General features: G+C 62.8%; 53 protein-coding genes and 3 tRNA genes (2 of these 56 running past the window's edge). 28 read left to right on the plus strand and 28 right to left on the minus strand.

From position 1 onward, the window contains the following. From clpX to AC1DX6_RS22440, 3 genes are all read left to right on the plus strand, one after another. Positions 1–543, plus strand: partial view of an ATP-dependent Clp protease ATP-binding subunit ClpX gene (clpX, locus tag AC1DX6_RS22430; RefSeq protein ID WP_023759839.1) — the final stretch only. The gene continues 732 nt to the left of window position 1, outside the view; only the last 543 of its 1,275 coding nucleotides appear in the window; its start codon lies beyond the left edge, outside the window; it ends in the stop codon at positions 541–543. Between the two features lie 260 nt (positions 544–803). Then, on the plus strand, positions 804–3,215 hold the full coding sequence (gene lon, locus AC1DX6_RS22435; protein ID WP_477317364.1) for an endopeptidase La: 2,412 nt from the start codon (positions 804–806) through the stop codon (positions 3,213–3,215). A gap of 198 nt (positions 3,216–3,413) precedes the next feature. Beyond that, positions 3,414–3,686 carry an HU family DNA-binding protein gene (locus tag AC1DX6_RS22440; protein ID WP_112392385.1) on the plus strand — a complete coding sequence of 91 codons (273 nt, stop codon included), beginning with the start codon at positions 3,414–3,416 and terminating at the stop codon, positions 3,684–3,686. An 81-nt stretch (positions 3,687–3,767) separates the two neighbouring features. On the opposite strand, the gene AC1DX6_RS22445 is transcribed toward AC1DX6_RS22440, so the two are convergent. After that, entirely contained in the window at positions 3,768–4,790 is a 1,023-nt protein-coding gene (locus AC1DX6_RS22445) for an aldo/keto reductase (protein ID WP_477317366.1), read from the minus strand. Positions 4,791–4,974: 184 nt separating this feature from the next. On the opposite strand from AC1DX6_RS22445, the gene AC1DX6_RS22450 reads away from it, so the two are divergent. Then, positions 4,975–5,541: an SIS domain-containing protein gene (locus AC1DX6_RS22450; RefSeq protein ID WP_477317368.1), complete on the plus strand. Its 567-nt coding sequence runs from the start codon at positions 4,975–4,977 to the stop codon at positions 5,539–5,541. Positions 5,542–5,544: 3 nt separating this feature from the next. Next, positions 5,545–6,288, plus strand: coding sequence for a creatininase family protein (locus AC1DX6_RS22455; RefSeq protein WP_477317370.1), 744 nt, complete (start codon positions 5,545–5,547; stop codon positions 6,286–6,288). On the opposite strand, the gene AC1DX6_RS22460 is transcribed toward AC1DX6_RS22455, so the two are convergent. The 4 genes from AC1DX6_RS22460 to AC1DX6_RS22475 all read right to left on the minus strand — a co-directional run bounded on the left by AC1DX6_RS22460 (position 6,277) and on the right by AC1DX6_RS22475 (position 10,403). Next, positions 6,277–6,588, minus strand: coding sequence for a hypothetical protein (locus AC1DX6_RS22460; RefSeq protein ID WP_477317371.1), 312 nt, complete (start codon positions 6,586–6,588; stop codon positions 6,277–6,279). The genes AC1DX6_RS22455 and AC1DX6_RS22460 overlap by 12 nt on opposite strands. A 3-nt stretch (positions 6,589–6,591) precedes the next feature. Next, a complete protein-coding gene (locus AC1DX6_RS22465; protein ID WP_477317373.1) occupies positions 6,592–7,509 on the minus strand; it encodes a carbohydrate ABC transporter permease in 918 nt (305 codons plus the stop codon). A 14-nt stretch (positions 7,510–7,523) separates the two neighbouring features. Further along, entirely contained in the window at positions 7,524–8,645 is a 1,122-nt protein-coding gene (locus tag AC1DX6_RS22470) for a carbohydrate ABC transporter permease (RefSeq protein WP_477317375.1), read from the minus strand. A gap of 96 nt (positions 8,646–8,741) precedes the next feature. Continuing rightward, positions 8,742–10,403 (minus strand): ABC transporter substrate-binding protein, encoded by a 1,662-nt coding sequence (locus tag AC1DX6_RS22475; RefSeq protein WP_477317377.1) that lies wholly within the window; start codon positions 10,401–10,403, stop codon positions 8,742–8,744. A gap of 290 nt (positions 10,404–10,693) precedes the next feature. Between AC1DX6_RS22475 and AC1DX6_RS22480 the strand changes: the two genes are divergently transcribed. Genes AC1DX6_RS22480 through rbsK form a run of 3 tightly spaced genes read left to right on the plus strand, consistent with a single transcriptional unit; the run spans position 10,694 to position 13,173 of the window. Then, positions 10,694–11,752: an ABC transporter ATP-binding protein gene (locus AC1DX6_RS22480; RefSeq protein ID WP_477317379.1), complete on the plus strand. Its 1,059-nt coding sequence runs from the start codon at positions 10,694–10,696 to the stop codon at positions 11,750–11,752. A 34-nt stretch (positions 11,753–11,786) separates the two neighbouring features. Beyond that, positions 11,787–12,239, plus strand: coding sequence for an RbsD/FucU family protein (locus AC1DX6_RS22485; protein WP_477317381.1), 453 nt, complete (start codon positions 11,787–11,789; stop codon positions 12,237–12,239). A 4-nt stretch (positions 12,240–12,243) separates the two neighbouring features. Continuing rightward, positions 12,244–13,173 carry a ribokinase gene (gene rbsK / locus AC1DX6_RS22490; RefSeq protein WP_477317383.1) on the plus strand — a complete coding sequence of 310 codons (930 nt, stop codon included), beginning with the start codon at positions 12,244–12,246 and terminating at the stop codon, positions 13,171–13,173. Positions 13,174–13,198: 25 nt separating this feature from the next. On the opposite strand, the gene AC1DX6_RS22495 is transcribed toward rbsK, so the two are convergent. The 3 genes from AC1DX6_RS22495 to AC1DX6_RS22505 all read right to left on the minus strand — a co-directional run bounded on the left by AC1DX6_RS22495 (position 13,199) and on the right by AC1DX6_RS22505 (position 14,309). After that, the gene (locus AC1DX6_RS22495) at positions 13,199–13,558 is read right to left on the minus strand and encodes a hypothetical protein (RefSeq protein WP_477317385.1); all 360 of its coding nucleotides are present in this window, start codon (positions 13,556–13,558) and stop codon (positions 13,199–13,201) included. A 486-nt stretch (positions 13,559–14,044) separates the two neighbouring features. Then, positions 14,045–14,115 (minus strand) — tRNA-Asp (locus AC1DX6_RS22500). 117 nt (positions 14,116–14,232) lie between these two features. Further along, a tRNA-Asp gene (locus AC1DX6_RS22505) sits at positions 14,233–14,309 on the minus strand. A gap of 217 nt (positions 14,310–14,526) precedes the next feature. Between AC1DX6_RS22505 and AC1DX6_RS22510 the strand changes: the two genes are divergently transcribed. Further along, positions 14,527–14,602, plus strand: a tRNA-Val gene (locus AC1DX6_RS22510). A gap of 49 nt (positions 14,603–14,651) precedes the next feature. On the opposite strand, the gene AC1DX6_RS22515 is transcribed toward AC1DX6_RS22510, so the two are convergent. Beyond that, positions 14,652–15,437, minus strand: a complete 786-nt coding sequence (locus AC1DX6_RS22515) for an SDR family NAD(P)-dependent oxidoreductase (protein ID WP_477317387.1) — start codon at positions 15,435–15,437, stop codon at positions 14,652–14,654. Between the two features lie 98 nt (positions 15,438–15,535). Here AC1DX6_RS22515 and uxuA point away from each other — a divergent pair, with 98 nt between their 5' ends. After that, the gene (gene uxuA / locus AC1DX6_RS22520) at positions 15,536–16,720 is read left to right on the plus strand and encodes a mannonate dehydratase (protein WP_477317389.1); all 1,185 of its coding nucleotides are present in this window, start codon (positions 15,536–15,538) and stop codon (positions 16,718–16,720) included. A 4-nt stretch (positions 16,721–16,724) separates the two neighbouring features. Here the strand turns inward: uxuA and AC1DX6_RS22525 are convergent, their stop codons facing one another. From AC1DX6_RS22525 to AC1DX6_RS22565, 9 genes are all read right to left on the minus strand, one after another. Then, complete coding sequence (locus tag AC1DX6_RS22525; protein WP_477317391.1) at positions 16,725–17,480, minus strand: ABC transporter permease; 756 nt, start codon at positions 17,478–17,480, stop codon at positions 16,725–16,727. Next, the gene (locus tag AC1DX6_RS22530) at positions 17,477–18,250 is read right to left on the minus strand and encodes an ABC transporter ATP-binding protein (RefSeq protein ID WP_477317393.1); all 774 of its coding nucleotides are present in this window, start codon (positions 18,248–18,250) and stop codon (positions 17,477–17,479) included. The genes AC1DX6_RS22525 and AC1DX6_RS22530 overlap by 4 nt, the downstream gene beginning before the upstream one ends. Then, positions 18,250–19,302 (minus strand): ABC transporter substrate-binding protein, encoded by a 1,053-nt coding sequence (locus AC1DX6_RS22535; RefSeq protein WP_477317395.1) that lies wholly within the window; start codon positions 19,300–19,302, stop codon positions 18,250–18,252. Before AC1DX6_RS22535 ends, AC1DX6_RS22530 begins: the two co-directional genes overlap by 1 nt. A 64-nt stretch (positions 19,303–19,366) precedes the next feature. Then, positions 19,367–19,804, minus strand: coding sequence for a VOC family protein (locus tag AC1DX6_RS22540; RefSeq protein ID WP_477317397.1), 438 nt, complete (start codon positions 19,802–19,804; stop codon positions 19,367–19,369). A 2-nt stretch (positions 19,805–19,806) separates the two neighbouring features. Beyond that, a complete protein-coding gene (locus AC1DX6_RS22545) occupies positions 19,807–20,550 on the minus strand; it encodes a FadR/GntR family transcriptional regulator (protein ID WP_477317399.1) in 744 nt (247 codons plus the stop codon). Continuing rightward, positions 20,547–21,983: an FAD-binding oxidoreductase gene (locus AC1DX6_RS22550; protein ID WP_477317401.1), complete on the minus strand. Its 1,437-nt coding sequence runs from the start codon at positions 21,981–21,983 to the stop codon at positions 20,547–20,549. The genes AC1DX6_RS22545 and AC1DX6_RS22550 overlap by 4 nt, the downstream gene beginning before the upstream one ends. Before the next feature lie 218 nt (positions 21,984–22,201). Next, on the minus strand, positions 22,202–22,972 hold the full coding sequence (locus tag AC1DX6_RS22555; protein ID WP_477317403.1) for an SDR family oxidoreductase: 771 nt from the start codon (positions 22,970–22,972) through the stop codon (positions 22,202–22,204). Positions 22,973–23,043: 71 nt separating this feature from the next. Next, complete coding sequence (locus tag AC1DX6_RS22560) at positions 23,044–24,330, minus strand: peptidoglycan DD-metalloendopeptidase family protein (protein WP_477317405.1); 1,287 nt, start codon at positions 24,328–24,330, stop codon at positions 23,044–23,046. A 187-nt stretch (positions 24,331–24,517) separates the two neighbouring features. Continuing rightward, on the minus strand, positions 24,518–24,985 hold the full coding sequence (locus AC1DX6_RS22565) for a peroxiredoxin (protein ID WP_477317407.1): 468 nt from the start codon (positions 24,983–24,985) through the stop codon (positions 24,518–24,520). A gap of 95 nt (positions 24,986–25,080) precedes the next feature. On the opposite strand from AC1DX6_RS22565, the gene AC1DX6_RS22570 reads away from it, so the two are divergent. Then, positions 25,081–28,458, plus strand: coding sequence for a hypothetical protein (locus AC1DX6_RS22570; protein ID WP_477317409.1), 3,378 nt, complete (start codon positions 25,081–25,083; stop codon positions 28,456–28,458). A gap of 9 nt (positions 28,459–28,467) precedes the next feature. Here AC1DX6_RS22570 and tyrS read toward each other — a convergent pair whose 3' ends face one another. Then, positions 28,468–29,721 (minus strand): tyrosine--tRNA ligase, encoded by a 1,254-nt coding sequence (gene tyrS / locus AC1DX6_RS22575; RefSeq protein ID WP_477317411.1) that lies wholly within the window; start codon positions 29,719–29,721, stop codon positions 28,468–28,470. Between the two features lie 266 nt (positions 29,722–29,987). Here tyrS and AC1DX6_RS22580 point away from each other — a divergent pair, with 266 nt between their 5' ends. The 4 genes from AC1DX6_RS22580 to AC1DX6_RS22595 are packed head-to-tail and all read left to right on the plus strand — an operon-like array spanning position 29,988 to position 33,596. After that, entirely contained in the window at positions 29,988–30,722 is a 735-nt protein-coding gene (locus tag AC1DX6_RS22580; protein ID WP_477317413.1) for a glycosyltransferase family 2 protein, read from the plus strand. Next, the gene (locus AC1DX6_RS22585; RefSeq protein ID WP_477317415.1) at positions 30,715–31,050 is read left to right on the plus strand and encodes a lipid-A-disaccharide synthase N-terminal domain-containing protein; all 336 of its coding nucleotides are present in this window, start codon (positions 30,715–30,717) and stop codon (positions 31,048–31,050) included. Before AC1DX6_RS22580 ends, AC1DX6_RS22585 begins: the two co-directional genes overlap by 8 nt. 34 nt (positions 31,051–31,084) lie before the next feature. Continuing rightward, positions 31,085–32,734 carry an ArnT family glycosyltransferase gene (locus AC1DX6_RS22590; protein WP_477317417.1) on the plus strand — a complete coding sequence of 550 codons (1,650 nt, stop codon included), beginning with the start codon at positions 31,085–31,087 and terminating at the stop codon, positions 32,732–32,734. 22 nt (positions 32,735–32,756) lie between these two features. Continuing rightward, the gene (locus tag AC1DX6_RS22595) at positions 32,757–33,596 is read left to right on the plus strand and encodes a phosphatase PAP2 family protein (protein WP_477317419.1); all 840 of its coding nucleotides are present in this window, start codon (positions 32,757–32,759) and stop codon (positions 33,594–33,596) included. A 3-nt stretch (positions 33,597–33,599) separates the two neighbouring features. Here AC1DX6_RS22595 and AC1DX6_RS22600 read toward each other — a convergent pair whose 3' ends face one another. Continuing rightward, on the minus strand, positions 33,600–34,268 hold the full coding sequence (locus tag AC1DX6_RS22600; RefSeq protein ID WP_477317421.1) for an FMN-binding negative transcriptional regulator: 669 nt from the start codon (positions 34,266–34,268) through the stop codon (positions 33,600–33,602). Positions 34,269–34,286: 18 nt separating this feature from the next. Continuing rightward, on the minus strand, positions 34,287–34,961 hold the full coding sequence (locus AC1DX6_RS22605) for an alpha/beta hydrolase (protein WP_013532163.1): 675 nt from the start codon (positions 34,959–34,961) through the stop codon (positions 34,287–34,289). A gap of 241 nt (positions 34,962–35,202) precedes the next feature. Between AC1DX6_RS22605 and AC1DX6_RS22610 the strand changes: the two genes are divergently transcribed. The 7 genes from AC1DX6_RS22610 (at position 35,203) to sufA (ending at position 42,273) form a co-directional block, all read left to right on the plus strand. After that, positions 35,203–36,366 carry a cysteine desulfurase family protein gene (locus tag AC1DX6_RS22610; protein ID WP_477317423.1) on the plus strand — a complete coding sequence of 388 codons (1,164 nt, stop codon included), beginning with the start codon at positions 35,203–35,205 and terminating at the stop codon, positions 36,364–36,366. Positions 36,367–36,553: 187 nt separating this feature from the next. After that, positions 36,554–38,071, plus strand: a complete 1,518-nt coding sequence (gene sufB / locus AC1DX6_RS22615; RefSeq protein ID WP_477317425.1) for a Fe-S cluster assembly protein SufB — start codon at positions 36,554–36,556, stop codon at positions 38,069–38,071. 27 nt (positions 38,072–38,098) lie between these two features. Then, on the plus strand, positions 38,099–38,854 hold the full coding sequence (gene sufC, locus AC1DX6_RS22620) for a Fe-S cluster assembly ATPase SufC (protein WP_477317427.1): 756 nt from the start codon (positions 38,099–38,101) through the stop codon (positions 38,852–38,854). 19 nt (positions 38,855–38,873) lie between these two features. Next, positions 38,874–40,142 carry a Fe-S cluster assembly protein SufD gene (gene sufD / locus AC1DX6_RS22625; protein WP_477317429.1) on the plus strand — a complete coding sequence of 423 codons (1,269 nt, stop codon included), beginning with the start codon at positions 38,874–38,876 and terminating at the stop codon, positions 40,140–40,142. Positions 40,143–40,146: 4 nt separating this feature from the next. Further along, positions 40,147–41,391 (plus strand): cysteine desulfurase, encoded by a 1,245-nt coding sequence (locus AC1DX6_RS22630; protein WP_477317431.1) that lies wholly within the window; start codon positions 40,147–40,149, stop codon positions 41,389–41,391. Positions 41,392–41,396: 5 nt separating this feature from the next. Next, positions 41,397–41,789 (plus strand): SUF system Fe-S cluster assembly protein, encoded by a 393-nt coding sequence (locus AC1DX6_RS22635; protein WP_477317433.1) that lies wholly within the window; start codon positions 41,397–41,399, stop codon positions 41,787–41,789. Positions 41,790–41,892: 103 nt separating this feature from the next. Next, positions 41,893–42,273: a Fe-S cluster assembly scaffold SufA gene (gene sufA / locus AC1DX6_RS22640; RefSeq protein ID WP_477317435.1), complete on the plus strand. Its 381-nt coding sequence runs from the start codon at positions 41,893–41,895 to the stop codon at positions 42,271–42,273. A gap of 190 nt (positions 42,274–42,463) precedes the next feature. Here sufA and AC1DX6_RS22645 read toward each other — a convergent pair whose 3' ends face one another. After that, positions 42,464–42,961: a GFA family protein gene (locus AC1DX6_RS22645; protein ID WP_477317437.1), complete on the minus strand. Its 498-nt coding sequence runs from the start codon at positions 42,959–42,961 to the stop codon at positions 42,464–42,466. A 91-nt stretch (positions 42,962–43,052) separates the two neighbouring features. Between AC1DX6_RS22645 and AC1DX6_RS22650 the strand changes: the two genes are divergently transcribed. Further along, the gene (locus AC1DX6_RS22650) at positions 43,053–43,376 is read left to right on the plus strand and encodes a TfoX/Sxy family protein (protein ID WP_477317439.1); all 324 of its coding nucleotides are present in this window, start codon (positions 43,053–43,055) and stop codon (positions 43,374–43,376) included. Positions 43,377–43,380: 4 nt separating this feature from the next. On the opposite strand, the gene AC1DX6_RS22655 is transcribed toward AC1DX6_RS22650, so the two are convergent. Both AC1DX6_RS22655 and AC1DX6_RS22660 read right to left on the minus strand, forming a co-directional pair. Next, positions 43,381–44,298: a pseudouridine-5'-phosphate glycosidase gene (locus AC1DX6_RS22655; RefSeq protein ID WP_477317441.1), complete on the minus strand. Its 918-nt coding sequence runs from the start codon at positions 44,296–44,298 to the stop codon at positions 43,381–43,383. A 64-nt stretch (positions 44,299–44,362) separates the two neighbouring features. Then, positions 44,363–45,307, minus strand: coding sequence for a carbohydrate kinase family protein (locus AC1DX6_RS22660; protein ID WP_477317443.1), 945 nt, complete (start codon positions 45,305–45,307; stop codon positions 44,363–44,365). A gap of 283 nt (positions 45,308–45,590) precedes the next feature. Between AC1DX6_RS22660 and recA the strand changes: the two genes are divergently transcribed. Next, positions 45,591–46,691, plus strand: coding sequence for a recombinase RecA (gene recA / locus AC1DX6_RS22665; protein ID WP_112561417.1), 1,101 nt, complete (start codon positions 45,591–45,593; stop codon positions 46,689–46,691). A gap of 279 nt (positions 46,692–46,970) precedes the next feature. Next, complete coding sequence (gene alaS, locus AC1DX6_RS22670) at positions 46,971–49,637, plus strand: alanine--tRNA ligase (RefSeq protein ID WP_477317445.1); 2,667 nt, start codon at positions 46,971–46,973, stop codon at positions 49,635–49,637. A 6-nt stretch (positions 49,638–49,643) separates the two neighbouring features. Here the strand turns inward: alaS and AC1DX6_RS22675 are convergent, their stop codons facing one another. Genes AC1DX6_RS22675 through AC1DX6_RS22685 form a run of 3 tightly spaced genes read right to left on the minus strand, consistent with a single transcriptional unit; the run spans position 49,644 to position 52,081 of the window. Further along, a complete protein-coding gene (locus AC1DX6_RS22675) occupies positions 49,644–50,192 on the minus strand; it encodes a demethoxyubiquinone hydroxylase family protein (protein ID WP_477317447.1) in 549 nt (182 codons plus the stop codon). 44 nt (positions 50,193–50,236) lie between these two features. Continuing rightward, complete coding sequence (locus AC1DX6_RS22680) at positions 50,237–50,857, minus strand: glutathione S-transferase family protein (protein WP_477317449.1); 621 nt, start codon at positions 50,855–50,857, stop codon at positions 50,237–50,239. Between the two features lie 12 nt (positions 50,858–50,869). Continuing rightward, positions 50,870–52,081, minus strand: a complete 1,212-nt coding sequence (locus AC1DX6_RS22685; RefSeq protein WP_477317451.1) for an NADP-dependent isocitrate dehydrogenase — start codon at positions 52,079–52,081, stop codon at positions 50,870–50,872. Positions 52,082–52,300: 219 nt separating this feature from the next. Between AC1DX6_RS22685 and AC1DX6_RS22690 the strand changes: the two genes are divergently transcribed. The 3 genes from AC1DX6_RS22690 (at position 52,301) to murI (ending at position 54,745) form a co-directional block, all read left to right on the plus strand. Beyond that, on the plus strand, positions 52,301–53,152 hold the full coding sequence (locus AC1DX6_RS22690; protein WP_477317453.1) for an RNA methyltransferase: 852 nt from the start codon (positions 52,301–52,303) through the stop codon (positions 53,150–53,152). Further along, positions 53,091–53,843, plus strand: coding sequence for a hypothetical protein (locus AC1DX6_RS22695; protein ID WP_477317455.1), 753 nt, complete (start codon positions 53,091–53,093; stop codon positions 53,841–53,843). Before AC1DX6_RS22690 ends, AC1DX6_RS22695 begins: the two co-directional genes overlap by 62 nt. A gap of 101 nt (positions 53,844–53,944) precedes the next feature. Further along, on the plus strand, positions 53,945–54,745 hold the full coding sequence (gene murI / locus AC1DX6_RS22700; protein WP_477317457.1) for a glutamate racemase: 801 nt from the start codon (positions 53,945–53,947) through the stop codon (positions 54,743–54,745). On the opposite strand, the gene AC1DX6_RS22705 is transcribed toward murI, so the two are convergent. Continuing rightward, positions 54,742–55,495: the 3' portion of an RNB domain-containing ribonuclease gene (locus AC1DX6_RS22705; protein ID WP_477317459.1), read on the minus strand. The gene runs 629 nt beyond the window's last position; only the last 754 of its 1,383 coding nucleotides appear in the window; its start codon lies off the right edge, out of view; it ends in the stop codon at positions 54,742–54,744. The two genes, murI and AC1DX6_RS22705, sit on opposite strands and share 4 nt — an antisense overlap.

Consider the following 55,495-nt stretch of genomic DNA (forward strand, 5'->3'; position numbering starts at 1 on the left):
CTATTCATCTGCGGCGGCGCCTTCGCCGGACTGGACAAGATCATCTCCGATCGCGGCCGAAAGACCTCGATCGGCTTCGGCGCCATCGTCGCTTCGCCGGAGGATCGCCGCACCGGTGACGTGTTCCGCCTGGTCGAACCTGAGGATCTGCTGAAATTCGGTCTCATCCCCGAGTTCGTCGGCCGTCTGCCTGTTCTGGCGACGCTGGAGGATCTCGACGAGCCGGCGCTGATCCAGATCCTGACCGAGCCGAAGAACGCACTGGTCAAGCAGTACCAGCGGCTGTTCGAGATGGAGAACGTCGACCTGACCTTCCACGAGAATGCGCTGTCGGCGATCGCCAAGCGCGCCATCGAGCGCAAGACCGGTGCGCGCGGCCTACGCTCGATCATGGAAGCGATCCTGCTCGACACCATGTTTGAGCTGCCCGCACTCGAAGGCGTTCGCGAAGTGGTTATTTCGGAGGAGGTGGTTACCGGCAGCGCCCGACCGCTCTACATCTACTCCGAGCAGAAGGAAAAGAAGGGCAACGTCAGCGCCTGACGTGAGCCCGCAGTCGAAGTTTTTGAAACGGCGCCGCGAGGCGCCGTTTTGCTGTTGCGGATGTGCCGCGTTGTGACGAACGGATTGTGCTGGCCCTTGATCTTTGCCCCTCGTGCATCCAACTAACAAAAGAAGGCTGCGGGGCCGAGTTCTGTGCTGTAAAACTCCCGTCACAAACGGTGGTAGGCGGAACGACCCCCGGTCGTTAATATGAGATTCGCGGTTGGCCGATTGGTGGCCGCGACATGAAAGGTTGGACAATGGCCAAAGTATCCAAGGCACCCAGCGACGGCGTCTTCGCAGTCCTCCCACTGCGCGACATCGTGGTGTTCCCGCACATGATCGTTCCGCTCTTTGTCGGGCGTGAGAAATCGATCAAGGCGCTGGAAGAGGTGATGGGTCAGGAAAAGCAGATCCTGCTTGCCACCCAGATGAATGCCGCCGATGACGATCCCGAGCCCGGTGCCATCTTTGACATCGGCACGCTCGCCAATGTGCTGCAATTGCTGAAACTGCCGGACGGCACCGTCAAGGTGCTGGTCGAAGGCGCTTCGCGCGCCAAAATCGTCTCGTTCACCGACCGTCCCGACTTCCACGAGGCCCACGCCGCGGCGCTGGTCGAGCCGGAAGAGGAAGAGGTCGAGGTTGAGGCGCTGGCGCGTTCGGTCGTCACCGACTTCGAGAATTACGTCAAGCTGAACAAGAAGATCTCGCCCGAAGTGGTGGGTGCCGCCAGCCAGATCGACGACTATTCCAAGCTCGCCGACACGGTCGCCTCGCATCTTGCCATCAAGATCCCCGAGAAGCAGGAGATGCTGGCCACGCTTTCCGTTAAGGAGCGGCTGGAAAAGGCGATGGGCTTTATGGAAGCCGAAATCTCCGTCCTGCAGGTGGAGAAGCGCATCCGCTCGCGCGTCAAGCGCCAGATGGAGAAGACGCAGCGCGAATACTACCTCAACGAGCAGATGAAGGCGATCCAGAAGGAGCTCGGCGAAGGCGAGGACGGCCGCGACGAGGCCGCCGAGATCGAGGCGCGCATCAAGAAGACCAAGCTCTCCAAGGAGGCCCGCGAAAAGGCGGAAGCCGAACTGAAGAAGCTGAGGACGATGTCGCCGATGTCGGCTGAATCGACCGTCGTGCGCAACTATCTCGACTGGATACTGTCGATACCGTGGGGCAAGAACTCCAAGGTCAAGCAGGACCTGGCTTTTGCGCAGAACGTGCTCGACACCGATCATTTCGGCCTCGACAAGGTCAAGGACCGCATCGTCGAGTATCTCGCCGTGCAGAGCCGCCAGAAGAAGCTGAAGGGGCCGATCCTGTGCCTCGTCGGACCTCCCGGCGTCGGCAAGACCTCGCTCGGCAAGTCGATCGCCAAGGCGACCGGCCGCGAGTTCATCCGCATGGCGCTGGGCGGCGTGCGCGACGAGGCCGAGATTCGTGGCCATCGCCGCACCTATATCGGCTCGATGCCCGGCAAGGTCATCCAGTCGATGAAGAAGGCAAAGAAGTCCAACCCGCTCTTCCTGCTCGATGAGATCGACAAGATGGGCCAGGATTTCCGCGGCGATCCGTCGTCGGCCTTGCTCGAGGTGCTCGATCCAGAGCAGAACTCGACGTTCATGGACCATTACCTCGAGGTCGAATACGACCTGTCGAGCGTGATGTTCGTGACGACGGCGAACACACTGAACATCCCTGCGCCCTTGATGGACCGCATGGAGATCATCCGTATCGCCGGCTACACCGAGGACGAGAAGATCGAAATCGCCAAGCGTCACCTGATGCCCAAGGTGATCCGCGATCACGCGCTGCAGCCGAAGGAATTCTCCGTCGGCGAGGACGCGATCCGCGGCATCATCCAGACCTACACCCGTGAAGCGGGCGTCAGAAGCCTTGAGCGCGAGCTGATGAAGCTTGGCCGCAAGGCGGTGACCGAGATACTGAAGACCAAGAAGAAGACGGTGAGCATCACGGCGGCGAACCTCGCCGATTACCTCGGTGTCCAGCGCTTCCGCTTCGGCCAGGTCGAGGCTGACGATCAGGTCGGTGTCGTCACCGGTCTCGCCTGGACGGAAGTCGGCGGCGAACTGCTGACGGTCGAAGGCGTCATGATGCCCGGCAAGGGCCGCATGACGGTGACCGGCAATCTTCGCGACGTGATGAAGGAATCGATTTCGGCGGCGGCCTCCTATGTCCGCTCGCGCGCCATCGATTTCGGCATCGAGCCGCCGCTGTTCGACAAGCGCGACATCCACGTGCACTTGCCGGAAGGCGCCACGCCGAAGGATGGTCCATCTGCAGGTGCTGCCATGGCGACAGCCATCGTGTCTGTAATGACAGGTATTCCGGTCCGGGCCGACGTGGCGATGACTGGCGAGATAACGCTTCGCGGCCGCATCTTGCCGATCGGCGGCCTCAAGGAGAAGCTGCTCGCCGCACTGCGCGGCGGCATCAAGAAGGTGCTGATCCCGGAAGACAACGCCAAGGATCTGGCGGAGATTCCGGACAACGTGAAGAACGGCATGGAAATCATTCCGGTCTCACGCGTCGGCGAGGTTCTGAGGCACGCGCTGGTGCGTATGCCGGAGCCGATCGAGTGGGTCGAGCCGGTGAACGCGCCGGCTGCGACCGACACGGCGGACGATGCAGGAAAGTCGCTTGCACATTAGTTTTTGCTAATGGTGCAGTGCACAAAGAGAGAGCCGGGCTTCGCGCCCGGCTTTTTCATGTGAAAAACCCACCTTTTCCGGGCTTTTTCCAACTTTTTTCAAGCTTTTTGACTTGGTTGCCGGAACGCTTCTTTCTAAAGTCCCTTTCCTGCCGGATGAGTCGAAGAGTTCCGGTTTTTCTCATGGAAGGGAATTTTTATGAACAAGAACGAACTGGTTTCCGCTGTCGCTGAATCCGCGAGCATTTCGAAGGGTGACGCACAGTCGGCGGTCGATGCGGTGTTTTCCGTGATCACTGGCGAACTGAAGAAGGGCGGCGATGTACGGCTCGTCGGCTTCGGAAATTTCACCGTCTCCAAGCGCGCGGCGTCGACTGGCCGCAACCCGCAGACTGGCGCGGAAGTGAAGATTCCGGCGCGCACCGTGCCGAAATTCTCGGCCGGCAAGGGCCTCAAGGACGCGGTCAACTAAGACCATTTTTTCTTTTCAGAGAACATGAAAAGCCGGGCTTGCCCCGGCTTTTCTTTTTGTGCGCAGTGAGGGCGCGACGGCCTACGCCGTCGGCGCGTCCGCCCGCATCAGCCCCTCCTGCTTGAGATCGGCCCACAGGGCCGCAGGCAGCTGTGCATCGAGCAGCGAGCGGTTGCTTTCGACCTCGCTCGGCCGCTGGCCGCCGGGGATCACCGAGACGACGGAAGGGTGCAGCAGCGGGAACTGCAGCGCCGCCTCGATCAGCCGCACGCCATGGCGTTTGCAGACGGCTTCGATGCGGGTGACACGGTCGAGTATGTCCTGCGGCGCTTCCGAATAATTGTAGTAGGCGCCAGGCTTGGGTCCGGTGGCCAGGATGCCGGAATTGTAGGGTCCGCCGAGAACGATGCCGATGCCGCGCTTCTGGCAGAGCGGCAGGAAGGTGGCAAGCGCCTCCTGTTCCAGCAGCGTGTAGCGCCCGGCAAGCAGGAAGAGGTCGAAGTCGCCGCGCTCGGCCAGCGTCTGGCAGACCTGCCATTCGTTGATACCGCCGCCGAACGCCTTGATCACGCCCTGGTCGCGCAACGAAAGCAGCCCGTAATAGCCGGAGGCCATGAACTCGTCGATGCGCTGGTCCGAGGCTTCCTTGCTGCCATGGGTGAAGATGTCGACGTCATGCACGAATAGAATGTCGATGCGGTCGACGCCGAGCCGTTCCAGCGAGGCCTCGAAGGAGCGCATGACGCCGTCATAGCTGTAGTCGTAGACCTCGCGGCGCGACGGCGTGTCGAAGAACTTGCCGATGCCGGTGCGCTGCTCCGGCGGGCAGGCGCGCATGATGCGGCCGACCTTGCTCGACAGCACATAGTCGTCGCGCTTCTTGCCGCGCAGGAACGGATTGAGGCGCGATTCCGACAGGCCGAGCCCATAGAGCGGCGCGGTGTCGAAGTAGCGGCAGCCGGTCGTCCATGCGGCCTCCAGCGTCGCATTGGCGTCCTCGTCGGAGACGGCGCGGTAGAGGTTGCCGAGCGGCGCCGTGCCGAAGCCGAGTTCCGTGAACCCGATGCCGCCATTGCCGATGCGGTCGAAATGCCGTGTCTTCATGTCCTGCTGAGATCCTGGATTGATTTGTCTGACATGACACTATCACGCCGGAGGCACAGCAAAAGCCGCCACGGCGGTTGGACAGGCATTTTCGCGGTGATAGCATGAACAAAAACAAGCGTTTCCCCGGAAGAGCGCAACCAGGAATCTCCAGCCACAGCCTTGGCAGACAGATGGGACCCTCATGACGAATACCGGCTCGGATATGTTTGCGACTGCGCTACAAGAGCTCGGCGCCGTGCTGGCGCGGGTCAACGAAGGCCGCATCGATGCCGCCTGCGCCATGCTCGCGGGCGCCAGGCAGATCGTGACCTATGGCTGCGGCCGCGAGGCGCTGCAGGTCAAGGGTTTTGCCATGCGGCTCTATCATCTCGGCCTGCCGGTGTCGGTGGTCGGCGACATGAACACGCCACCGCTCGGCAGCGGCGATGTCTTCCTGGTCAGCTCCGGCCCGGGTGAAACCTCGACCGTGCTGACCTTGATGCAGGTCGCGCGCGAAGCTGGTGCAACCATCCTGCTGCTCACCGCCGAGGCCGGCAGCAGCGCGGCAAAAGGTGCCGACTTCACCTTGCTCATTCCGGCGCAGACCATGGCCCGCGACCAGGGGCCGGCAAAGACGTCTGTCCTGCCGATGGGCTCGGTGTTCGAAGGCGCGCTGTTCCTGCTGTTCAAAGTGATGGTGCTGAAGCTGAAGGCAATCACCGGCGCAACGCCCGAAGCGATGCGGGCCCGCCACACCAATATGGAATAGACCATGCGCTACGAATTGATGCTGCCGCACCAGATCCGCAAGGCGATATCCGAGAACTGGCCGGTGGTGCTGCCGCTCGGCGTGCTCGAATACCATGGCGAGCACATGGCGGTCGGGATGGACACGCTGGCGGTCGTCAAGATGCTGGACCTGTTCGAAAAGGAGGCCGACATCGTTATCCTGCCGCCTTTCTACTATGGCGCGGCGAGCTACGCGGTGGCGCCGCCCGAAGGCAGCGGCTCGGTGCAGATCGGCGGCAATGCGCTGGCGCCGTTCGCCGAGGATCTGTTCTACGGCCTGCTGCGCATCGGCTTTCGCAACATTCGCGCCATCATCCACCACCAGACCGAGAATTTTGCAGCCGGCATGCCGACCGATCTCGCCTTCAAGACCGCCGGCCGCCAGGCGATCTTCCGCTTTTTGGAGAAGGAGCGCGGCGAGGGCTGGTGGGGATCGCAGGCGATGGCCGACTACTATTCCGGACACGCCGTGGGTGAAAATTTCTTCAATTGGGTGCAGGTGCATCCGTTGATGCCGGCGGCCATGAACACAAAGTACCCGTTTGACCATGCCGGTATCGGCGAGACATCGCTGATGCTGGCACTATGCCCGGAAGCGGTCGACGCCGGCCATTTCGCCGCCAACACCGGCTGGTACACGGCGAGCGCCCCTGACGCCTCGGCGGAACTGGGACAAATGGGCGTGGCGATGATCATGGATCACCTGCGCCTGATCTTAAGGGACTAGCCGCCTCTCCGCCCTGTACTCGGCGATCGACTTGTCCGGGTCGCTCTTGGTCGTCACTGCCCAGATGAACGTCCCGCCGCCGGCGATTGCCAGGATGGCGAAGAGCGCGATGCCGAGCGGAAACGACTTGGTGTAGAGCACGGTCAGCAGCATGGACAGGCCGCCACCCACCATCGCCACCACAAAGCCGGCGATCACCGCGCAGCCCTGCCAGGCGATCGGCATGACGCCTTTGCCGTAGCGGTCGTAACCCTTGTAGCCAACGCGGATGTTGCGCGCGAACCAGTACGGGCCGGCCATCGCCTATTTCACGGCTCCCGCCGTCATGCCCATGATCAGATAGCGCTCCAGCGCGATGCCGATGACGGCAAGCGGCGCGATTGCGGCGGTGGCGAGTGCCGCCATCGACCACCAGTTGATGCCTTGCGAGCCCGTCTGGCTCGCCACCATGACCGGAATGGTCTTGGCATCGGTGGAGGTCAGAAGGGCGGCAAAGAAATACTCGTTCCAGCACAGCACCATCGCCAGGATGAAGGCGGCGACCATGCCCGGCAGTGCGATCGGCATGACGATGCGGAAAAAGGCGCCCCAGATCGACAGGCCGTCAACCAAGGCTGCCTCCTCCAGTTCGACCGGAATGGAGTTGAACTGGTCGCGCATGATCCAGATGACGATCGGCAGCACCATCAACGTGTAGAGCAGGATCAGCCCGATGCGCGTGTCGAGCAGGCCGACTTCGCGGTAGAGCACGAGGAAGGGCAGAGCGAGCACCACGGGCGGCAGGATCAACTGCGACAGGAAGAAGAAGGAGATGTCCTCGTTCTTGAACCAGGCGAAGTGATAGCGGTAGCGCGTCAGGCCGTAGGCGGCCAGGCTGCCGATGATGATGGCCAGACTCGACGCGCCGACCGAGGTGATGACCGAATTCATGAAGCGCTTGAGGAACTCGTCGCGCACCGTCGAGGTCCGGAAGATCGAGTCCGGCGACAGGCCAAGCGAGCGCCAGCCCTTCCAGTCCGGTTGGAAATCGACGAACGGGATCAGATGCCCTTGCGTGACGTCGACGGCGGTCTTGAACGAGGTGGTGATCGTCCAGTAGATCGGGAACAGGCAAATGAAGGCCCAGAAGGCGAGCGCGCCGTAGATGAAGACGCGGTTGGCGATGAAGCTCATCGGCGAGCGGATTTCGGAAGCGGAATAGTCGGTGGTCTGGACGCTCATGGTAGCCGCCGGCCCTAATTGACGTTGCGCACGAAGCGGTTGGCGAATTTCAACAGCCACGTCACGAACACGACGATGATGACGAGATAGGCCATCGCCAGCATGGTGCCGTAGCCGACATTCGAGCGGTCGCGGTACTCGCGGTAGATGAAGCTGGAGACGGAATCGGTCGCACCACCTGGGCCCCCCGAGGTGACGGTGATGATGATGTCGGCCAGCTTCAGCTTGAAGATGATGCGCAGGATGACCGCCGTCACCGACACCGGCAACATCAGCGGAAACGTTACCTGCCAGAAGGTCTGCCAGGCGGTGGCGCCGTCGACGCGCGCCGCCTCGAGCACCTCGCGCGACATCGCCTGCAGGCCGGCGAGCAGCATGATCATCATGAACGGGATGAAGGTCCAGGCATCAAGAACCATGATCGAGATGCGGGCGGTGATCGGGTCTGAGAAGAAGGCCGGGTTTTCCCAGCCGAGAGTGCGCGCCAGCGTCGCGGCCGGCCCGAAGCGATATTCCATGATCGATTTGCCGACCATCCACGACACCGCCACCGGCGACAGCATCAACGGCATCAGAAAGACGACGCGGAAAAACTTTCGCGCGCGGATCTGGGCATTGAGCAGCAGCGCCAGGCCAAAGGCGATGGCATATTCGACCAGCACGGCGAGCACGTAGAGCACCATGTTGAACAGCGCGTTGCGGTAGTACGGGTCGGCCAGCATCTGCCAGAAATTGTCGAGCCCATTGAATTTCCGGCCGGTGATGGAACTGAGGTTCCAGTCGGTAAGCGCGATGTAGAAGCCGAACAGGGTCGGAAAGATCACCATGGCGATGGTGAACAAGAGTGCCGGCAGCAGGAACAGCGCGCGCTGGCCATCTTCGCCGCGCGTCAGCACTTGGCCTATGCCGATTGCCACGCCCCAAAGCATGTAAGCATAGACGATCGGCCGCCAGGTCTCGAAGCCAATGGCGTCGACTTCAGTCTTGTACAAGATCTGGACTGCGATGATTGCCAAGAGACCGAGCGTCGCAACGGCCATCAACGCCCGGCCGAGCCGCTTGCGGCCCGGTGCTATCAGATCGGATGGAACGGCGTTTGCCGGCCATGCATTGGTGGGCAAGGTCTGGTCAGCCACGCGTCTCGTCCATTCACAAGTAGGCCCTACGATCGGCCTGGCCGGTCAGGTCCGGCGGCTTTTCACCGCCGGACCCTTGTTCACTATACGATCAGCCTACACGCCAAGCGAGGCCTTGTAGAGCTTGATCTGGTTCTCGCGGCCGAGCTGGTCGGTCAGCTTCTCCCAGGCCGCGGCGATGGCGTCGGCGCCTTCCTGCGCCTTCATCTTGCCGGCGAAGGTGTTGGCCAAAATGTCCTCGGCGGCGCTGTAATACTGGAAGATGCCGGGGATGCGTGGCTCGATCGCCGCGTTCGGGTGGTTGTAGCTGTCGGCTTCCGACTTGAGATACGAGGTGATGAAGGCCTCGTCATAGCCGGCGGCCACCCATTCCGGAATGTTGAAATGGGAATTGCGGTAGGGCTGGAAGCCCGACGGATACGCCGCGCACCACAGCGACAGGTCCTTGCCGCCAAGATGGGCAGCAGCCGACCAGGCCGCCTTCTTCTTCTTTTCGTCGCTGTCGACGCGAGCCATGACGTAGACGCCCCAGCCGAGATAGGCGCAGTTCGGCGAGAAGTTCGGGCCGCTGGCCAGCGTGTCCCACTTGCCGGTCTTGGAGTTGTAGACATCGTCCGAGCCGGGCAGGATCGAGAAGCCGACCGTGTCGCCGATGACCGAGGAATCGTTGGTCTTGGCGTTGGAGCCGATGTCGCCCCACCACGGGATCATCGAGCCGGTACCGGCGAGGAACTGGCTGAAGCCTGTGGTGTTCGGATCGGCGTTGATCTGGTCGGCCGGTTCGAAAGGCAGCGCGTCGATCACATCCTGGATGGCACGCACCCAGGCCGGATTGTTGATGCGCGGCTTCATCGTGTCGGCGTCGAACAGCCAGGCCTTGTCGTCGGGATGCTTGGCATAGGCGGTGGCGCGGCTGCCAAGGAAGTAGAAGCCGAAACCGCCCCAGGCCTTGGGCGCGTCGAGATAGCCGTAGACGTCCTGGCCCTTGAACTTCTGGCCCTTGAGGAACTTGGTCACGGCCTGCACCTGCTGCCAGGTGGTCGGCACGCCCCACGGCGTCGTATTGCCGGCGGCTTTCCAGGCGTCGCCGAGATCCTTGTCAGAGAAGACATCGGTGCGATAGTTGAAATTGTGGCAGTCGCCATCCACCGTCACGCGGTATTGCTTGCCATCCCAGGTACCGACAGGCGGCTTGAGATAGCTGACCAGGTCGTCCATATCGATCTGCTTCTTGACCCAGTCCGGCATCTCGGAGGCCAGCCCCTTGCCGCAGACATCGCCTTCGAACGGCGCACCCATTTCGATGACGTCGAAGTCAACGGTGCCGGTGGCGATCGACTGCTGCAGGCGCGCGCCGTAGTCGGCCTGCGCCAGATCGATCCAGGTGAACTTGGCACCCGTGTAGTCTTCCCACGCCTTCAGGAAGCCGCGGTACAGCACATTGTGCAGGTTCTGGTTGTTGAGACCCATGAAGGTGAGTTCGACACCGGCGAACTCGCCTGGCTTGACGCTGGCCTTGGTGGCGCCAAGGCACATCTCACCGACCTTCTGGAAGTCGGCGTCGGTCGGTTGACCCTTGCCGACGCCCGGAACCTGCAGGATCTGCGCGCGCAGATCATCGGCGAAAGCCGGACGCGTCAATGCGCCGAGGCCGGCACCCGATGCCGCCGAGAGCGCGGCCATGCTGGCCGCTCCCTTGAGTATGTCGCGTCGGGTCGCCCCCGCGCGGAGCAATTTTTCGTAAAGACCGACTCTCATCTACCATTCCTCCCAGAACAACAGTCGTGACTTGACCAAACTTGAATTTGATATGCCAATCTCAGACGCCGAAACGTCTGCGGTTCTCCTATATCATATGGGGACTTGGGACCCCACCCTGCGTCGCCAGGAGTTCCGTTGACCGGATAAAGGGCCGGCTGTCGGATTGGCACTCGCACTATTCGCGTAATCGATTACCTTGTCAACAAGGGCGGATTTTTATCTATAAGATACTGGCTTGCCCTAACCGTTGGCAATGGCTAGCTTCACCGAAAACGATAGGGGGAGTGATGGCTCAAGTCGCGATCAGCAATGTGGCCAAGGCGTTCGGAACCGTCAAGGTGCTGCACGGTGTCAGCGTCGATATCGCCGACGGGCAGTTCGTGGTGCTGGTCGGGCCGTCCGGCTGCGGCAAGTCCACGCTGCTGAGGATGGTGGCCGGGCTGGAAACCATATCCGGCGGCACGATCGCCATCGGCGATCGTGTCGTCAACCATTTGCCGCCGGCCAAGCGCGACATCGCCATGGTGTTCCAGAACTATGCGCTCTATCCGCACAAGACGGTCGAGCAGAACATGGCTTTTGCCCTCAAACTGCGCAAAACCGACCCGGCCGTGGTTGCCGAACGGGTCAAGCGTGCCGCCGACATCCTCGACCTCAATCCCTATCTCAAGCGCTATCCGCGCCAGCTCTCGGGCGGCCAGCGCCAGCGCGTCGCGATGGGCCGCGCCATCGTGCGCAACCCGCAAGTGTTCCTGTTCGACGAGCCGCTCTCCAATCTCGACGCCAAGCTGCGCGTGCAGATGCGCACCGAGATCAAGGAATTGCACCAGCGACTGAAGACCACCACCATCTATGTCACCCACGACCAGATCGAGGCCATGACCATGGCCGACAAGATCGTGGTCATGCGCGATGGCCGCATCGAGCAGGTCGGCGCGCCGCTGGAATTGTTTGACCGGCCGGCCAATCTGTTCGTTGCCGGCTTCATCGGCTCGCCGTCGATGAACCTGCTCAAGGGCGTCGTGAAGAAGGGCGACAAGCCCGTCGTGGAGATCGCCGGCACGCAATTCCCGATCGCCGCCAACAGCAAGGTCGAGGACGGGCGCAGCGTCGTCTATGGCGTGCGACCCGAGCATCTCGAAATCCACCCTGACGGTGTTGCCGCCAAGATCTCGGTGGTCGAGCCGACCGGTTCCGAAACGCTGGTCTTCCTGCGCTTCGGCGAGGGCGAGATGGTGGCGCTGTTTCGCGAGCGCCACGATTTCAAGCCGGGCGACACGCTGCATCTGAAGCCGCGGCTTGACCAGGTGCATCTCTTCGACGCAGAGACCGGCAACCGGCTCTGATTTCACACCCCAATATCCGTTCGGGAGGAATTAAATGCTCAAAGGGATCAACCCGTTGCTCAATGCCGATGTGCTGCAGGCGCTGCGGGCGATGGGACACGGCGACGATTTGATCATCGCCGACACCAATTTCCCCGCTGATTCGGTGGCGCGCCAGACCGTGCTCGGCAAGCTGCTGCGCATCGACGCGTCGGCGGCGGATGTGGTCAAGGCGGTGCTGTCGCTCTACCCGCTGGATACGTTCGTCGACGATGCGGCCGCTCGCATGGAGATCGTCGGAAAGCCGGATGAAATTCCGCCCGTCCAAAAGGAAGTGCAAAGAGAGATCGACGCCGCCGAGGGCAAGGCCTGGCCGATGATCTCTGTCGAGCGCTATGCCTTCTATGAGCGCGCCAAGAAAGCCTATTGTGTCATCCAGACCGGCGAGCGCCGCTTCTATGGCTGCTTTGCCTTCCGCAAGGGCGTTGTCCCGCCGGACGCGGAGTAACACCATGGCCGCCGGCAAACCTGTGATCATATTGGGCGTCTTTGTCGCCGATACCGCTTATCGCGCCGATCGCCAGCCACGCATGGGCGAAACGATACTCGGCAACTCCTTCAAGCTCGGCCCTGGCGGCAAGGGGTCGAACCAGGCGGTGGCAGCCGGCAGACTGGGCGCCGACGTTACCTTCCTGACGCGGCTCGGCGTCGATCCCTTTGCCGAAATGGCGAGGCAAACCTGGGCGCAGGCCGGTGTGAAGAGCGCCGTCATTGAGACGCCGCAAAGCTACACCGGTGCGGCCTACATTTTCGTCGAGGAGGCGACCGGCAACAACGCCATCATCGTCAGCCCCGGTGCGGCGATGCTGATTTCACCCGCCGATATCGACGCCCATGCCGGCCTGATCGGCTCGGCCGGCGTCTTCGTCACCCAGCTCGAACAGCCGATCGAGGCAGCAACGCGGGCGCTGGAGATCGCACGCGGGGCAGGGGTGACCACCATCCTTAACCCGGCGCCGGCGGCAAAGCTGCCGGATCACATCTACACGCTTTGCGACTATGTCACGCCCAATGAGACCGAGGCCGAGGAATTGACCGGCATCAAGGTCTCCTCCATCGACGACGCCCGCCGCGCCGCCGACAGCCTGCTTGAAAAGGGCGTCGGCGCCGTCATCGTCACGCTGGGCGAAAAAGGCGCGCTGCTGCACACGAAAAATCGTTCCGACCATGTCGGCGCAGTCAATGCCGGCCCGGTGGTCGAGACGACAGGTGCGGGCGATGCTTTCAATGGTGGCCTGGCCGCGGCGCTGTCGCGAGGCGTGGAACCGTTGCAAGCCATGCGCTTCGCCTGCGCCGTCGCCGGTATTTCGGTGACCCGGCCGGGCACGGCGCCGTCGATGCCGACGCTGCAGGAGGTCGAGGCACTACGGGCGAAGGTTTGATCTCGACCATGTCCCATATGCGGCCTTACCAGTCTGGATCGTCGTCGAGCCAATAGGCATCAAGGCAGCCGAATTGGCGCGGGATGCCAAGCCGCCGTTTGGCGTCAAATGCCATCTCCGAAAGAGTCCACCGCGAGTTGTTCTCTGTCGTATTGGGCACGATTGTGTACCCATCCGCGATCAACTGCAGCCTCATTTCGTCGAGGTGCCTTTTGAAGCCATTCTCGATTCGGCTTTGCTTGTAGCGCCGTCCGTGCGCGCATTCCTGGCTCAGAACGCCAGAATACATCTGGGCGCTGATCAGTCTCAGTGCGTCTTCGGAGATTTGCTTAGAGGTATCGTTGGACCAGCATCGGCCTGCCGACGCCACCAGCATCGCGGCCAACAAGCCTGCCAGAAACCTAGCCACCTTAGTCCCTTCCGACCAGGGTGGCATATTAGCCACAGGTAATGTTAATCGGCAATCCGGTCTTGCGCCATTGGCACAAGTGTCCGGTAATGGGTCACCTTGTTTGGCACCGCAATTGCAGTGTCAGCAATGCCGGGGGCATCCATCGCCGCCGGGCAATCGGGGGGCAATCTGGGGGCCCCGCCGCTTCTCAAAATGAAGCGGCGGGCTCTTTAGCTGCCGATTTGAAAGCCGCCCGAATCGCCGAAACATTGGGTGCTGGGCCATTATGTATTTTCCGCAATTTCTGGTGGGCATGTTCGCAACGTCGTTCACCGTTGCAATCTGGGCCGACATGGAAACTGGTTCAGTCTGGAAGGCCCTCGGTTGGGCTGTTCTTGCAATGGCTATTCTTCAGCTTGGATACATCGGCCTCGTCGTCCGCCTGATCTACAGACGGAAAGCGGAAGGCATCGAGGGAAATGGTGCGAGCGGGGTCCAAGCCCGCGACCTCCGGCGTGACAGGCCGGCACACTGACCGATTGAGCTACACCCGGCGCTGTTATCGATCGCTACAAGCGATCGATCTGAACTAACGCATTCAAGAAGGCATTTTTGACATCAACGTCGACATTTCTCCGGCACCAAGGATCGTGACCCTTGAAGAGAAATGGCGCGAGTGACGGGGCTCGAACCCGCGACCTCCGGCGTGACAGGCCGGCACTCTAACCAACTGAGCTACACCCGCGCGTTGACGAGCACGTGTCAGCCGTGTTCGTCGTTGGGGCGGTGGATAAGGGGTTCGCCACCGGGTGTCAAGCGCACCTGGACAGCATAACAGCAAACAAGAGAAGGTTTTTTGACAAGCGGGATTTTGTTGTCAAAACCAGCCGCTGGCGAGGGGGCCGCCTGTTCATTTGGCCTTGCGAAGCCTGTCCTGACCGCTTAAAGGTCCGCGCCGGAGCGGGCGATTAGCTCAGTTGGTAGAGCGCTTCGTTTACACCGAAGATGTCGGCGGTTCGAGCCCGTCATCGCCCACCATTTACAGGTCCTGTTGGATTGAATGATCGGATCGCTGCGATCCGGGTTCTTATTTGACCCCGAGGCCGGCGGTCAGGCCGCCATCGATCTTGTAGTCGGCGCCGGTGCAGAAGCCCGCCTTGGATGAGCACAGAAACGCGATCAGCTCCGCCACCTCTTCCGGCTCGCCGATACGGCCAAGCGGGTGCGCTTCGCCGAAGCGTTTGAAGGCGGCTTCGATGTCGGCGTCGCTGCCGCTGTCGCCGCGCGCCGCTTTTTCCAGGATCGGCGTGCGGATCGATCCCGGGCTGACCGAATTCACGCGGATTCCCTGCCGGGCGTAGTCGAGCGCCAGCGAGCGCGTCAGCGTATGGATCGCTCCCTTTGTCGTCGCATAGGCGGCGACGTTCTGCTGGCAGGCGTGGCCCTGTACAGACGCCAGGTTGACGATGGCGCCGCCGCCCCGCTTGATCATTTCGGGAATGCCGAAATGGGCGGTCAGGTAGATGGAGCCGACATTGACTGATATCGCCCGGTTCCAGGTTTCGAAATCCGTGCTCGTCGCCGTGCCATAAGGGTGCACGGCGGCCGAGTTGACGATGACGTCCAGTCCGCCGAAGCGCGCGACGCCGGCAGCGATCGCCCGGGCCACCTGATCGGGCAGGGAAACGTCTGCCGTCACCACCAGCGCCTTTGCGCCGGAACCATCCAATTCCCTTTGCATCGCCGCGTTTGCGCTGCCATCGATGCCGCAGGCGATTATCGCCGCACCTCCGGCCGCCAGGCGCCTGGCGCTTGCCAGGCCGATGCCGGTCGTTCCGGTCACTAGGGCGATCTTGCCGTCGAAATCCTTCATGGCTCAAGCTCCATCATCGCGTCGTCGGGATTGCCGAAGTTTCGAGTCCGGCTATGGTCCAACAATACGGTTTTGGCTTCGCTGCGGAAGGGACCTTTATGGAACAATGTTGGCGCTGGTACGGGCCGGACGATCCGGTCACGCTCGATCATGTTAGGCAGGCAGCGGCGACGGGTGTCGTGACGGCCTTGCACAACATCTATGACGGCCGCGCCTGGCCGTTGGCCGACATCCTTGAACGCAAGCGCATCATCGAGGCCGCGGGGCTGACCTGGTCGGTGGTCGAGAGCATCCCAGTCCACAACTCGATCAAGATCGGCTCGACGGAGCGGCAGCGCTATGCCGGCTTCTACAAGGACACCATTCGCGCCCTGGCCAAGGCCGGCATTTCGACCATCTGCTACAATTTCATGCCGGTGGTCGACTGGACCCGCACCGATCTCATGTATCGGCTGCCGACCACCGGCTTCGCCTTGCGCTTCGATGCCATCGACTTCGCTGCCTATGATCTGTTCGTGCTGAAACGCAGCAACGCCGAGGCCAGCTACAGCCCGGCGCGCATCGCGGAGGCGCAAGCGCGGCTGAAAACATTGAGCTACGAGCAGATCGACAAAATAGAACGCAATCTCATTGCCGGGCTGCCCGCCACCGAGCGCAGCTACAACAGGCAGACGATGCGCGATGCGCTCGCCGACTATGCGGCAATCGGCCCGGTGGAACTGCGCGCCAACCTTGCCTGGTTCCTGAAAGAGATCATTCCGGTCGCGGAAGAAGTCGGCGCGCGCATGTGCATCCATCCCGACGATCCGCCGTTTTCGCTCTACGGATTGCCACGCATCGTCTCGACCGCCGATGATGCGCGCTTCATTGTGAATACGGTCGACAGTCCCGCCAACGGACTGACGCTGTGCACCGGCTCCTACGGCACGCGCGCCGACAATGACATCGTCGCCATGATCGAAGAATTCGGATCGAAAATCCACTTCGCCCATCTGCGCAACGTCACCCGCGAAGACGATGGCTCGTTCTTCGAGGCCGAACACCTGGAGGGCTCTACCGACATGGCGTCGGTGATCCTGGCGCTGATGCGGGAAGAGGGGCGCCGGCGCGAGGAGGGCAGGGCGGACTGGCGCATCCCGATGCGCCCCGACCACGGCCATCTGCTTGCCGACGACATCGGCAAGACCAGGATCAACCCCGGCTATTCACTGATCGGCCGTCTCAAGGGCCTCGCCGAACTGCGCGGCATCATGCGGGCGGTGGACCGCTTCGGGCTGGCTTGATCTGTCAGTATCGTATGACACGGCGCTCGACGAGAACCACGATAGCGAACAGCGCGATCGACAGCGAGGACGACAGCACGATCGCCGCGTAAAGCCGGTCCGACTGGTAGTTGAAGCTCGCCTGGATGATCAGTGCGCCCAAACCCTTGTCCGAGCCGATCCATTCGCCGACGATGGCGCCAATGACGGCGGTGGCCGACGCGATCCGCAGCGAGGAAAACAGCATCGGCAGCGCGCGCGGCAGGCGCAGGCTCCAGAAAATCTCTGAGCGCGTCGCCGACAGCACCCGGAACAGCTCATGCTCATTGTCGCTGCCCGAATCCAAGCCGCGGATCATGTTCACCAGTGTCGGGAAGAAGCAGATCACCGCCGCGATGACGATCTTCGGCGTCATACCGAGCCCGAAGATCAGGGTGATGATCGGCGCCAGCGCCAGGATGGGGATGGTGTTGAAGAACAGCACGATCGGAAAATAGGCGGCCTGCAGGATGCGGCTGTGCACGAACAAGACGGCAAGCAGCACGCCGGCAAGATTGCCGATGATGAAACCGGCCAGCGCCTCGATCAGCGTCGGCTTGAGATTGGCGAGCAGCAGCGCCTGATTCTTCTGAAATACGCCGAATATGGCCGTCGGCGTCGGCACGATATAGGCGGGCACACCCAGCCACGGGAGAAGGACCTGCCAGGCGAAAAGGATCGACGCGGCACCAAACACAGGCAGGGTGACGGCAAGCGTTGGCGACAAGGGAGCCGGCTTCATGAGGCCCGCTCCAGCGCGCCGCGCAATTCGGCCATGGCGTTGACGATCGCCGGATCCTCGCGCGCGCAGCGGTTGCCGTCCTGTTTGAACGGCCGCATGTCGAGATCCTTGACCAGGCGCCCTGGATTGGCCGCAAGCACGATGACGCGTTCGCCGAGATAGGCGGCTTCGGCGATCGAGTGGGTGACGAAGAGGATGGTGGTGCCGGTGCGGCGCCACAGGTTCAGAAGCTCGTCATTGAGGCGGTTGCGGGTGATCTCGTCCAGCGCCCCAAATGGTTCGTCCATCAACAGAAGCCTGGGTTGTCCGAGCAGCGCGCGGGCGATGGCCACGCGCTGGCGCTGGCCGCCGGAAAGTTGGTGCGGCAGACGCTCGCCGAAGCCGGCGAGCCCCATCAGGTCGAGCAGGTCGTCGGTGCGATCCTCGATCTTGCGGGTCACGCTGCCTTGTCCGACTTCGAGCGGCAGGCGGATGTTGTCGCGCACCGTGCGCCACGGCAGCAAGGTCGAATCCTGGAAGACGAAACCGACATCCCTGCGCGAGCGCACCGCATGCGGCGTGTCGCCAAGCACGCTGATGGTGCCGCCGAGCGGATCGAGCAGGTCGGCGACGACGCGCAGCAAAGTCGACTTGCCGCAGCCGGACGGCCCGAGGATCGACAGGAAAGATCCGGCCTCAACGGAAAGGTCGAGGCCGGAGAGCACTTTCACCGCCGTCTGCCGGCCGCCATAGCCGACGTCCAGTTCGCGGGCTTCTATTGCGTTCGCCATCAGGCGGCGGGCGCGTCGAGCTTAGGCCGGTCGGCGGCCGACAATTCGAGGATCTTGGTGGTGTAGACGTCCGCTGCGGCAGGCCTTCCGTTCGGGTATTGGCCGACCTTGTCCAGCAACGCCAGCTGGCTTTCGATGGAGGCGGGGTCGAATGTTCCCCAGCCATCTTTGGCGGTCGCGGCGTCGAAAGACAGCTTCAGCACGAGATCGATGGTTTTCTGCTCCCAGCCGAGGTCCATTTCCGGATAGGCCGCGACCATCTTGCTTACCGCTTCCTTGGGGTTTGCATGAACCCAGCCCCAACCCTTGGCCACGGCGCCGATGAATTTGGCCAGCGTCTGCGGATCCTGTTCTATCGCGGTGTCAGTGGCGAAGTAGACATCGGCATAGGAGTTCAGCCCGAGATCGCGCACCAGAAGGTCGACCCGGTCATCTCCGACGACGCTGAGCGCCTGCGTGTTGGTGATCCAGCCGCCGATGGCGTCGACGTCGCCACGTATCAGCGGCGCCTTGTCGAAGCCGACATTGACGACGGTGACATCGGAGGCGCTCAAGCCGTTCTTCGACAGGATTTCGTCGATCACAAAACGAGCCGTCGGCTGGATGCCGATCTTCTTGCCCTTGAGATCGGCCACGCCGCGGATCGGATTCGATCCCTTGGAGGTGAAGGCATAGGGGCCGGTGCGGAAGCCGCAGGCGATGATTTTCACCGGCACGCCGCTGGCGCGCGCGGCATAGAGCTGTGGCGTTTCGGAAAACTGGCCAAGCTGGGCGGCGCCTGAAATCACCGGCGGCACGGTCGCGGAATTGGGCCCGCCGGGGCTGAACTCGACTTCAAGCCCGGCCTCCTTGAAATAGCCGTTGGCAACGGCCGCGATGTCGCCGATCTGGCCGTTCGACATCAGCCAGTCATACTGGATGACGACCTTTCCGGCCGCCTTCGCGCCTGGCGTGAGCAAAAGCTGCATGCCCGAGGATGCAGCCGCGAGGCCGATCAGGCCGGTCTTGATGAAGGACCGGCGGTTTGTCTGGTAGCGTTGGTTCCCACTCATTTTTCGCTCCTGTTGGATGTTGCGTTCGCTAGATTCCGCGCCACTCCCGCTGGCGCGGCGTCACCTACGGCCGTTCGTCGTGATAGTCGCCGGGGCCGCCGTCGAGCCAGGCGTATAGTTCCCAGAGCGTGTCGTCTGGGTCGGTGAAATAGGCGCAGCGCGCATTCCAGACGTAATCCTGGGGTGGGCTGTAGAAGGGCACGCCCTTGGCCGTCAGATCGGCGTAGAGCCGGTCGATCTCGGCGGGCGCGTCGAGCTTGACCGCCACGCAGACCTTGTGCGCATGCCGCGGCGAGCGGACGTTGGAGACGCCGGTGTGGCTGTGGATGTGGTCGAGCTCCCAGGCGGCGAGGGTCACGCCCTCGCCATGGAAGTCGGCAAAACCCTCGGCGCGCCGACGCAGCCGGAAGCCGAGCTTGTCGACATAGAATTCCACGGTCCGCTCGATGTCCGCGACAAGCAGGCAGACGTCTGTAATCCGGTCCAGGCCGCCGATCGCCATGGCTACTTGCCCTCGCCAACGCGTTCAGGGCGCGAGGCCGGCAGTTTGACGCCGACACGGTGCGCGGCGCCGACGATGTGGGCGCGCATTGCAGCTTCGGCCGCCGCCGGATCGCCCGCGACCAACGCCTCATAGATGCGGACATGCTCTCCGACATTGACCTCGATCAAGTCGTGCAGCGGGTTGGTAAGACGGGCGTAGTGGATCGAGCGGCGGATCTGCTCGCAGACGAAGGAAATGAAGGTGTGGATGTAGCTGTTGCCGGTGGCCCTCGCGATCTCGCGATGAAACAGGAGATCGGCGTCGATGCTTCCTTCCTCCCAGCGCTCCTCGCCGCTCATGCGGTCGAGCGCAGCCTTGATGGCATCGAGATGCTCCTGGTCGCGGCGCTCGGCTGCAAGGGCCGCCGATTCGGCCTCGAGGATGCAGCGCAGCTCGAACAGCCGCTGCATGTTCTGGCCTTCATTCAGCGTCTCGCGGTCGATGCGGATCGCCGCGCGCTGCTCCGGCGCCAGCACAAACGAGCCGATACCTTGTCGCGCCTCCACCATGCCGTCGGCGCGCAATTGCGCGATCGCCTCGCGCACGACATTGCGGCTGACGCCGAACTTCTCCGAAAGCTGTTGCTCCGTCGGCAGCAGACTGCCCGGATTGAGGTCGCCGGACTCGATCTCGCGGCTGAGGAACGCGGCAACGCGATGTGGCAACGCTTCCACGGTGCCGATGGCGGCCAGTCGTGTCTTCATGAAGGACTCTCCGTCGAGGGCAGAAGGCAACCGGGGTTCATCAGCCCGTTGGGGTCGAGCGCCTGTTTCAGCGCGGTGACGAGCCGTCGGTGTGTTGGCGATAGCCCGATCCAGAATGCACGCTGGCGGGTGCGTCCGATGCCATGCTCGGCACTGATCGAGCCGCCAAGCGCGGTGGTGATGGCGTAGAGCCCGGCTGCTATATCGGCGCCCCTGGCGCGGGCAGCGGCCTCGGCAAGACCGGGCGGTGGCAGCACGTTGAAATGGATGTTGCCGTCACCGGCGTGCCCGTAGGCTTGCGGGGTCCAGCCGGGGTGGCGCAAGGCGACAAAGCCGCGAGCCCGCTCGACCAATTCCGGAATGTCCGAGAGGCGTACCGATAGATCGGTGCGTACATGATAGCCGCGCTTTGCCTGGCCTTCGACCAGCCCTTCGCGAATTGCCCAGAACGACTTTGTTTGCGCGCTGCTTGCGGCGGGGACCGCCTCGGTGACGAGGCCCTTTTCCATGGCGCTGGCGAGGAAGTCGACCAACATGGTGCCGATGTCGATAGGAGCGCTGGTCGACAATTCGATCAGTACATGGACAGGGGCGGTGACCGGTGCAACGAGGTTGGCGTCGATCAGGCAGGCGAGTTCGATACATTCCGAGCCGATGATCTCAAAAGCGGAGATCAGATCGGCACAGCCACGGCGTGCCGCACGAAAAAGGGCGATGGCCGCTTCGAACGAGGCAACGCCGAGATAGGCGGTCTCGACACGGCTGGGCCTGGGACACAGCTTGACCTCGACGCCGGTGATGATGCCCAGCGTGCCTTCGCTGCCAATGAAGAGCTGCTTCAGGTCATAGCCGCGATTGTCCTTGCGTAGGCCGGAAAAGCCGCTCCACAATTCGCCGTCTGGCAGCACGACCTCGAGACCAAGGATGAGGTCGCGCGCCATGCCATAGCGGAGCACGTTGACGCCACCGGCATTGCTGGCGGCGTTCCCGCCGATCTGGCAGCTGCCCTGTGCGCCGAGCGCCAGCGGAAACAGGCAATCTTGCGCCTCGCTGGCATCCTTGATGTGCTGCAGGATGCAGCCGGCATCGGCCTGCAGGATGAAGTTGTCGGCGTCGACAAGCCGAATGGCGTTCAACCGCTCCAGACTGACGATCACCGCGTCGCCAGTCCCGATGTCGATTGCGCCGGCGACCAGTCCGGTGTTGCCGCCTTGCGGGATGACGCCGAGCCCGAGCGCGCTGCAAAGCCGCACCAGCGCCTGCACCTCGGCGACCGAGCCAGGTTTCAGGACGGCAAACGCTTTGCCGCTGTGATCGCCGGCCCAATCACCGAGATATTTCGCCATGCCGGCGGCGTCAGTGATCACGCCGCTGTTTCCGACCACGCTCTGCAGCGCGTCGAGAACTGGTGAGGCAATGCCGTGCGCTGTCATCCCGGACCAAGCTGGATCAGTAGGAAGGTGTATGGATATACATATCATCCTACAACTAGTTTATGTCAACGGTAATATGCCGCGGGGAGACGGTGCGCAGCGAAGCTGGGAAGGGGATGCATGGCGCCTTTGGCGGCGACGAATCAGTCGGCGCATCTCGGCGCGGTGGCAGTCGCTTGGGCCGCGAGGCGATTGGCGGCAATTTTAGATGTGGATGATCACGGCGGCAGCAGCCGGAAGTCGTTGCCCTCGGGCAGCAACTGTCCGCCGTCGACAACGATCGTCGTGCCGGTGATGTAGCTGGCGTCGTCCGAGGCGAGGAAGAGGAAGGCATTGGCGACGTCGCGCGGGCTGCCCAGCCGGGCGAGCGGGATGGAGTCTTCCATGCTCTTGATGTAGGCGGCGCTGCGATGCAGCTCGATCGCTTCAGTGAGAATGTTGCCCGGCTCGACGCCGTTGACGGTAATGCCGTAGCCGGAGAATTCGAGTGCTGCCGAACGGATGAAGCCGTTGATGCCGGCCTTACTGGCGGCGTAGTGGCCGTGACCAGGGCTGGTGACATGCGGGCCGGTGATGGATGAGGTGTAGAGCATGCGCCCGTAATGCTGTGTCTTCATCGGCACAAGCGCTGCACGGGTGGCGTTGAAGGTGCCGCGCAGATTGACCGCCATCACCCGATCCCAGTCGTCCGGGCTGGTGTTTTCAATCAGCTGCCAGGGATAGATGCCGGCATTCTGAATGATGATGTCGAGGCGGCCGTGGCGTTTCAATGCCAACGCCACAGCGGCCTCGGCGTCAGCCATCTGCGAAATGTCGGTGCGGATGAAGGCTGCGCCGAGCTCGTCGGCAGTCGCCTGGCCCGCCTCGAGCTCGGTGTCGGCGAGCACGAGCCTTGCTCCCTCTTGGGCAAAGCGCAGCGCGATGCCCTTGCCGATGCCGCGGGCGCTGCCGACGATCAGCGCCACCTTGTCTTTGAGCCGGTTGGTCATGTGAGCCTCTGGCTGGCAGCGGAATGCGCAGGCGGTTTGCCGATGAGCAGGCCGACGAAAGGATCGCCGGCTTAGAGGTACTGCGCGACCTTCTTGCCGACCGAGAGGAAGCGCAGTGGGTCGATGGCCTCGCCATTGTGGCGCACCTCATAGTGCAGATGCGGGCCGGTAGAGCGGCCGCTGCTGCCGGTCTTGCCGATGATGGCGCCGGCGTCGAGCTTGTCGCCGACGCTTACGTCGATTTCGCTGAGATGCCCGTAGCGCGTTGAAAAGCCATTGCCATGGTCGACCTCGACCATGCGGCCATAGCCGCCGTTCCAGCCGGCCTTGACGACGACGCCGGGCGCCGTGACCTTGGCAGACATGCCGATCGGCGCCCGGAAATCCATCCCCGAATGCAGCGCCGCGGTACCCAGGATCGGGTCGGTGCGTACGCCGAACGGGCTGGTTACAGAGCGGCCGGGGGCGGGATTTGCAAGCGGCAGCCGTCGCGCCTCGGTTTTCAGATGGTCGAGCGCATCCAGCGCCTCGTCGAGTTCCTTGACCTTGCTGTCGAACATCATCGAGGAGTCGAGCGGGATCAGCGGGCCGCCGACATCGCTCTCGTTCTTGCCGAAGTCGTTGTCGACCGGCAGGCCGGCCGCCTGCAGCGCCTGTGTGATCGCATCGGCGCTCTTATAGGCATTGTCGGCAAGCGTGGCGATGCGGGTGAGCTGCTGGCTCTCGATGGTCTTGAGCGATTCGTTGATCGACACGAACAGCTTGTCGGCACGGTCGGCCGCCGTCTCGCTGGGCAGCGGATCGGAGCGGGTCGACCACAGCGAGAACGGCCTGGTGTCGCCGGCGCCGAGACTGGCTACGGAATAGGCCATTGGCTGCGAGATGCTGCCGGTCGCGTCGGCATGGTCGTCAGGCTTTGTGGTAGCATCGGCCGCGGCAGGCGGCGTGCCGACTTCGTTTTCGGCGCGTTCTAGGATCGGGCCGAGGCGGCCATGGCGCTGGCTGAGCTGCGACTGCCGTTCCAGCAATTCGCTCACCTTGGTTTCCATGAGCTGCTGGTCGAGAAGCTGGCGGCTGGTGATCCGGTCGACCTGGGCGCGCAGTGCCGAAATGCGGTCCTCATAGGCCTGCTGCATGCGTGCCTGCCGCGCCGTGGCGGCGCCGATGAGATCGTCGCGCAGCACGAGATAGGACGTCGCCAGCAGATAGCCTATGGCAATCGCCGCCAGCGCCGAGCCGATGAAGGCGGCAAGCCAGGGGCGTATGGTGAAATGCCTTATCTGATTGCCCCGGGCGATGATGACCGTGTGGGGCTCTCTGCGTCTGCCGAATACCGCTGACTGACCGGTTACGTTCACGGGACCAAGCTTTCGTTACGACACCAACGACGAGCCTGATTACACATTATTAGGGTTAACAAAGCTTTGCCGGACCCGAACGGCCGGTAAGGATTGTCCGCACAACGGTACAAATTCACCAGGCAGATGCCGGGAGGGGTGCCGAGGTCAGGCAAACCTGTCGCTCCAGCGAGCGACGGGCGAGCCGTCAAAGCGCGCGCACCGCCGCCAGTACCTCTTCGGCATGGCCCTTGACGCGGACTTTCCGCCAGATCCTGGCTATTTTCCCGTCCTTGCCGATCAGGAAGGTTGCACGCTCGACGCCCATGTAGTTGCGGCCATACATCGACTTTTCGACCCACAGATTGTAGGCCTCGATCACTTTTCGCTCTTCGTCGGCAACCAGATCGATGGTGAGGTCGTATTTGGTTTTGAACTTGTCGTGTTTCTTCACGCTGTCGGGCGACAGGCCGATCACGACGGCGCCGGCCTTTTCGAATTCCGGCTTCAGCTGCGAAAAGCCGATCGCCTCGGTGGTGCAACTTGTGGTGTCGTCCTGCGGATAGAAATAGAGAACGACCGGCTTGCCCGAATATGCCGTCAGGCCAAGCGACCCGCCACCGTCGCGCGGAAGGTCGAATTGCGGCGCAAGATCGCCCACGTTGAGGTCAGCCATATCGATGCCCTTGTTTGAGGTTACGCGCCAAGCTGCATCGATATAGTGTCGAACGCGGATTCGTCCACGATCGAGTTCGTACAACGGAAAATTGCGTGGATCAGGAAGAACCGCAGCACGAGAAGATCAAGTTCAGGCGTGATGAGATCACCGACCTGGGCAAGTTCCCGTCTGCGTGCGATGTGCCGCCGCTCGGTCAGGCACGCATCGGTCGCGGCTTTCGCATTCTTGCGCGGCTGGTCGCAGGGTTTTCGGCGCTGGTGCTGTTGGCCGCTGTCGCCGTCTACGTGATCGGCGCCTCCGGCTTCGGCACCGAGCGGCTGCGGGCGGAAGCCGAAACCGCCATCGAGAAACTGGCCGGTGTCGACGTCGACGTTGCGGTAGGGCCGGCCCGCCTCACGCTCGACGGATCGAGCTTCATCGCGCTGCAGGTGAGCGACGTCAGCCTGAAGACGGCCGACGGCAAGCCGATGGCCGATGCCGGGCGCGTCCGCTTCGGCATCCGGCTGATCCCGCTGCTTTCAGGCGAGGTGCGGCTCACCAGCGCCAGAATTTCCGACGCCCATATCGTGACCGCGGCGATGCCGGCAGGTGGCGACTGGGCGGCCGGGCTGCGCAACCAGGACGGCCTCATCGATCCGGAAAAACTGGCCGCCGCGGTCTTCGCCGGCGTCAACCATGGGCTTGATGCCGTGCGCGAGGATTCGATGCGCCAGATCGATCTGCGCAATGTCGAATTTGTGCTGCCCGAAGCAGGCATGGTCAAACTGGTCAGGATCAACAATGCCAGCGTGCTGCAGTCGGGGCCGGGCAGTATGGCATTTTCGGCCGATGCCGACGTCGATGGCCGCGCACTCGCCATCACCGCGTCGGCCAGTCGCGATATGACGACGCGGCGCGTCACCGCGCTCGACGCCAGCGTTGAAGTCGCCGGCGATGCCACCGCAGCGGCGGCTGGCAAACTGGGCGCGGTTGCGCTGAAGTTGACCGGTTCGGAAGGATCCGGCGAGAACAAGTCGCAGCTGACCGCCGCGTTGTCGCTCACCGGCTCGGTGCTCGATCTCGGCACGCGGGGCTTGCTTCCGGCCGATGTCGATGTCGATGCCACGCTTGCCGCCGGCACCAACAAGATCCAGGTCGACAGACTGCTCCTCAAGACCGGCCGCTCGACCTTCGATTTCGCCGGTTCGATCGGGCCCAAGCCGGCAACCGGCGCGGCAGGCGAAGAGCCCTCCTATCGCTACGACCTGACCAGCGACGGGTCAAAGCTGGCACCTTCGGAATCGCCCGAGCCGGCACTCAACTTCTTCGCCCGCATCGCCGGTGTCTACCAGACCAACAGCCACAAACTGGTCGCCGAGCAGATCGGCATCAGATCCGGGCCGACCGGCGAAGCGCTGGGCACCGCTTCGGTCACGTTCGTCGAGGGAAAGGCGCCGGGAATATCGGTTGCCTTCAACGTCCACGACATGCCGGTCTCGCATGTCAAGCAATTGTGGCCCTGGTTTTCCGCTAAGAACGCCCGCCTGTGGGTGCTGCAGAACCTGTTCGGCGGCCGCGTCATCGATGCCAATCTGCAGTTCCAGGTCGTGCCGGGGCGTCTTGGCAACGGCGTGCCGCTTTCCGCCGATGAGGTGTTCGGCCGGTTCCAGATCGAGGGCTCGCGCTTCGACACCGCCGGCCGCATTCCGCCGATACGCGACGCCGTGGGCGTTGTCGGCTTCCACGGCAATGACGTCGATATTTCCCTGACCTCCGGCAGCGTCTATATGCCGAGCGGCCGCACCGTCGCGGCAAGCAACGGCACGCTGACGGTCAAAGCGGCGAACCATCCGCCGGTGATCGGAGCGCTGGACATCGATGTCGCCGGTGAGGCGCCGGCAATCGCCGAACTCGCGTCCTATGAGCCGATCAACGCCATGCGCCATGTCGGCCTGCTGCCGGAAGACCTGTCAGGCACGATGACCGGGCACGTCAAGGCGGACATTCCGCTGCAGTCCGGCGTCGACACCTCGAAACTCGATTGGCTGGTGACGCTGGACTACAAGGACCTGGCGCTGGACAAGCCGTTTGAAGACCAGACGGTGACCGACGCCGACGGTTCGATCAGCGTTGGCCCCGATCAGGCGGTGATTTCCGCCAAGGCGTTGCTGAACGGCATTCCGGCTGAACTGGATCTGGTCGAACCGCTGAGGGACGGTGGACCGCCACGCAGCCGCAAGGTGGCGCTGGTGCTGGATGACAAGATACGCGACGCCGCCATGCCTGGCCTGTCGCCGCTGCTTTCCGGAACCATAAAGGTGGCGATCGACAAGAGCGGCGACGGCGACCAGAACGTCTCGGCCGACCTCACCGATGCCAAGCTGGACATCCCCTGGGCAGGTTGGAGCAAGGGACCGGGCATTCCCGCCAACGTTTCCTTCGTCATGGCTAAGTCCGGAGGCACCACAACGCTGTCCGATTTCGACCTCGACGGAAAAACCTTCTCCATCGAGGGCGATGTGGTGCTGGTCAACGGCGCGCTGTCGACGGCCCGCTTCAGCAAGGTCACCTTGAACCGGGGTGACGATGTCGCGGTGTCGGTCAAGCGATCCGGCAAGGGCTATGCAGTCGATGTCAGCGGCAGCGCCCTGGATGCCCGTTCGCTGATCAAGCAATTCACCTCCGACGTCGACACCGCCACCAAGACCACCGGCGCGAGTGCGATTTCCGTCAGCGCCGATGTCAGTTCCCTGACCGGTTTCCACGATGAGGTCCTGTCGAACCTGAAGCTCGACTACAGCGCCGCCGGCTCAAGGGTGAACGGGCTCAAGGTGAGCGCTGTCGCCAGTTCGGGTGCGGCCATAACCATCAGCAACACCACCGGCGACGGCAGGCGCGCGCTCGCCATGAAGTCGGCCGATGCCGGCGCCATCCTGCGCTTCCTCAACATCTACGAGCATATGGAAGGCGGATCGATCACGCTGGCATTGGCTGGCGCTGGCGACGGGCCGATGAAGGGCCAGGTCGACTCGAGCAACTTCTTTATCGTCGACGAACCGAAACTCGCCTCGATCGTATCGACCACACCGGCTGGCGACAACCGTAGCCTGAACGAAGCGGTCAAGGGCAAGCTCGACACCTCGCGGGTGCAGTTCGAGCGCGGCTATTCCGAGATCGAAAAGGGCGCCGGCTATCTGAAGCTCGCCAATGGCGTGCTGCGCGGTCCGCGCATCGGCACGACGTTTCAGGGCACGCTCTACGACCAGGACAACAATATGGACATGACCGGCACGTTCATGCCGGCCTATGGCCTCAACCGCATCTTCGGCGAATTGCCGCTGGTCGGTGCGCTGCTCGGCAACGGCCGCGACCGCGGCCTGATCGGCGTCACCTACCGGCTCAAGGGCAACGCCAACAAGCCGGTGCTGGACATCAATCCGCTGTCGGTGATCGCGCCTGGAATCTTCCGCTCGATCTTCGAGTATCGGTAGGGTGACCGACTAGACCGGCCGCACCAAAACGTGTTTTTTCTTGCCGAGCGACAGCTTTACGACGTTTTCCGGACTCAGATCCTGAAGTGTCACCACCCGGCGATCGTCGGACACCGGCTGGTCGTTCAGGCGCACCGCGCCACCCTGTATGTGCCGCCGTGCCTCGCCGTTGGAACCAGCCAATCCGGCGGTGACGAACAGCGACAGGATGCCGATGCCGGCTTCCAGTGCTGCCTTGCCCACCTCGACGGTCGGCAGTGTTTCGGCGGTCACGCCTTCCTCGAAGGTCTTGCGTGCCGTTTCACTGGCCTGCTCCGCCGCCTCGCGGCCGTGCAGCATGGCGGTGATCTCGGTGGCGAGCACCTTCTTGGCGTCGTTGATCTCGGAACCGCCCAACGCTGCCAGGCGCGCGACCTCGTCCAGGGCCAGCGTCGTGTAGAGTTTCAGGAAGCGGCCGACATCGGCGTCCTCGGTGTTGCGCCAGTACTGCCAGAATTCGTAGGGGCTCAGCATCTCGGCATCAAGCCAGACCGCGCCTGACGCCGACTTGCCCATCTTGGCGCCCGACGAGGTGGTGAGCAGCGGCGTGGTCAGAGCGTAAAGCTGCGCGTTTTCCATACGATGGCCAAGATCGATGCCGTTGACGATGTTGCCCCATTGGTCGGAGCCGCCCATCTGCAGCCGGCAGCCCAGACGCTTGTAGAGTTCGACGAAGTCGTAGGCCTGCAGGATCATGTAGTTGAATTCGAGGAACGACAGCGACTGCTCGCGGTCGAGCCTGAGCTTGACCGAATCGAAGGCGAGCATGCGGTTGACGGAAAAGTGCCGGCCGACGTCGCGAAGAAAATTGACGTAGTTGATCTCCATCAGCCAGTCGGCGTTGTTGATCATGACGGCGTCGCCCGCGCCGCTGCCGAATTTGAGGTAGGGCGCGAAATTGCGGCGGATGCCGGCCAGATTGCCCTCGATATCCTGCGGCGTCAGAAGCTTGCGCGCCTCGTCCTTGAAGGACGGATCGCCGATCATCGAGGTGCCGCCGCCCATCAGGGCGATCGGCCGATGGCCGGTCTGCTGCAGCCAGTGCAGCATCATGATCTGGATCAGCGACCCGGCGTGCAGGCTCTTGGCGGTTGCGTCGAAGCCGATATAGGCGCTCACCGTCTCCTTGGCGAAAAGCTGGTCGAGGCCGGCATCATCCGACGTCTGGTGGATGAAACCGCGCTCGCTCATCGTGCGCAGGAAATCGGATTTGAAGGCGGACATTTTTTCTTCCTGAAAGCGCCCGGTTTGAACGGCCAAGCGTGATATGAACGCGGGCGTTTAGCATCCGCGCGCGTTTTGCAAAAGTGGTTTCCGGTTTTCCGATGCCGGTGGCGACTGCGACCACTGCCGCGCGAGCTTGCTTCATCGTTTCGGCTGGCGTAATGAGGCGCCGCGCCAACGGGTTCCTTGCAGCCTTCGATCCGCTGGAACGGCACCGCACGGCATCCCTCAAATGCCATATCCTGTGACAGAGCCCGACGCGACATATGCCGGACGCATTGATATCCATCGTCATTCCTTGCCGCAACGAAGCGGCGAACCTGCCGCTGCTGATCGACGAGATCGAAGCCGCCATGGCCGGGCGCGATTTCGAAATCATAATCGTCAATGACGGCTCGACCGACGATACCGCTTCGGTGCTTGCCGCCGAGGCGGCCAAGCGCCCGTTTCCGCTGCGCCATCTCAGGCACCAGAAATCTGCCGGCCAGTCGCTTTCGGTGCGCTCGGGCGCCTGGGCGGCGCACGGCGCCATCGTCGCCACCATCGATGGCGATGGTCAGAACGATCCAAAGTACATTCCGGTGCTGGTCGATGCCTTGCGGCAGGCAGGCCCCGATTTTGGTGCGGCGCAAGGCCAGCGGCTGAAGCGCCGCGACAGCAAGATCAAGCAGCTGGCGTCGCGTTTCGCCAACTGGCTGCGCGGTGCCATCCTGCATGACGACACCCGCGACACCGGCTGCGGCCTGAAGGCCATCCACACCGACATCCTCAGGAAATTGCCGTTCTTCGACGGCACCCACCGCTTTGTTCCGGCGCTGGTCATCCAGGAAGGGTATCGCGTCGTTCACTGCGACGTCGTCGACCGCTCTCGCCGCCACGGCAAGTCGAATTACGGGATTTTCGATCGCGGCCTGCAAGGCGCACTCGATCTTGGCGGTGTCTGGTGGCTGCGCCGCCGGCGCCGCAGAATGCCAAAAACAGAGGAAATCAGGCATGGCTAACGTGCTTCAGGAACTGGCAACCTGGCTCCACCAGGTTTTCATCAAACAGTTCGATGCCTGGATTCTGCTTGGCTTCGTCGCCCAGTTCTTCTTCACCATGCGCTTCGTCGTGCAGTGGCTCGCCTCGGAAAAGGCCAAGCGCAGCGTCGTCCCGGTCGCCTTCTGGTTCTTTTCGCTGTTCGGCGGTGGCCTGCTGCTGATCTACGCCATCGTGCGCCAGGATCCGGTGTTCATCGCCGGCCAGGCCATGGGCATGCTGATCTATGTCAGAAATCTCTGGCTGATCGCCAATGAGCGCAAGGCGGCAGCCATGACTAAGGTCGATTGAGTCACATCAAGAGAATGACCGGAGAGGCTGAGACATGGCGTTGAACAGGAATCATATCCTTCTCTTCCTGTTCAGCCTGGTGATGTCTCTTTCGGGGCTGGCGTCTATGCCGCCGATCGATCGCGACGAGCCGCGCTTCGTCCAGGCCACTAAGCAGATGGTCGAAACCGGCGACTATGTCGACATCCGCTTCCAGGACGCCTCACGCTACCAGAAGCCGATCGGCATCTACTGGCTGCAATCGGCGGCCGTGGCGCTGAGCGGCGAGGGGGCTGCTGCACCGATCTGGGTGTATCGCCTGGTCTCGGCACTGGGCATTGCCATCGCCGTTGTCGGCATCGCCTGGACCGGCGCCAATCTTTTCGGAGCCAATGCCGGCATCGCCGCCGGGCTGATGATGGCGGCGATTTTCGCCACGGCCTTCGAGGGCCGTGACGCCAAGACCGACGCCATGCTGTTGGCCTGCTGCGTTCTGGCGCAAGGCGCGCTGGCGCAGATTTATGTGGCCTCGCGCCGCAACCAGCCTGTCGCCGGCCATTTGCCGTGGATTTTCTGGATCGCCCAGGGCGCGGCCATTCTGATCAAGGGGCCGATCGCGCCGCTGTTGTCGGCTCTGACCATCGTCACACTGGTCGCCTTCGAACGCGACTGGCGCTGGCTGTCAAAGCTGAAAGCCGCGCGCGGCCTGGCGCTGGCGGCATTGATCGTGCTGCCCTGGATCGCGCTCATCACCTGGAAAAGCCATGGCGCTTTCCTGCAGCAGGCGGTCGGCAAGGACATGATCGGCAAGGTCGCGTCGGGCGAGGAATCGCATGGCCTGCCGCCCGGCTTCTACATGCTGACCTATTCGCTGTTCATGTGGCCGTTCGGCCTGATTGCGGTCGGTGCAGGGCTGCAGGCGCTCAACCGCCTGCGCGACGACCCGCGCCTGCGCTTCTGCCTCACCTGGTACATTCCGTTCTGGCTGGTGTTCGAACTGATCCCGACAAAGCTGCCGCACTATGTCATGCCGGCCTATCCCGGCATGGCGCTGCTGATCGGCTGGCTTCTGACATTGCAGCCGCAAGACGCGAACGCCCCGCTTAAACGCTGGCAGAATTGGCTGTGGTGGTCGACCGCCTTCGGCCTTGCCGTGGTCAGCCTGGGATTGGCGGCGGTCTGCGTCGGCGCGCCGATCTATCTCACCCACACTTTCTCATGGTGGAGCATTCCGGCTGCCGCGGCCGCGCTCGGCGCCGGTTACTTCGCCTTTTCGCGGCAATTGCAAGTGTCGCTCAGCCGCATCGGTGTGACAGCGGCTTGCGCCGGCATCGCCTATGGACTGCTGTTCGGCGTCATCGCGCCTTCGCTGAAGCCGATCTGGCTGAGCCCGGCGATCGAGGCCGCGGTTCGCGCCAACCGTCCCTGCGACACGACTGTGCTCGCCTCGGCGGAGTATCACGAGCCGAGCCTGGTGTTCCTGGTGGGCACGAAGACTGTGCTGACCGACGTCGACGGCGTCGCCAAACATCTGCTTGCCGATCCTGCCTGCGCGCTGGCGCTGGCGCCGATCGGCGACGAGCAGAAGCTGAACGGATTGCTGGCGGAGCAAGGCAAATCGGCGAACCGCGTCGCCCTGATCGACGGCCTCAACTTTTCGTCGGGAGACAAACTGTCGCTCGGCCTCTATCGTGTGGTCCAATGACGGCTGCAGGGTCGAATTCCCAATGCTGGTGAAATCGCGCTCTTCCGTGTCCGCCGCACTGCTTGCGGTGCCCGGACGATCCCTTGGCAATTTTCGCGATACCTTGCAGATCGCCAGAAGGCGCTTTGCCGTTCGTCCGGCCAGGTATCCGAACATCCTCTGGTCGGTCTGGCTCCTGGTCTGGATCTTTCTGACGGCTGCGGCCTTTGTTCGCCTCGACACGCCAGCAGGCGTGCTGCGGGACCAGTGGTCACCCGGCTTCGTTCAGGTCGCAGACTTCTTCACCCAGTTCGGCCTCGGTGGCTGGTATCTCATTCCCGCTGCGCTTTTGCTCGTCGCCGCCAACCTGACCGATTGGCGAAGCCTTTCCCGGCAATGGCTGATGCTTGCCTATAACTGGACCTGCCTGGCCTTTCTGGTGCTGAGCGCGGTCGGCCTGTCCGGCCTGACCGTCAATGCGCTGAAATATGCGATCGGCCGGGCCCGGCCGATGTATTTCCACGATTTCGGGGTGCTGTCGCTGCATCCCTTTGCCTTTGATGCGCGTTTCGCAGGCTTCCCGTCGGGCCATGCCACGACGATGGGCGCTGTGTTCGGGATCGCGCTGCTGTTGTTTCCGAAACGCTGGTACATCGCACTGGCGATCACCGCATGCATCGCGTCGACCAGGGTTTTCGTCGGCGCGCACTATCCGAGCGACACCGTCGCCGGCTTCGGTCTCGGCTGCGCCTTTGCGCTTGGCTCGGCACTGGTTTTTGCCCGGCTGGGGTTCGTCTTCCGCGTGATGCCGTCGGGATTGCCGGTCCGCAAGGACACATTCAGACTGACACGGTTTGGCCAGGCAAAGCGGGCCAACAGCTAGAGGCTAGTTGCCGTCCAATCCGCCGTAGGATCTCACGAGTTTCGCCATGTCGGGCGAATGGGGGTCTTCGCTTTCGAGCCCCTCGGCGACGCCGGCGCGGTCGGCGACCGGTCGGTTCTGGCTGACCTTCCACTTGCCGTGGATCTCGCTGATTTCGATTTCCAGTCCGATGATGCCCTTGATCTGCGACTGGATGAAGGGCGCCGGCGCATCGGTCACCGCCCAGGGCGCGTCGCGCCTACCTTCCTGCGACGCCGTCAGCTCGGCAATCTGCTGCGCCAGCCAGGCCTGGTCGTCGATCACCTTGACGGTGCCGCGCACCTGGACGATGGCGTAATTCCAGGTCGGCACCACCTTGCCGGTCTCGCGCTTGGTCTCGTACCAGGACGGCGTCACATAGGCGTCGCTGCCCTGGAACACGACCAGCACCGGCGATGCCGGATTGTCGGCCAGCAGGCGCCATTGCGGATTGGCCTTCGCCAGATGCGCGCGCAGCCTGCCGTTCGGCGGCAGGTCTTCATTAAGCCCGGAGGGGGCATCGAGCAGGAACGGGATGGCGTTGGCGACCGGCCCCTCGGTTCCATTGGAAATCAACAGCCCCAGCGGATGGGTCCGGATCAGTCCGTGCAGGACTTCCGGCCGCGTTTCCACGAAATGAGGAGGTTGGTACATCGCCGTCCGTTGAACCTTCTATCTCAAACGCTTCGGCCGCGGATCGGACAACTCGCCGGCGAGCCGGCGGTCGAGATAATCCGCACATTCTTCCAGCAGCAGGTCGGCATCATTGGAGAAGAAATGGTTGGCGCCGGGCAAGGTCTTCTGGGTAATGGTGATGCCCTTTTGCGTGTGCAGCTTGTCGACCAGGCCCTGAACATCCTTCGGCGGCGCCACCTTATCGGCATCGCCATGAATGATCAGGCCGGACGACGGGCAGGGCGCCAGGAACGAAAAGTCATAGGTGTTGGGCTGCGGCGCGATCGAGATGAAGCCTTCGATCTCCGGTCGGCGCATCAAAAGCTGCATGCCGATCCACGAACCGAACGAGTAACCGGCAACCCAGCAGCTCTTTGAATCCGGGTGCAGCGACTGCACCCAGTCAAGCGCGGCGGCGGCGTCGGACAGTTCGCCAGTGCCGTGGTCGAATTCGCCCTGGCTGCGGCCGATGCCGCGGAAATTGAAGCGAAGCGTGGTGAAATCGCGCTTCTGGAACATGTAGAAGAGGTCGTAGACGATCTTGTTGTTCATCGTGCCGCCGAACTGCGGGTGCGGGTGCAGGACGATGGCAATCGGCGCGCTCTTTTCTTTGGAAGGCTGGTAGCGACCCTCCAGGCGACCGGCCGGACCGGTGAAAATGACCTCAGGCATAAAATACTCCACTTGGCATATGAATGCGCGGCGCCCGGAACAACTCTTTCCTCTGGCCTTGACGCAGGGCGAGCGTCTTCTTAGAAGCTAGTTTAGAATTGTTCAAAACTGGGTGGCCAAAACGTAGTGGCTCGGCCGCCCGCGCCGCAAGCCGCGTAAATAGGACGGCTTGCCTTGCAATTTCAAGGAAATAACGCGCTATCCTCGCTGAATGGCTTTTGACGGGACCGATTGAACGAAAATGGCCGCAACACGCGCCTATCTCGACTACAATGCCAGTGCGCCGCTGCTTGCCGTAGCGCGCGCGGCCATGATTGCTGCGCTCGACATTGCCGCCAACCCGTCATCGGTCCACGCCGAGGGCCGCGCGGCGCGCCGCCTGATCGAGAATGCCAGGCGCGATGTCGCGGCGTTGGTCGGTGCAAAACCCGAGCATGTCGTGTTCACCTCCGGGGCGACGGAAGCCGCCTCGACGCTGCTGACACCGAACTGGCAGATGGGACGTGGCGCTATCCGCATGAGCCATCTCTATGTCTGCGCGGCTGACCATCCTTGCCTGCTGAATGGCGGGCGTTTCCCGGCAGACGGGGTGACGCGGATCGGCGTCGACGCCGACGGCATCGCTGATCTCGACGCTTTGGCCGCGGCTCTCTCGGCGCATGATAAAGCCGACGGCCTGCCGCTGGTGGCGATCCATGCCGCCAACAACGAGACCGGCGTCATCCAGCCGGTCGGGCGGATCGCCGAAATCGTCAAGGCGGCGGGCGGCATCCTGATCATCGACGCGGTGCAGGCGGTGGGCCGCATTCCGCTCGATATGTCAGCGGGTTACGCCGATTATTTGATTGTCTCTTCGCACAAGATCGGCGGCCCCAAGGGCGTCGGCGCCATCGTTGCCGCCGCGGATCTGATGATGCCAAAGCCGCTGATCAATGGCGGCGGCCAGGAAAAGGGCCATCGTGGCGGCACCGAAAACCTTGCCGGCATCGTCGGTTTTGGCACTGCTGCGCGCGAAGCCCTCGCCGGATTGCAGAGCATCGATGCGGTCGGTCGCCGGCGCGATGAGGTCGAGGCCATTCTGAAAATGCTGGTGCCGGACGCCGAAATCTTTGGAACCGGCGCGCCAAGGCTTGCCAACACGACATTCTTCGCTATTGCGGGCATCAAGGCCGAGACGGCGCAGATCGCCTTCGATCTGGCCGGCGTGGCGCTGTCGGCGGGATCCGCCTGTTCGTCGGGCAAGGTCGGGCCGAGCCATGTGCTCAAGGCGATGGGCTACGGCGACAGCCTTGGTGCTTTGCGAGTGTCCATAGGGCACGCAACCAGCGCCGGCGACATCGAGATGTTTCGCACCGCGCTGACGGCGATCGCCGCGCGCCGGGCGAACCGGGAAGAAGCCGCCTGAGCGTGGCAAAAATGAATTCAGGCCTTTTGGCCTGGTAGAGCCGTGCGTTTCAGGGTGGCCGGGTGAATTTCCGGTCGAAACGCACTATATGGAACTTACGCCGCCTCGGAGCGCCATGGGCGCTCATTGCCGGTGCCATAGTTTGAAAACTGTCGGGCCTTGACCCCGGCGTGGATGGAGAACGCTTATGCCTGCTGTGCAGGACACGATCGATCGGGTTCGAAAGATCGACGTCGACCAGTATAAATACGGATTCCAGACCGAAATCGCGATGGACAAGGCCCCCAAGGGCCTGAGCGAAGACATCATCCGTTTCATTTCGGCCAAGAAGGACGAGCCGTCCTGGATGCTGGAATGGCGTCTGGAAGCTTATCGCCGCTGGCTGACGCTGGATGAGCCGACCTGGGCGCGCGTCCACTATCCGAAGATCGATTTCCAGGACATCTATTTCTACGCGGCGCCCAAGAGCACGCCCGGCCCGACTTCTCTGAGCGACGTCGATCCCGAACTGCTGAAGGTCTATGAAAAACTCGGCATTCCGCTGCGGGAACAGGAAATCCTCGCCGGCGTGCAGAAGACCGACGTGTCGGAATTCGAAGAAGCCAGCGACAATGTCTACAAGTCGGGCCGCGTCGCCGTCGACGCGGTGTTCGATTCCGTCTCCGTCGTCACCACCTTCAAGAAGGAGCTGGCGCAGGCCGGCGTCATCTTCTGCTCGATCTCGGAAGCGATCCGCGAGCACCCGGAACTGGTGAAGATGTATCTCGGCTCGGTCGTGCCGACCTCCGACAATTACTACGCCACACTGAACTCCGCCGTGTTCACCGACGGCTCCTTCGTCTTCGTGCCCAAGGGCGTGCGTTGCCCGATGGAACTTTCGACCTATTTCCGCATGAACGAGAAGAACACCGGCCAGTTCGAGCGCACGCTGATCATCGCCGAGGAGGGGGCATACGTCTCCTATCTCGAAGGCTGCACGGCGCCACAGCGCGACGAGAACCAGCTGCACGCCGCGGTCGTCGAACTGGTGGCGCTCGATGATGCCGAGATCAAATATTCGACGGTGCAGAACTGGTACCCCGGCGACGCCGAGGGCAAGGGCGGCATCTACAATTTCGTCACCAAGCGCGGCGACTGCCGTGGCGACCGTTCGAAGATTTCGTGGACGCAGGTCGAAACCGGCTCGGCCATCACTTGGAAATACCCGAGCTGCATCCTGCGCGGTGACGATTCCTCAGGCGAGTTCTATTCGATCGCCGTGTCGAACGGCTATCAGCAGGTCGACAGCGGCACCAAGATGATCCATCTCGGCAAGAACACGTCGAGCCGCATCATCTCCAAGGGCATTGCCGCCGGCTTCTCGCAGAACACCTATCGCGGCCAGGTCTCGGCGCACCGCAAGGCGACCAACGCCCGCAACTTCACCAACTGTGACTCGCTGCTGATCGGCGACCAGTGCGGCGCGCACACAGTGCCCTACATGGAAGCCAAGAACTCGACGGCGCAGTTCGAGCACGAGGCGACGACCTCGAAGATTTCCGAGGACCAGAAGTTCTACGTCATGCAGCGCGGCATTCCCGAAGAAGAGGCGATCGCGCTGATCGTCAACGGCTTCGTCAAGGATGTCATCCAGCAGTTGCCGATGGAGTTCGCGGTCGAGGCGCAGAAGCTGATCGGTATAAGCCTCGAGGGCTCGGTCGGCTGACCGGAAAGATATTCAGGAAAGAAAAGAATGCTTGAGATCAAGAACCTGCATGCCCGCATCGTCGATGACGGCACGGAAATCATTCGCGGCCTGAACCTGACGGTGAAAGCCGGCGAGGTCGCCGCCATCATGGGCCCGAACGGTTCGGGAAAATCGACGCTGTCCTACATCCTCGCCGGCCGCGAGGACTACGAGGTCACCGAAGGCGACATCCTCTACAACGGCCATTCGATCCTGGAAATGGATCCGGCCGAGCGCGCCACGGCGGGCATCTTCCTCGCCTTCCAGTATCCGATGGAGATACCGGGCGTGGCGACGATGGAATTTTTGAAAGTGGCGATGAACGAGCAGCGCAAGGCGCGCGGCGAGGACCCGCTGAAGATTCCGGAATTCATCAAGCGCGTGAAGGAAGCGGCGGCTTCGCTCAACATGGACATGGCGATGCTGAAGCGGCCGCTCAATGTCGGCTTCTCCGGCGGCGAGAAGAAGCGCGCCGAGATCCTGCAGATGAAGCTGCTGGAGCCGAAGCTGTGCGTGCTCGACGAGACCGATTCAGGCCTCGACATCGACGCGCTGAAGATCGTCTCGGACGGCGTCAACGCGCTGCGCTCGCCCGACCGCGCCATTGTCGTCATCACCCACTACCAGCGCCTGCTCGAACACATTGTGCCGGACAGCGTGCACGTCCTTTACAAGGGGCAGGTCATCAAGTCGGGCGACAAATCGCTGGCGCTCGACCTCGAAGCCAATGGCTACGCCGGTGTGATCGGCGAAGCCGCGTGAGATGCCAGAGGCGAAGCTGATGAACATGCATTCGACACCCCAGCGCACGCAGGCCGAAACGGCGCTGATCGACGCTTTTGGCGAGCGGCTGTCGCTGTTGCCCGGTGACGGCGCGGTGATGCTGAAGCGCGACGACGCCATCGAGGCGATCAAGAGCGGCCTGCCGACGCGGCGCATCGAATCCTGGCACTACACGGATTTGCGCCGCCTGCTGACGTTGGTTCCTGATTTCGATCCCGCGGCCAAGACCAAGGCCATTGCGCCGATCGTTGACGGTTCGGCCGTCCTGGCGATCCTCAACGGCGTGTCGGGCACGAAGCTCCCTGTCTTCGACGGCGTCACCGTGCAACGCCTTTCAGAAAAACTGACTGACGGCAGCATCGCGCCGGGGCTCGATTCCTATGGCAGCGATGATGCCATCGGCGCCCTGAACACTGCCTTTGTTGCCGACGGCTATTTTGTCGACATCGCCGACGGCGCTCAGCTGGACAAGCCGATCGAGCTGCAGAACCTGCAGGCCGGCGGCCAGACCCATGTGCGCCTGGCCGTCCGCGTCGGCACCGGGGCCAAGGCAAGCATCGTCGAGCGCCAGACCGGCGAGGGTGCGGCACTGGTGAGCTCGGTCAGCCAGCTTGTGCTGGGCGAAGGCGCCGACGTCACCTGGCTGATCGTCCAGGAGCAGCCGGAAACGGCCACGCATCTGGCCCAGTTCAAGGCGCATCTCGGCAAGAATTCGAAGCTGACGGTGTTCTTCATGAATGCCGGCGGCAAGCTGGTGCGCCAGGAGATCGTGGTCAAGACGACAGGCGAAGGCGCCGACTTCACCTTGCGCGGCATCAACCTTCTGGCCGGCGACACGCATACCGACGTGACCATGGTGCTCGACCATGCCGTGCCGCACACGACGTCGACGGAAGTGATCCGCAATGTGGTGACAGGGCGGGCGCGCGGCGTGTTCCAGGGCCGCATCAACGTCCACCAATACGCGCAGAAGACCAACGCCAAGATGGCCTGCAACACGCTGCTTTTGTCGGATGATGGCGAGTTCTCGACCAAGCCGGAGCTGGAAATCTTCGCCGACGACGTCGTCTGCGGCCATGGCGCGACGGTCACCGAGATCGATCACAACCATCTGTTCTATCTGATGGCGCGCGGCGTCGACGAGAAGTCGGCCCGCGGCCTGCTGGTCAAGGCGTTCGTCGCCGAGGTGATCGAAGAACTGAAGGACGAGGCCATTGTCGACGCGCTGGAAGCACGGCTCGACGACTGGTTTTTGACACACGGGTGAACCGATGAACGCACCGGGCAAGATCGGAGATTTCTACGACGTCGAGGCGATCCGCCGCGACTTTCCGATCCTGTCGCGGGAAGTCTACGGCAAGCCGCTGGTCTATCTCGACAATGGCGCCTCGGCGCAGAAGCCGCAAGCGGTACTGGACGCCATTCAGCACGCCTATTCCCAGGAATATGCCAACGTCCATCGCGGCCTGCATTTCCTCTCCAATGCGGCGACCGACGCCTATGAGAAGGCACGCGAGACGGTGCGCCGTTTCCTCAACGCGCCGAGCACCGACAACATCGTCTTCACCTCGAACACGACCGCGGCCATCAACACCGTTGCTTACGGTTATGGCATGCCCAACATCGGCGCGGGCGACGAGATCGTGCTGTCGATCATGGAGCACCATTCCAACATCGTGCCGTGGCATTTCATCCGCGAACGCCAGGGCGCCAAGCTGGTCTGGGTGCCGGTCGATGATCTCGGCGTCTTCCACATCGAGGAATTCGGAAAGCGCCTGACCGACCGCACCAAGCTGGTCGCCATCACCCAGATGTCGAATGCGCTGGGCACGGTGACGCCGATCAAGGACATCGTCCGCATCGCGCATGCGCGTGGAATTCCCGTACTCGTCGACGGCAGCCAGAGCGCCGTGCACATGCCGATCGACGTGCAGGATCTCGACTGCGACTTCTTCGTCTTCACCGGCCACAAGGTCTACGGTCCCTCTGGCATCGGCGTGCTCTACGGCAAGAAGGATAGTCTCGCAGGCATGCGGCCCTTCATGGGTGGTGGTGAGATGATCGAGGAGGTGACGGAAGACATCGTCACCTACAACGACCCGCCGCACCGTTTTGAAGCCGGCACGCCGCCGATCGTGCAGGCGATCGGGCTGGGCGCTGCACTCGACTATATGGAAAAGATCGGCCGCGAGCGCATCGCAGCCCACGAGGCCGATTTAAAGGAATATGCGCATGAGCGGCTGCGCGCCATCAACTCGCTGCGCATCTTTGGCGACGCGCCGGGCAAAGGCGCCATCATCTCTTTCGAGCTTCAGGGCATTCACGCCCATGATGTGTCGATGGTGATCGATCGGCAGGGTGTTGCGGTGCGTGCCGGCACCCATTGCGCCCAGCCGCTGTTGAAACGCTTCGGCGTAACCTCCACATGCAGGGCATCGTTCGGCATGTATAATACCAGGGCTGAAGTCGACGCTTTGGCCGAAGCGCTCGAAAAAGCGCGAAAGTTCTTCGGGTGACGATCATGGATGACGCTAGCCACACCACCGAGACCGCGCCGGAAACGGCCATCAACCCGCTGGTTTCCGCCTCGACCATTCCCGCCGATGAACTGGCGCGGCTGACCGACGACATCGTCTCGGCGCTGAAGACGGTCTTCGACCCGGAAATTCCGGCCGACATCTACGAACTCGGCCTGATCTACAAGATCGACATCGAGGACAACCGCGCCGTCAAGATCGACATGACCCTGACCGCGCCCGGCTGCCCTGTCGCCGGCGAGATGCCCGGCTGGGTGGAAAATGCCGTCGGCGCCGTCGAAGGCGTTTCCGGCGTCGAGGTCAACATGACCTTCGACCCGCCCTGGTCGCCCGACCGCATGTCGGAAGAAGCGCAGGTGGCAGTGGGCTGGTATTGAGGCGGTCAGGCTGGCGCCCTTGCGTCGGGTAGAAAGGTTCACCATTTTAGGTGAGGAATCATTCGGCAGGCCTTGAACCTGCACGGAATGGAGAGAGAAAAGAATGGGACGCTTCGCCGTCATCACGATGACCGAAAAGGCCGCCGACCGGGTGCGCGAGATCGTTGCTACCCGCGACAATGCGCATGGCATTCGCCTCGGCATCAAGAAGGGCGGCTGCGCCGGCATGGAATACACGGTCGACCTGGTGACCGAGCCCAACACCAAGGACGACCATATCGAGCGCGACGGCGCCCACGTCTATGTCGCGCCGGAAGCAGCACTCTTCCTGTTCGGCACGCAGATGGATTTCGAGCAGACGACGCTGCGCACCGGCTTCACCTTCCACAACCCGAACCAGAGCTCGGCCTGCGGCTGCGGCGAATCCGTCGAACTGAAGCCGGCCGACCTGAAGGCCTTGGCTGAAGCACGCGAGTCGGCCTGAGCTTCCCTTCGCCCCGTTTACGGGGACAAGGTGGCCCGAAGGGCCGGATGAGGGGCAGCGCCTACCTCTCCAAAGCTAGTGCCGCCCCTCATCTGCCTGCCGGCGTTCGTCATTCGAAAAGCCAAGCAATTGGCTTTTCGTCCGCTGCGCGGACCACTCCTCACCTCCCCGTAGAACGGGGAGAAGCACCCTACTTCACCCACATCCCGGTTCGCTTGTGCCAGTCGGCAATCGATTCCTCGGGGTAGACGTCGAAAATCTTGTCACCCTTGCCGATCGCCGGCTCGACCCAGGTCGCCTTGTATTTCAGCATGATGTGTACCTTTTCGGGTGGCTCGGGCAGGTCGCTGTCGACCGCCGAGGCAAAGGGATGCACCAGCTCAGGCCAGGTCGGATCGTAGAGCCAAAGTGCTGATCCGCATTTCTTGCAGAAATTGCGCTCGCCTGACGAGACGTCGCGCTGCGGGTGCTCGTCGTCCTCGATCTCGGCCCGGTAGACGCCGAGACTGCGCTTGCCCTCGATTTTCAGCGTCTCGTAGTCGGCGCCGAGATTGATGGCGAAACCGCCGCCGCCCTGTTGCTTGCGGCAGATCGAGCAGTAGCACAGCATGAACGGCGCCGGCGTGTGGCTCTCCACCTCGAAGCGCACGGCGTTGCAGCGGCAGGACCCTTTGAGCAGAAGCGGCATGAAAGAACTCCGACGAATTTCGTTCTCAACCTGTCAGCATGGTTTTGGTTGCGGCGATGACAAGTCCGAATCGCGATGACATGATCGCGGTATGGACAATGAACGCATCGCCGAACTTTTCGAAGGACTCGGCCCGGTCAGCATCCGAAAACTGTTCGGCGGCAAGGGCATCTATTTCGACGGCGTCATCGTCGCCATCGTGCTGCGCGGCGAACTGAAGCTGAAGGCGGACGCCGAAAGCGCCCCCGACTTCGAAGCCGCCGGCTGCCAGCAATGGACCTATACCGGCTCGCGACACGGCAAGCTCGTGTCGATGCCCTACTGGAGCATTCCCGACAGCGCCTTCGACGATCCCGACGAGATGAGGGTCTGGGCGCGCCGGGCGTACGAGGCGGGACGGCGGGCGGGGAAGTAATCGCCTAAAGCGCCTTCGCAATCTTCGCCGCCAGCCGAGCATTGTTTTCGACCAGCGCAATGTTGGTCTTCAAACTCCGACCGCCAGTCAGTTCGAGGATTTTCCCCAGCAGGAACGGCGTCACCGCCTTGCCGGTCACATTCAGCGCCTCGGCGGCCTTCTGCGCCGCCTCGATGTAGCCGGCCATCTCTTCGGCCGGAATTTCGTCATCCTGCGGCACAGGATTGGCGATCAGCATGCCGCCGCTCAAGCCGAGCGCAGCCCGAGTCTTGTAGAAATGCGCGATCTCGTCCGCGCCACGCAAGGTCAGCGGCGCACGGAACGGCGAATGCCGCGACCAGAAGGCCGGCATGGTCTCGCAGCCATGGCCGACCACCGGCACGCCGCGCGTCTCCAGCACTTCCAGCGTCTTTTCGATGTCGAGGATCGCCTTGGCGCCGGCCGAGACGACGATGACCGGCGTGCGTGCCAGTTCGTCGAGATCGGCGGAGATATCGAAGCTCTTTTCGGCGCCTTTGTGCACGCCGCCGATGCCGCCGGTGGCAAACACATTGATGCCGACCATATGCGCCGCGATCATGGTGGCGGCGACCGTGGTGCCGCCGGTGCGGCCTTCGGCGACGGCGAAGCCCAGGTCGGCGCGGGAAAGCTTCATGGCGTCACCGGTCATAGCGAGAGACTCGCGTTCGCCGTCGGAAAGGCCGATCTTGATGCGGCCGGCAACCACGGCGATCGTCGCCGGCACCGCGCCGCCATCGACAATGATCTTCTCGACATTGGCCGCCATGGCGCCATTGTCGGGGTAGGGCATGCCGTGGGTGATGATGGTGCTTTCCAGCGCCACCACCGGGCGCCCAGTGGCTAGCGCCTGCGCCACCGGCGGATGGATGTCGATGAAGGGGCGGGCGGTTTCCGGGGTCATGATGGTCTCCGATCTGCAGTGTCGCGCGTCCACATGGACCGCGCGCAACAACAATTCGCCGGTCTCATGCCACTTCCTGTGCATCCGGCACAAGGGCCAGCGCTTCGGCAAAACTCGCCGCCGTGAAGGCCGGCACTGCGTCGGCGCTTTCGATGGCAAGCGTCGCCGCCGCCACACCTTCGCGCAGCGCTTCACGCAAGGGCAGGCCGCGCAGCAGGGCGGCGACCGTAGCGCCGGCCAGCGCGTCGCCAGCGCCGGTGACGTCGGCGATTCTTCTCGGGGCAGGGGGCACGATTGTGAAAAGGCCGCTTTCGTCAAAACCCAGCACCCGGCCACCGCCCGCCGTCACCACGCCGTTCTTGAGGCCGACGCGCCTCAGGCCGTCGACCAGGCCTCGCTCTGTGGCATCGGTGTTTGCCCCGGCCAGCGCTATCGCCTCGCGCCGGTTCATGAACAGCAGTGCCAGCGCGCCGAGCACTGGTATCAGCCGCACAACCTTGGCTGGCGAGATGGCGATGGCGAAGAGCGGCTTGCTGCCAGCCAGCGCCACCAGCCGCTCCAGTGCCGTCGACGGAAGATTGGCGTCACACAGGATCGCATCGGCTGAGCCGATCACCTCGCGCACCTTGGAGCGGCGGATCTGCTTGGGAAACGCCAGGTCATACAGTGCCATGTCGGCAAAGCCGACGATCAGCTCACCGTCGCGGTCGAGCAACGCGGTGTAGCTCGGCGTCGTGCGGTCGAGGAACACCGCCGACAGATCGGCAATGCCGGCCTTGGCGATGGCAGAAGACACCGTATCGGCAGCCGCATCGCCACCACGCACCGAAAGCAGCGAAGCCGAGACGCCGCGCCGCACGATGCTGCGCAGCGCGTTGAAGACGCCGCCGCCAACATCCTCGCGCATCGTGCCCGGGTTGGACGCTGCCGGCACATAAGCGCCGGAAACCTGGCCGCGCCGGTCGATATGGGCGCCGCCCACGGCCAATATTTTTGCCGATTTCACCATGCGGGCGATATGACCTTTGTTATTCCAGCCGCACAAGCGCTAGGCTGTGCGACGGAGCTTCGCAGGCAAGCCAGCGATTCGGCGGATCGGAACAACCGGACCGCCTGGCCCAATGCAGGATGCATCTGGAAACGGAACCCTGAGACAAAAATAGAACAAATCCAGATATCGTTTGTTTTTCAGATATTTGATACCCCTTGCCAAACAAGAACAAAAAAGGTACAAACTGGGGCAGGGATCACGGATTGTCCGGCCTTCATTGACGACCAAGGGGTGATGTATCATGGCTCAGAATTCTTTGCGGCTTGTAGAGGACAAAGCGGTGGACAAATCAAAGGCTCTGGATGCGGCGCTGTCGCAAATCGAGCGCGCCTTCGGCAAGGGCTCGATCATGCGACTTGGCGCCAATGAGCAGGTCGTCGAGATCGAGACTGTGCCCACGGGTTCGCTTGGCCTCGACATCGCGCTTGGCGTCGGTGGCCTGCCGCGCGGCCGCATCGTCGAGATTTACGGGCCGGAAAGCTCGGGCAAGACGACGCTGGCCCTGCACACGGTGGCCGAAGCCCAGAAGAAGGGCGGCATCTGCGCCTTCGTCGATGCCGAGCACGCGCTCGATCCGGTCTATGCCCGCAAGCTGGGCGTCGATCTCGAAAATCTGCTGATCTCACAGCCGGACACCGGCGAGCAGGCGCTGGAGATTTGCGACACGCTGGTGCGCTCCGGCGCCATCGACGTGCTGGTGGTCGATTCGGTGGCGGCGCTGACGCCGCGCGCTGAAATCGAGGGTGAGATGGGCGATTCGCTGCCGGGCCTGCAGGCCCGCCTGATGAGCCAGGCGCTGCGCAAGCTGACCGCTTCGATCTCGCGCTCCAACACCATGGTCATCTTCATCAACCAGATCCGCATGAAGATCGGCGTCATGTTCGGTTCGCCCGAGACTACGACCGGCGGCAACGCGCTGAAATTCTATGCTTCGGTGCGCCTCGACATCCGCCGCATCGGTTCGGTCAAGGACCGCGACGAGGTCGTCGGCAACCAGACCCGCGTCAAGGTGGTCAAGAACAAGCTGGCGCCGCCCTTCAAGGTGGTCGAATTCGACATCATGTATGGCGAAGGCGTGTCGAAGACCGGCGAGCTGGTCGATCTCGGCGTCAAGGCCGGCGTGGTCGAAAAGTCGGGCGCCTGGTTCTCCTACAATTCGCAGCGTCTCGGCCAGGGCCGCGAAAATGCAAAACTGTTCCTGCGCGACAATCCCGACACGGCGCGCGAGATCGAGCTGGCGCTGCGGCAGAATGCCGGACTGATCGCCGAGAAGTTCCTCGAAAATGGCGGTCCTGAGCGTGGCGAAGACGACGGCTTCGAGGAAGAATCCGGCGCCATGTAGGATGCGGGCAATCCCCGCCCGGGTTTTTCTTGAGTTCGCGTATCCCGATTGAGTTTGCGTATCGATGGGTTTCAAACCGCCGGCCTTGAGCCGGCGGTTTTGTGTTTTGGCGGCGCCGCAGGGCTGGGTTCGACTGGCCCGCAAAGCCCGTGATTTGTACCATCCCGTGTTTCTGGACAGGCTGCGGTGTGACCGCTAAAAGGCCAAGTCCGTCTTCCAAGGGCGAAAGTCTATTTTCCGCCGGGCTGACCGGCGGCTCTCCTAGAAAAGGCAGCATTCATGAGTGGCGTGAACGAGATCCGGTCGACATTTCTCGACTACTTCCGCAAGGAGGGTCACGAGGTCGTCGCGTCGAGCCCGCTGGTGCCGCGCAACGATCCGACGCTGATGTTCACCAATGCCGGCATGGTGCAGTTCAAGAACGTCTTCACCGGTCTTGAGAAGCGGCCCTATTCGCGCGCCTCGACCGCCCAGAAGAGCGTTCGCGCCGGCGGCAAGCACAACGACCTCGACAATGTCGGCTACACCGCGCGCCACCTGACCTTCTTCGAGATGCTCGGCAATTTCTCCTTTGGCGACTATTTCAAGGAGCGCGCCATCGAGCTTGCCTGGAACCTGATCACCAAGGAATTCGGGCTGGACAAGGACAAGCTGCTGGTCACCGTCTATCACACGGACGACGAAGCGGCCGGCTTCTGGAAGAAGATCGCCGGCTTCTCCGACGACCGCATCATTCGCATCGCGACCTCGGACAATTTCTGGGCGATGGGTGACACCGGGCCGTGCGGGCCGTGCTCGGAGATCTTCATCGACCGTGGCGAGCACATCTGGGGCGGCCCTCCCGGCAGCCCGGAAGAGGATGGCGACCGCTTCCTCGAATTCTGGAACCTGGTGTTCATGCAGTATGAGCAGGTGACGAAGCTGGAGCGCATCGACCTGCCGCGCCCGTCTATCGACACTGGCATGGGCCTGGAGCGCATGGCGTCGATCCTGCAGGGGGTTGAAAGCGTCTTTGAGACCGATCTGTTCCACCATCTGATCGATGTGGCGTCGTCCGCCATCGGCCGTGGTCCCGACAAGGAGACGGTCGCGTCGTTCCGCGTCATTGCCGATCATCTGCGTTCGTCCTCCTTCCTGGTGGCTGATGGCGTGCTGCCATCGAACGAAGGCCGTGGCTACGTGCTGCGCCGCATCATGCGCCGCGCCATGCGCCATGCGCAGTTGCTCGGTGCCCATGAACCGCTGATGTGGAAGCTGGTGCCGGCGCTGGTGCGCGAGATGGGCCAAGCCTATCCGGAACTGGTTCGCGGCGAACAGTTGATCACCGAAACGCTGAAGCTCGAGGAAACCAGGTTTCGCAAGACGCTGGTGCGCGGCCTCGGCTTGCTTTCGGAGGCGACGGAAACGCTCGGTGCCGGCGACATGCTGGACGGCGAGACCGCTTTCAAGCTCTACGACACCTATGGCTTCCCGCTCGATCTGACGCAGGATGCGCTGCGCCAGCGCAACATCTCGGTCAATCTTGCCGGCTTCACCGAGGCGATGGAGCGGCAGAGGGCCGAGGCACGCAAGCATTGGGCCGGTTCCGGCGACGCGGCGACCGAGACAGTCTGGTTCTCGGTACGCGAACAGACCGGCGCCACCGAGTTCCTCGGCTACGAGACCGAACAGGCGGAAGGCCTCATCCAGGCGCTTGTCAGGGATGGCAAGACCATGGACAGCGCCGGCAAGGGCGAGGCGGTTGCCGTCGTCGTCAATCAGACGCCGTTCTATGCCGAGTCCGGTGGCCAGATGGGCGACACCGGCACTATCTCGGGCGAAGGGTTCTCGATCGAGATCTCCGATACGCAGAAGAAGGCCGATGGGCTGTTCGTCCATCTCGGCAAGGTGGCCAGCGGCACCGTCAAGACCGGCGCGACCGTCGAGCTCAAGGTCGACCATGCGCGCCGCTCCAGGCTGCGCGCCAATCATTCCGCGACGCATCTGATTCATGAGGCGCTGCGCGAAGTGCTGGGCACCCACGTCGCGCAGAAGGGCTCGCTGGTCGCGCCCGAGCGGCTGCGCTTCGACATCTCGCACAACAAGCCGATTTCGCCGGAGGATCTCGAAGAGGTCGAGCGCATGGCCAACGAGATCGTTGTCCAGAATAGCCCGGTGACGACGCGCCTGATGTCGGTCGACGACGCCATCGCCGAGGGCGCCATGGCGCTGTTCGGCGAGAAATACGGCGATGAAGTCCGCGTCGTGTCGATGGGCACCGGCGTGCATGGCGCCAAGGCCAACCGGCCCTATTCGGTCGAGCTTTGCGGCGGCACCCATGTCAGGGCGACCGGCGATATCGGTCTGGTGCGTGTCGTCTCCGACAGCGCGGTCGCCGCCGGCGTGCGCCGCATCGAGGCGCTGACCGGCGAAGCCGCCAGAAAATACCTCGATGAGCAGGATCGCCGGCTGAAAGCGGCGGCGGCGACGCTGAAGATCTCGCCGGCCGATGTGCCGGCACGTGTCGAAGCGCTGCTCGACGAGCGCAAGAAACTCGAGAAGGAACTGACCGAGGCGCGCAAGAAGCTGGCGCTGGGTGGGGGTGCTGCGGCCGGTGCGCCGGCCGAAAACGAAACCGTCGCCGGTGTCGGCTTCCTCGGCAAGGCGGTTTCCGGTGTCTCGCCGAAGGATTTGAAGCCGCTGGCTGATGCCGGCAAGTCGTCTCTCGGCTCCGGCGTGGTGGTTTTCGTCGGCGCCGGCGAAGACAACAAGGCGAGCGTCGTGGTCGCGGTCACCGATGACCTCCTCGGCCGCTTCAGCGCCGTCGACCTGGTGCGCGTGGCCTCCGCCGCCTTGGGCGGGCAGGGTGGCGGTGGCCGGCCTGATATGGCCCAGGCCGGTGGCCCCGATGCCTCCAAGGCCGCCGATGCGATCGCCGCTGTAAAGGCTGCGCTCGAAGCAGCCTAGCGTCCACTAGGGGCGCTTTGCAGCCTTCAGCGCGCGCGTCATTCTGACGGAGTCGCCCCAGGTGGACAGCCAGATCAGGCAGTCGGTGGCGATTGAGATCAGCGACCGCAGAAGGTTCAGCAACGGGCTGGGCGATTTCAGCTGCTCCTCGGCGTGATGGAGATGGGCGAGTTCTTCCTCGCGGATCGCCAGGATGATGTCGTGCAGCTCACGATCGCGGCCGACGAGGAAAAACAGCTGATCGTCGAGATGGCGATGCACCGCCGCTTCGACCGCCGCGGTGCAGGCCCAGATGCCTTGCGGTCCGAGCAGGGCGGTCACGAAGCCCAGCAGCCAGCCGCCCCAGCTCCAGAACTGCATCACCCGGCAAGGTCGCGACTGTCGTGACGGCATGGCGGAACGAAAGGCGGCGCAATGAGTGCGCTCGTGCCCGAGCATCTCCGACAAAGACGGCACGCAATCAGGCCAGAAGCGCTTGACGACAAGAATCTGAGCCGAATAGATTCGGATCGCGCCGAACTCGCCGGCGTGGTTGACCCTGACTATTCTGGCCACTGTGAGTGCGTCCTGGTGAGTAAGGTCAGCCAGGACGCCCAAACCTATGTCAGCCGGTTAGCAAAGGCCGGACGCTTTGCAATGCGGTTCCACCAGGCCTGGATATCGGCGAAATCGCCTAGCAGGCTTTGCCCCTCAGCAACCTTGACGAAATAACCGATGATCGGTGCGGCATGCAGGTCGGCCAGCGTCAGTTGGTCTCCCATCAGCCACGGCCCCGATGCCTTCAGTGAGGACAGCACCGCCAGCACTGTGCCCGCCTGCCGCAGTCCGTTGGCGATCAGCACCTCGTCGGGTGGCTCTTTCTCCAGCCGCTCGACGGCGACATCCCAGACCATCGACCGGTAGCCATAGGCGTCGAGCATGCCGATGATCTGGTTCATCGTTGCGCGGCTGCGCGGCTCCTCGGGCTGCAACGCCGGACCGTCAAAAGCCTCGTCGACATAGCGGGCAATCGCGCTGCTCTCGAACAGGCGAAAGCCATCATGCGAGAAGGCCGGGATGCGGCCGAAAGGGTGATGCTCGAGATACCATTCGGGAACGCCGTCGGCGGCAAAGACATCGACCGGCACAAGCTCGTAGTCGATGCCCTTTTCCTCGAGCGCGAGGCGGACGATGCGCACATAGACGCTGTAGTCCGCCCCGTAGACGATGGGCTTGCCCATGTCGCTTGCCCGTCAGGCCATCGCCTTCTGCAGGTTCTCGTCGATCTTGTCGAGGAAACCGGTGGTTGAAAGCCAGGGCTGGTCGGGGCCGATCAAGAGCGACAGATCCTTGGTCATGAAGCCGGACTCCACCGTCTGGATACAGACCTTTTCCAGTGTTTCGGAAAAGCGCTTCAGTTCGGCATTGTCGTCGAGCTTGGCGCGGTGGGCGAGCCCGCGCGTCCAGGCGAAGATCGAGGCGATCGAGTTGGTCGAGGTTTCCTCGCCCTTCTGGTGCTGGCGATAGTGGCGGGTGACGGTGCCGTGCGCGGCTTCGGCTTCCACCGTCTTGCCGTCCGGCGTCATCAGCACCGAGGTCATCAGGCCGAGCGAACCAAACCCTTGCGCCACCGTGTCGGACTGCACGTCGCCGTCATAGTTCTTGCAGGCCCAGACATAGCCGCCCGACCATTTCAGGCTGGAGGCCACCATGTCGTCGATCAGCCGGTGCTCGTACCAGAGTTTCTTCGACTTGAACTCGGCCTCGAACTCGGCCTCGTAGACTTCCTGGAAAATGTCCTTGAAGCGGCCGTCATAGGCTTTGAGGATGGTGTTCTTGGTCGAGAGATAGACCGGATAGTTGCGCAGCAGGCCGTAGTTCAGCGAGGCGCGCGCGAACTCGCGGATCGAATCGTCCAGATTGTACATCGCCATGGCGACGCCGGCGCCTGGTGCGTCGTACACATCATGCTCGATCACCTTGCCGTCCTCGCCGACGAACTTGATTGTCAGCTTGCCCTTGCCCGGGAAGCGGAAATCAGTGGCCCGATATTGGTCGCCGAAAGCGTGACGGCCGACGATGATCGGCTTGGTCCAGCCGGGCACCAGCCGCGGCACGTTCTTCATGATGATCGGTTCGCGGAAGATGGTGCCGCCGAGGATGTTGCGGATGGTGCCGTTCGGCGACTTCCACATCTTCTTCAGCTTGAATTCCTCGACGCGCTGCTCGTCGGGCGTGATCGTCGCGCATTTGACGCCGACGCCGTACTTGTTGATGGCGTTGGCCGAATCGACGGTCACCTGGTCGTTGGTGGCGTCGCGGTGCTCGATGCCGAGGTCGTAATACTCAAGCTTCAGGTCGAGATAGGGGTGGATCAATTTGTCCTTGATGAACTGCCAGATGATGCGGGTCATCTCGTCGCCGTCGAGTTCGACGACCGGGTTCGCCACCTTGATCTTCGCCATGGAAAGAATGCCTCGCTTTTGGGGATCGGAACGGCCTTGCCCGCATGGCTTTCGGCCGGGGATGCGGCCCGTATATCAAAGCATTTTTGACCGCGCAAACGGCGATCAGCCCTGTAGCGCCCAACCGTCCCCGCCGATCGTTCCTTGCGAAAGCTTCATTTTCGCGGCCGAATGTGGCAGGGGACGCTGAAATGCCGCAAAGCGCAGTTCATTGAGACCATGACAGCCCAAATAGAGCCCGACAAAATTCCTGCCGCAGGGCCGGCGATCATCCTCGTCGAGCCGCAGCTCGGCGAGAACATTGGCATGGTGGCGCGCGCCATGGCCAATTTCGGCCTCGCCGAATTGCGCCTGGTCAATCCGCGCGACGGCTGGCCAAGCGAGAAGGCACGAGCCGCGGCGAGCCGCGCCGACCATGTCATCGATGCCGTGACTGTCTTCGACGACCTGGCCTCGGCGATCGCCGACCTCAACTTTGTCGTCGCCACCACGGCCAGGCAGCGCGACGGCTTCAAATCCGTACGCGGCCCGGTGGAGGCGGGCAGGGTCCTGCGCGCCCGTCACGGCATGGGTCAGCGCACCGGCATCCTGTTCGGCCGCGAGCGCTTTGGGCTCTACAATGACGAGGTCGGCCTTGCCGACGAGATCGTCACCTTTCCGGTGGATCCTGATTTCTCCTCGCTCAACATCGCTCAAGCGGCTTTGCTGATGTCCTATGAGTGGATGAAGTCCGGCCTGGAAGACGAGACCAAAACCAACTTTGCCGGCCCTGAGATGAAGCCGGCAAGCAAGGAAGAGCTGCACGGCCTGTTCGCCTATCTGGAAGGCGCGCTTGAAGCGCGCGGCTATTTTCGCCCGGCGCCGAAGAAGCCGAAGATGGTCGACAATCTGCGCGCGGTGCTGACACGGGCCGGCTTTGCCGAGCCGGAACTCAAGGTGCTGCGCGGCATCATATCGTCGCTGGACCGGTTTTCGCCGGCCATGCCGCGCGGCGACGGTTCGCCGGGAGATGATCCAAGGCGGCTGCCTGCTGCGGCTGCACGTGCGAAAAAAGCGGCGGACAAGGACTAGGCATTACCCAGCGTCACCGGTAACCGAATTTTATCCGGTTTGGCCCATTGTCATGAAAACGATGGGCCCTGAGATGTTTGCTTCAAATATCGGCCGTCTGCGCTTCTTCGCTTATTCCGCGGCCCTGCTGGTCGCCGAAATAGTGGCGGTGGTGTTGTCCATTTCGTTGACCATCGGCTTTGACGGATTGGCCAACTCGAAACCTGGCCCGGGCCGCGAAGGGGTGGCGGGAGCGATCCTGGTGGTTTCGCTGGTGGTTGTGCTGTTTCGCGCCAATTTCGCCTGGCGCCGCAGCCGTGACGCGCAAGGATCGAAGTGGATCCTGTGGGGATATATCGTGTTTTCTGCCCTCTTTGCGTTTCTGCAGGCCGGCACGGTCCTGGTTTATGATTTCGGTGCTGAAGATTTCAACTCCGGTCTGAACCTGCTCGGGCTCTCGATTTTTGGTCTGTGGTGCACAATTCTGATGGCCAAGCCTGCAGGTGTCGACCTCAACGAGCTGGCGTCGGTTTTCGATTTCGACGAACCGGCCGCGCCGCTCGGCAACATGAACTCGAAATTGTATTCCTCGCCGGCCGCCGCCATCGCTTCACAGGCTTCCACCTCCGTCACGCGGCCGGCGCCGTCGCGACCGGCAGGTCCAAACGCTCGTCCTCGGCCAACCGGCTTCGGCAAACGCGGTCTTGTCTGAGCACATTCGCCACTTCAAGGCCACGATCGTTCCAGATAGAAGCGCACAGGCCGCAGCCGGCCTCTTCGCCTGATCCCAGCTCTTCTCGTGATTCAAGCACAATGACCGTTCCATCAGACGCCCGCCCGATCCTGATGTTCGATTCCGGCATCGGTGGCCTCACCGTGCTGCGCGAAGCCCGCGTGCTGATGCCCGACCGCCGCTTCATCTATGTCGCCGACGACGCCGCCTTTCCCTATGGAGCTTGGGAGGAGCCTGCGCTCAACGCCCACATCCTCGGCCTGTTCGGCGCGCTGCTGGACAAATTCCAGCCTGAGATCTCGGTCATCCCCTGTAACACCGCCTCGACGCTGGTGATCGATGCGCTGCGCGAGAAATTTCCCGGACATCCCTTTGTCGGCACGGTGCCGGCGATCAAGCCGGCGGCCGAGCGCACGCGCTCGGGTCTGGTTTCCGTGCTGGCGACGCCCGGCACCGTGAAGCGCCAATACACGCGCGATCTGATCGGCAAATGGGCGCAGAAATGCCATGTGCGGCTGGTCGGTTCAGACCGGCTTGCCCCGCTGGCCGAAATCTATATGCGCCAGGGATTCGTCGACGAGGAGATCGTGCGCCAGGAAATAGCCCCGTGCTTTGTCGAAAAGGACGGCGCCCGCACCGACATCGTCGTGCTGGGCTGCACGCACTACCCCTTCCTGGCCAACCGCATGCGCAAGACGGCGCCCTGGCCGGTGGACTGGATCGATCCGGCTGAAGCGATCGCACGGCGCGCCATGTCGCTGCTCGCGCCTGTCGACGGCCCTCTGCCGGACGGCGAGCCCGACATCGCTGTTTTCACCTCCGGCAAGGTAGATTTCGCCACCCGCCGGCTGATGCAGGGCTTTGGCCTGAGCGTGTGTTAGGCAGGTGCGAAGACGACGCTGCGTTGATCCGGATCGGCCGAAACGAGCCTTAGCGTAACGCCATCGCCCTGTCCGGACCCGGGGGCCTTTACGTTGGCAACGACAGGCATGTCTGACAGCTGCACGCGCACACGCTGATCGGTGACGTCGGTGACCACGGCCTTGAACGTTTCACCTTCGCGTCCCTTCAGCATGACTGCCTCGGCAAGGTCGATGGCTGCATGGTTGATCTGCGAGGCGCGGGCATCCGCGCGCCCCATAGTTTTGGGCAGCCTGGCGAACGCGTCGGTAACGGTCTGCGGTACCGGCTGCCCATTGGCGATGGCCAGGGTGCAGCGCACGACGTAACGGTCGGCCAGCCGCCTCAACGGCGCCGTGGCGTGGGCATAGGTCGCAGCCATCGCCTCGTGCCAGGGCACAACGCCTTCTTCATAGGGTTGGTAGGACGCACCAGAGCCGGCGCGGCGGATTTCCAGCATCAGCGCGGCCTGTTGCTTGTTGGTAGGATCGAGGGTTCGTTGGTAGTCGGGCAGACTGGTCGACGCCGGCCAGGACAGGCCGAGAGCCTGTGCTGCATTGCGCAGCCTTTGCACCTTGGAAGCATCCGGCGGCGCCATCACCCGAAACAACCCGGTCCGGTGTGCCAGCATGGCGTCGGCAATCGCCATGTTGGCGGCCAGCGAAAGTGCTGCGTTGTCTTGCTCGGATTGCAGCAGCGGCCTGAAAGCAAGCTGGAATGTGCCATCGGCA

This window comes from Mesorhizobium sp. P2_C4 (assembly GCF_056404575.1).

Coding starts and splice junctions, on each gene's coding strand:
- lon (WP_477317364.1), top strand. CDS start 804: ATGGCCAAAGTATCCAAGGCACCCAGCGACGGCGTCTTCGCAGTCCTC.
- AC1DX6_RS22440 (WP_112392385.1), top strand. CDS start 3,414: ATGAACAAGAACGAACTGGTTTCCGCTGTCGCTGAATCCGCGAGCATT.
- AC1DX6_RS22445 (WP_477317366.1), bottom strand. CDS start 4,790: ATGAAGACACGGCATTTCGACCGCATCGGCAATGGCGGCATCGGGTTC.
- AC1DX6_RS22450 (WP_477317368.1), top strand. CDS start 4,975: ATGACGAATACCGGCTCGGATATGTTTGCGACTGCGCTACAAGAGCTC.
- AC1DX6_RS22455 (WP_477317370.1), top strand. CDS start 5,545: ATGCGCTACGAATTGATGCTGCCGCACCAGATCCGCAAGGCGATATCC.
- AC1DX6_RS22460 (WP_477317371.1), bottom strand. CDS start 6,588: ATGGCCGGCCCGTACTGGTTCGCGCGCAACATCCGCGTTGGCTACAAG.
- AC1DX6_RS22465 (WP_477317373.1), bottom strand. CDS start 7,509: ATGAGCGTCCAGACCACCGACTATTCCGCTTCCGAAATCCGCTCGCCG.
- AC1DX6_RS22475 (WP_477317377.1), bottom strand. CDS start 10,403: ATGAGAGTCGGTCTTTACGAAAAATTGCTCCGCGCGGGGGCGACCCGA.
- AC1DX6_RS22480 (WP_477317379.1), top strand. CDS start 10,694: ATGGCTCAAGTCGCGATCAGCAATGTGGCCAAGGCGTTCGGAACCGTC.
- AC1DX6_RS22485 (WP_477317381.1), top strand. CDS start 11,787: ATGCTCAAAGGGATCAACCCGTTGCTCAATGCCGATGTGCTGCAGGCG.
- rbsK (WP_477317383.1), top strand. CDS start 12,244: ATGGCCGCCGGCAAACCTGTGATCATATTGGGCGTCTTTGTCGCCGAT.
- AC1DX6_RS22515 (WP_477317387.1), bottom strand. CDS start 15,437: ATGAAGGATTTCGACGGCAAGATCGCCCTAGTGACCGGAACGACCGGC.
- uxuA (WP_477317389.1), top strand. CDS start 15,536: ATGGAACAATGTTGGCGCTGGTACGGGCCGGACGATCCGGTCACGCTC.
- AC1DX6_RS22525 (WP_477317391.1), bottom strand. CDS start 17,480: ATGAAGCCGGCTCCCTTGTCGCCAACGCTTGCCGTCACCCTGCCTGTG.
- AC1DX6_RS22530 (WP_477317393.1), bottom strand. CDS start 18,250: ATGGCGAACGCAATAGAAGCCCGCGAACTGGACGTCGGCTATGGCGGC.
- AC1DX6_RS22535 (WP_477317395.1), bottom strand. CDS start 19,302: ATGAGTGGGAACCAACGCTACCAGACAAACCGCCGGTCCTTCATCAAG.
- AC1DX6_RS22540 (WP_477317397.1), bottom strand. CDS start 19,804: ATGGCGATCGGCGGCCTGGACCGGATTACAGACGTCTGCCTGCTTGTC.
- AC1DX6_RS22545 (WP_477317399.1), bottom strand. CDS start 20,550: ATGAAGACACGACTGGCCGCCATCGGCACCGTGGAAGCGTTGCCACAT.
- AC1DX6_RS22550 (WP_477317401.1), bottom strand. CDS start 21,983: ATGACAGCGCACGGCATTGCCTCACCAGTTCTCGACGCGCTGCAGAGC.
- AC1DX6_RS22555 (WP_477317403.1), bottom strand. CDS start 22,972: ATGACCAACCGGCTCAAAGACAAGGTGGCGCTGATCGTCGGCAGCGCC.
- AC1DX6_RS22565 (WP_477317407.1), bottom strand. CDS start 24,985: ATGGCTGACCTCAACGTGGGCGATCTTGCGCCGCAATTCGACCTTCCG.
- tyrS (WP_477317411.1), bottom strand. CDS start 29,721: ATGTCCGCCTTCAAATCCGATTTCCTGCGCACGATGAGCGAGCGCGGT.
- AC1DX6_RS22580 (WP_477317413.1), top strand. CDS start 29,988: ATGCCGGACGCATTGATATCCATCGTCATTCCTTGCCGCAACGAAGCG.
- AC1DX6_RS22585 (WP_477317415.1), top strand. CDS start 30,715: ATGGCTAACGTGCTTCAGGAACTGGCAACCTGGCTCCACCAGGTTTTC.
- AC1DX6_RS22590 (WP_477317417.1), top strand. CDS start 31,085: ATGGCGTTGAACAGGAATCATATCCTTCTCTTCCTGTTCAGCCTGGTG.
- AC1DX6_RS22595 (WP_477317419.1), top strand. CDS start 32,757: ATGCTGGTGAAATCGCGCTCTTCCGTGTCCGCCGCACTGCTTGCGGTG.
- AC1DX6_RS22600 (WP_477317421.1), bottom strand. CDS start 34,268: ATGTACCAACCTCCTCATTTCGTGGAAACGCGGCCGGAAGTCCTGCAC.
- AC1DX6_RS22605 (WP_013532163.1), bottom strand. CDS start 34,961: ATGCCTGAGGTCATTTTCACCGGTCCGGCCGGTCGCCTGGAGGGTCGC.
- AC1DX6_RS22610 (WP_477317423.1), top strand. CDS start 35,203: ATGGCCGCAACACGCGCCTATCTCGACTACAATGCCAGTGCGCCGCTG.
- sufB (WP_477317425.1), top strand. CDS start 36,554: ATGCCTGCTGTGCAGGACACGATCGATCGGGTTCGAAAGATCGACGTC.
- sufC (WP_477317427.1), top strand. CDS start 38,099: ATGCTTGAGATCAAGAACCTGCATGCCCGCATCGTCGATGACGGCACG.
- sufD (WP_477317429.1), top strand. CDS start 38,874: ATGAACATGCATTCGACACCCCAGCGCACGCAGGCCGAAACGGCGCTG.
- AC1DX6_RS22630 (WP_477317431.1), top strand. CDS start 40,147: ATGAACGCACCGGGCAAGATCGGAGATTTCTACGACGTCGAGGCGATC.
- AC1DX6_RS22635 (WP_477317433.1), top strand. CDS start 41,397: ATGGATGACGCTAGCCACACCACCGAGACCGCGCCGGAAACGGCCATC.
- sufA (WP_477317435.1), top strand. CDS start 41,893: ATGGGACGCTTCGCCGTCATCACGATGACCGAAAAGGCCGCCGACCGG.
- AC1DX6_RS22645 (WP_477317437.1), bottom strand. CDS start 42,961: ATGCCGCTTCTGCTCAAAGGGTCCTGCCGCTGCAACGCCGTGCGCTTC.
- AC1DX6_RS22650 (WP_477317439.1), top strand. CDS start 43,053: ATGGACAATGAACGCATCGCCGAACTTTTCGAAGGACTCGGCCCGGTC.
- AC1DX6_RS22655 (WP_477317441.1), bottom strand. CDS start 44,298: ATGACCCCGGAAACCGCCCGCCCCTTCATCGACATCCATCCGCCGGTG.
- AC1DX6_RS22660 (WP_477317443.1), bottom strand. CDS start 45,307: ATGGTGAAATCGGCAAAAATATTGGCCGTGGGCGGCGCCCATATCGAC.
- recA (WP_112561417.1), top strand. CDS start 45,591: ATGGCTCAGAATTCTTTGCGGCTTGTAGAGGACAAAGCGGTGGACAAA.
- alaS (WP_477317445.1), top strand. CDS start 46,971: ATGAGTGGCGTGAACGAGATCCGGTCGACATTTCTCGACTACTTCCGC.
- AC1DX6_RS22680 (WP_477317449.1), bottom strand. CDS start 50,857: ATGGGCAAGCCCATCGTCTACGGGGCGGACTACAGCGTCTATGTGCGC.
- AC1DX6_RS22685 (WP_477317451.1), bottom strand. CDS start 52,081: ATGGCGAAGATCAAGGTGGCGAACCCGGTCGTCGAACTCGACGGCGAC.
- AC1DX6_RS22690 (WP_477317453.1), top strand. CDS start 52,301: ATGACAGCCCAAATAGAGCCCGACAAAATTCCTGCCGCAGGGCCGGCG.
- AC1DX6_RS22695 (WP_477317455.1), top strand. CDS start 53,091: ATGATCCAAGGCGGCTGCCTGCTGCGGCTGCACGTGCGAAAAAAGCGG.
- murI (WP_477317457.1), top strand. CDS start 53,945: ATGACCGTTCCATCAGACGCCCGCCCGATCCTGATGTTCGATTCCGGC.